The sequence below is a fragment of the Geminisphaera colitermitum TAV2 genome (assembly GCF_000171235.2).
In the GTDB taxonomy this organism is placed as follows: Bacteria; Verrucomicrobiota; Verrucomicrobiia; order Opitutales; family Opitutaceae; genus Geminisphaera; species Geminisphaera colitermitum.
In genome coordinates, this window is sequence record NZ_ABEA03000188.1 from 51,606 (window position 1) to 108,003 (window position 56,398).

Annotated in this window: 53 protein-coding genes and 1 tRNA gene (2 of these 54 only partly in view); 24 read left to right on the forward strand and 30 right to left on the reverse strand. The window is 60.4% G+C overall.

Annotation, left to right across the window (positions count from 1 at the left end; genetic code table 11):
* From OBACDRAFT_RS21700 to OBACDRAFT_RS21740, 10 genes are all read right to left on the reverse strand, one after another.
* On the reverse strand, positions 1-264 hold the 5' portion of the coding sequence (locus tag OBACDRAFT_RS21700) for a hypothetical protein (RefSeq protein WP_043588999.1). Its footprint begins 117 nt before the window's first position; the window shows 264 of its 381 coding nt (coding positions 1-264); the start codon lies at positions 262-264; its stop codon lies off the left edge, out of view.
* A gap of 1 nt (position 265) precedes the next feature.
* Positions 266-841 (reverse strand): hypothetical protein, encoded by a 576-nt coding sequence (locus tag OBACDRAFT_RS21705; RefSeq protein ID WP_043589000.1) that lies wholly within the window; start codon positions 839-841, stop codon positions 266-268.
* Positions 842-843: 2 nt separating this feature from the next.
* Positions 844-1,722, reverse strand: a complete 879-nt coding sequence (locus OBACDRAFT_RS21710) for a hypothetical protein (RefSeq protein WP_043589001.1) — start codon at positions 1,720-1,722, stop codon at positions 844-846.
* 1 nt (position 1,723) lies between these two features.
* Positions 1,724-2,116 carry a hypothetical protein gene (locus tag OBACDRAFT_RS21715; RefSeq protein WP_043589002.1) on the reverse strand — a complete coding sequence of 131 codons (393 nt, stop codon included), beginning with the start codon at positions 2,114-2,116 and terminating at the stop codon, positions 1,724-1,726.
* 6 nt (positions 2,117-2,122) lie between these two features.
* Entirely contained in the window at positions 2,123-2,395 is a 273-nt protein-coding gene (locus OBACDRAFT_RS21720) for a hypothetical protein (protein ID WP_043589003.1), read from the reverse strand.
* A 76-nt stretch (positions 2,396-2,471) separates the two neighbouring features.
* Positions 2,472-3,293: a major capsid protein P2 gene (locus tag OBACDRAFT_RS21725; RefSeq protein ID WP_157837245.1), complete on the reverse strand. Its 822-nt coding sequence runs from the start codon at positions 3,291-3,293 to the stop codon at positions 2,472-2,474.
* Positions 3,294-3,341: 48 nt separating this feature from the next.
* Positions 3,342-3,473 (reverse strand): hypothetical protein, encoded by a 132-nt coding sequence (locus OBACDRAFT_RS30940; protein ID WP_269799092.1) that lies wholly within the window; start codon positions 3,471-3,473, stop codon positions 3,342-3,344.
* A 272-nt stretch (positions 3,474-3,745) separates the two neighbouring features.
* Positions 3,746-4,282, reverse strand: coding sequence for a hypothetical protein (locus tag OBACDRAFT_RS21730; RefSeq protein ID WP_198529965.1), 537 nt, complete (start codon positions 4,280-4,282; stop codon positions 3,746-3,748).
* Entirely contained in the window at positions 4,279-4,521 is a 243-nt protein-coding gene (locus tag OBACDRAFT_RS21735) for a hypothetical protein (RefSeq protein WP_043589006.1), read from the reverse strand. Before OBACDRAFT_RS21735 ends, OBACDRAFT_RS21730 begins: the two co-directional genes overlap by 4 nt.
* Before the next feature lie 18 nt (positions 4,522-4,539).
* Entirely contained in the window at positions 4,540-5,094 is a 555-nt protein-coding gene (locus tag OBACDRAFT_RS21740; protein WP_157837246.1) for a hypothetical protein, read from the reverse strand.
* Between the two features lie 238 nt (positions 5,095-5,332).
* On the opposite strand from OBACDRAFT_RS21740, the gene OBACDRAFT_RS21745 reads away from it, so the two are divergent.
* Entirely contained in the window at positions 5,333-5,578 is a 246-nt protein-coding gene (locus tag OBACDRAFT_RS21745; protein ID WP_125068514.1) for a hypothetical protein, read from the forward strand.
* 26 nt (positions 5,579-5,604) lie between these two features.
* Here OBACDRAFT_RS21745 and OBACDRAFT_RS21750 read toward each other — a convergent pair whose 3' ends face one another.
* The 6 genes from OBACDRAFT_RS21750 to OBACDRAFT_RS30945 all read right to left on the reverse strand — a co-directional run bounded on the left by OBACDRAFT_RS21750 (position 5,605) and on the right by OBACDRAFT_RS30945 (position 9,611).
* Complete coding sequence (locus tag OBACDRAFT_RS21750) at positions 5,605-6,342, reverse strand: deazapurine DNA modification protein DpdA family protein (protein ID WP_157837168.1); 738 nt, start codon at positions 6,340-6,342, stop codon at positions 5,605-5,607.
* Positions 6,343-6,399: 57 nt separating this feature from the next.
* On the reverse strand, positions 6,400-6,663 hold the full coding sequence (locus OBACDRAFT_RS21755) for a hypothetical protein (protein WP_157837247.1): 264 nt from the start codon (positions 6,661-6,663) through the stop codon (positions 6,400-6,402).
* Positions 6,664-7,010: 347 nt separating this feature from the next.
* Entirely contained in the window at positions 7,011-7,292 is a 282-nt protein-coding gene (locus OBACDRAFT_RS21760) for a hypothetical protein (RefSeq protein WP_043589010.1), read from the reverse strand.
* Positions 7,289-7,690: a hypothetical protein gene (locus OBACDRAFT_RS21765; protein ID WP_043589011.1), complete on the reverse strand. Its 402-nt coding sequence runs from the start codon at positions 7,688-7,690 to the stop codon at positions 7,289-7,291. The genes OBACDRAFT_RS21760 and OBACDRAFT_RS21765 overlap by 4 nt, the downstream gene beginning before the upstream one ends.
* Complete coding sequence (locus OBACDRAFT_RS21770; protein WP_043589012.1) at positions 7,687-9,405, reverse strand: hypothetical protein; 1,719 nt, start codon at positions 9,403-9,405, stop codon at positions 7,687-7,689. The genes OBACDRAFT_RS21765 and OBACDRAFT_RS21770 overlap by 4 nt, the downstream gene beginning before the upstream one ends.
* Positions 9,402-9,611, reverse strand: a complete 210-nt coding sequence (locus OBACDRAFT_RS30945) for a helix-turn-helix domain-containing protein (protein ID WP_043589013.1) — start codon at positions 9,609-9,611, stop codon at positions 9,402-9,404. The genes OBACDRAFT_RS21770 and OBACDRAFT_RS30945 overlap by 4 nt, the downstream gene beginning before the upstream one ends.
* A gap of 469 nt (positions 9,612-10,080) precedes the next feature.
* On the opposite strand from OBACDRAFT_RS30945, the gene malQ reads away from it, so the two are divergent.
* Positions 10,081-11,688, forward strand: coding sequence for a 4-alpha-glucanotransferase (gene malQ / locus OBACDRAFT_RS21785; protein WP_081722259.1), 1,608 nt, complete (start codon positions 10,081-10,083; stop codon positions 11,686-11,688).
* A 254-nt stretch (positions 11,689-11,942) separates the two neighbouring features.
* On the opposite strand, the gene menB is transcribed toward malQ, so the two are convergent.
* Positions 11,943-12,785, reverse strand: a complete 843-nt coding sequence (gene menB, locus OBACDRAFT_RS21790; RefSeq protein ID WP_043589047.1) for a 1,4-dihydroxy-2-naphthoyl-CoA synthase — start codon at positions 12,783-12,785, stop codon at positions 11,943-11,945.
* A 110-nt stretch (positions 12,786-12,895) separates the two neighbouring features.
* Between menB and OBACDRAFT_RS21795 the strand changes: the two genes are divergently transcribed.
* Positions 12,896-14,836 (forward strand): potassium transporter Kup, encoded by a 1,941-nt coding sequence (locus tag OBACDRAFT_RS21795; RefSeq protein WP_043589015.1) that lies wholly within the window; start codon positions 12,896-12,898, stop codon positions 14,834-14,836.
* Positions 14,837-14,868: 32 nt separating this feature from the next.
* On the opposite strand, the gene OBACDRAFT_RS21800 is transcribed toward OBACDRAFT_RS21795, so the two are convergent.
* The 7 genes from OBACDRAFT_RS21800 to OBACDRAFT_RS21830 all read right to left on the reverse strand — a co-directional run bounded on the left by OBACDRAFT_RS21800 (position 14,869) and on the right by OBACDRAFT_RS21830 (position 22,689).
* The gene (locus OBACDRAFT_RS21800) at positions 14,869-15,987 is read right to left on the reverse strand and encodes an ABC transporter permease (protein ID WP_425601744.1); all 1,119 of its coding nucleotides are present in this window, start codon (positions 15,985-15,987) and stop codon (positions 14,869-14,871) included.
* Positions 15,984-17,135 carry an ABC transporter permease gene (locus OBACDRAFT_RS21805; RefSeq protein WP_043589016.1) on the reverse strand — a complete coding sequence of 384 codons (1,152 nt, stop codon included), beginning with the start codon at positions 17,133-17,135 and terminating at the stop codon, positions 15,984-15,986. Before OBACDRAFT_RS21805 ends, OBACDRAFT_RS21800 begins: the two co-directional genes overlap by 4 nt.
* A complete protein-coding gene (locus OBACDRAFT_RS21810; protein WP_052362358.1) occupies positions 17,132-18,697 on the reverse strand; it encodes an ATP-binding cassette domain-containing protein in 1,566 nt (521 codons plus the stop codon). The genes OBACDRAFT_RS21805 and OBACDRAFT_RS21810 overlap by 4 nt, the downstream gene beginning before the upstream one ends.
* 12 nt (positions 18,698-18,709) lie before the next feature.
* Positions 18,710-19,714, reverse strand: coding sequence for a secretion protein HlyD (gene hlyD / locus OBACDRAFT_RS21815; protein WP_043589017.1), 1,005 nt, complete (start codon positions 19,712-19,714; stop codon positions 18,710-18,712).
* 306 nt (positions 19,715-20,020) lie between these two features.
* Positions 20,021-21,355, reverse strand: coding sequence for an oxygen-independent coproporphyrinogen III oxidase (gene hemN / locus OBACDRAFT_RS21820; RefSeq protein WP_232767537.1), 1,335 nt, complete (start codon positions 21,353-21,355; stop codon positions 20,021-20,023).
* A 174-nt stretch (positions 21,356-21,529) separates the two neighbouring features.
* On the reverse strand, positions 21,530-21,850 hold the full coding sequence (locus OBACDRAFT_RS21825; RefSeq protein WP_043589019.1) for a hypothetical protein: 321 nt from the start codon (positions 21,848-21,850) through the stop codon (positions 21,530-21,532).
* A complete protein-coding gene (locus OBACDRAFT_RS21830) occupies positions 21,847-22,689 on the reverse strand; it encodes a hypothetical protein (RefSeq protein WP_043589020.1) in 843 nt (280 codons plus the stop codon). The genes OBACDRAFT_RS21825 and OBACDRAFT_RS21830 overlap by 4 nt, the downstream gene beginning before the upstream one ends.
* A gap of 10 nt (positions 22,690-22,699) precedes the next feature.
* Between OBACDRAFT_RS21830 and OBACDRAFT_RS21835 the strand changes: the two genes are divergently transcribed.
* The gene (locus tag OBACDRAFT_RS21835; protein ID WP_043589021.1) at positions 22,700-22,918 is read left to right on the forward strand and encodes a hypothetical protein; all 219 of its coding nucleotides are present in this window, start codon (positions 22,700-22,702) and stop codon (positions 22,916-22,918) included.
* Between the two features lie 570 nt (positions 22,919-23,488).
* Here OBACDRAFT_RS21835 and OBACDRAFT_RS21840 read toward each other — a convergent pair.
* A tRNA-Lys gene (locus tag OBACDRAFT_RS21840) sits at positions 23,489-23,563 on the reverse strand.
* A 209-nt stretch (positions 23,564-23,772) separates the two neighbouring features.
* On the opposite strand from OBACDRAFT_RS21840, the gene OBACDRAFT_RS21845 reads away from it, so the two are divergent.
* The 5 genes from OBACDRAFT_RS21845 to OBACDRAFT_RS21865 all read left to right on the forward strand — a co-directional run bounded on the left by OBACDRAFT_RS21845 (position 23,773) and on the right by OBACDRAFT_RS21865 (position 30,348).
* Positions 23,773-24,495 carry a response regulator transcription factor gene (locus OBACDRAFT_RS21845; protein WP_232767539.1) on the forward strand — a complete coding sequence of 241 codons (723 nt, stop codon included), beginning with the start codon at positions 23,773-23,775 and terminating at the stop codon, positions 24,493-24,495.
* Between the two features lie 79 nt (positions 24,496-24,574).
* Positions 24,575-26,203, forward strand: a complete 1,629-nt coding sequence (locus OBACDRAFT_RS21850; RefSeq protein WP_043589022.1) for a sensor histidine kinase — start codon at positions 24,575-24,577, stop codon at positions 26,201-26,203.
* Between the two features lie 714 nt (positions 26,204-26,917).
* Entirely contained in the window at positions 26,918-27,901 is a 984-nt protein-coding gene (locus OBACDRAFT_RS21855; protein WP_052362359.1) for a hypothetical protein, read from the forward strand.
* Positions 27,902-27,913: 12 nt separating this feature from the next.
* Complete coding sequence (locus OBACDRAFT_RS21860; RefSeq protein WP_081722260.1) at positions 27,914-28,732, forward strand: TetR/AcrR family transcriptional regulator; 819 nt, start codon at positions 27,914-27,916, stop codon at positions 28,730-28,732.
* Between the two features lie 11 nt (positions 28,733-28,743).
* Positions 28,744-30,348, forward strand: coding sequence for a sensor histidine kinase (locus OBACDRAFT_RS21865; RefSeq protein WP_052362360.1), 1,605 nt, complete (start codon positions 28,744-28,746; stop codon positions 30,346-30,348).
* 61 nt (positions 30,349-30,409) lie between these two features.
* Here the strand turns inward: OBACDRAFT_RS21865 and OBACDRAFT_RS21870 are convergent, their stop codons facing one another.
* The gene (locus OBACDRAFT_RS21870; RefSeq protein WP_043589023.1) at positions 30,410-31,564 is read right to left on the reverse strand and encodes an SGNH/GDSL hydrolase family protein; all 1,155 of its coding nucleotides are present in this window, start codon (positions 31,562-31,564) and stop codon (positions 30,410-30,412) included.
* Between the two features lie 169 nt (positions 31,565-31,733).
* Between OBACDRAFT_RS21870 and OBACDRAFT_RS21875 the strand changes: the two genes are divergently transcribed.
* From OBACDRAFT_RS21875 to OBACDRAFT_RS21885, 3 genes are all read left to right on the forward strand, one after another.
* On the forward strand, positions 31,734-32,561 hold the full coding sequence (locus tag OBACDRAFT_RS21875) for an IclR family transcriptional regulator (protein WP_043589024.1): 828 nt from the start codon (positions 31,734-31,736) through the stop codon (positions 32,559-32,561).
* A 109-nt stretch (positions 32,562-32,670) separates the two neighbouring features.
* Complete coding sequence (locus tag OBACDRAFT_RS21880; protein WP_043589025.1) at positions 32,671-35,277, forward strand: hypothetical protein; 2,607 nt, start codon at positions 32,671-32,673, stop codon at positions 35,275-35,277.
* A gap of 162 nt (positions 35,278-35,439) precedes the next feature.
* Entirely contained in the window at positions 35,440-36,981 is a 1,542-nt protein-coding gene (locus OBACDRAFT_RS21885) for an L-fucose/L-arabinose isomerase family protein (protein WP_043589026.1), read from the forward strand.
* Between the two features lie 29 nt (positions 36,982-37,010).
* Here the strand turns inward: OBACDRAFT_RS21885 and OBACDRAFT_RS21890 are convergent, their stop codons facing one another.
* On the reverse strand, positions 37,011-38,144 hold the full coding sequence (locus OBACDRAFT_RS21890) for a LacI family DNA-binding transcriptional regulator (protein WP_198529966.1): 1,134 nt from the start codon (positions 38,142-38,144) through the stop codon (positions 37,011-37,013).
* 68 nt (positions 38,145-38,212) lie between these two features.
* Positions 38,213-38,977: a DNRLRE domain-containing protein gene (locus OBACDRAFT_RS21895; protein WP_052362362.1), complete on the reverse strand. Its 765-nt coding sequence runs from the start codon at positions 38,975-38,977 to the stop codon at positions 38,213-38,215.
* Between the two features lie 281 nt (positions 38,978-39,258).
* On the opposite strand from OBACDRAFT_RS21895, the gene OBACDRAFT_RS25930 reads away from it, so the two are divergent.
* From OBACDRAFT_RS25930 to OBACDRAFT_RS21910, 3 genes are read left to right on the forward strand one after another with little or no spacing between them, the layout of a single operon-like run.
* Positions 39,259-39,981: a type II secretion system protein gene (locus OBACDRAFT_RS25930; protein ID WP_052362363.1), complete on the forward strand. Its 723-nt coding sequence runs from the start codon at positions 39,259-39,261 to the stop codon at positions 39,979-39,981.
* Positions 39,917-42,019: a heparinase II/III family protein gene (locus OBACDRAFT_RS21905; RefSeq protein WP_232767542.1), complete on the forward strand. Its 2,103-nt coding sequence runs from the start codon at positions 39,917-39,919 to the stop codon at positions 42,017-42,019. The genes OBACDRAFT_RS25930 and OBACDRAFT_RS21905 overlap by 65 nt, the downstream gene beginning before the upstream one ends.
* Positions 42,016-42,942, forward strand: a complete 927-nt coding sequence (locus OBACDRAFT_RS21910) for a polysaccharide lyase family 20 protein (RefSeq protein WP_043589028.1) — start codon at positions 42,016-42,018, stop codon at positions 42,940-42,942. The genes OBACDRAFT_RS21905 and OBACDRAFT_RS21910 overlap by 4 nt, the downstream gene beginning before the upstream one ends.
* A gap of 92 nt (positions 42,943-43,034) precedes the next feature.
* Here the strand turns inward: OBACDRAFT_RS21910 and OBACDRAFT_RS27095 are convergent, their stop codons facing one another.
* On the reverse strand, positions 43,035-43,235 hold the full coding sequence (locus OBACDRAFT_RS27095) for a hypothetical protein (protein ID WP_232767544.1): 201 nt from the start codon (positions 43,233-43,235) through the stop codon (positions 43,035-43,037).
* A 409-nt stretch (positions 43,236-43,644) separates the two neighbouring features.
* Between OBACDRAFT_RS27095 and OBACDRAFT_RS21915 the strand changes: the two genes are divergently transcribed.
* Together OBACDRAFT_RS21915 and OBACDRAFT_RS21920 are read left to right on the forward strand one after the other, a co-directional pair.
* Complete coding sequence (locus tag OBACDRAFT_RS21915) at positions 43,645-44,475, forward strand: NAD(+)/NADH kinase (protein ID WP_043589029.1); 831 nt, start codon at positions 43,645-43,647, stop codon at positions 44,473-44,475.
* A gap of 196 nt (positions 44,476-44,671) precedes the next feature.
* On the forward strand, positions 44,672-45,898 hold the full coding sequence (locus OBACDRAFT_RS21920; RefSeq protein WP_052362370.1) for an MnmA/TRMU family protein: 1,227 nt from the start codon (positions 44,672-44,674) through the stop codon (positions 45,896-45,898).
* A gap of 130 nt (positions 45,899-46,028) precedes the next feature.
* On the opposite strand, the gene metE is transcribed toward OBACDRAFT_RS21920, so the two are convergent.
* On the reverse strand, positions 46,029-48,497 hold the full coding sequence (gene metE, locus OBACDRAFT_RS21925) for a 5-methyltetrahydropteroyltriglutamate--homocysteine S-methyltransferase (protein ID WP_043589030.1): 2,469 nt from the start codon (positions 48,495-48,497) through the stop codon (positions 46,029-46,031).
* Positions 48,498-49,181: 684 nt separating this feature from the next.
* Between metE and OBACDRAFT_RS21930 the strand changes: the two genes are divergently transcribed.
* The 7 genes from OBACDRAFT_RS21930 to OBACDRAFT_RS25935 form a co-directional block, all read left to right on the forward strand.
* A complete protein-coding gene (locus tag OBACDRAFT_RS21930; RefSeq protein WP_043589058.1) occupies positions 49,182-50,300 on the forward strand; it encodes a GntR family transcriptional regulator in 1,119 nt (372 codons plus the stop codon).
* Between the two features lie 44 nt (positions 50,301-50,344).
* Entirely contained in the window at positions 50,345-51,046 is a 702-nt protein-coding gene (locus OBACDRAFT_RS21935) for a prepilin-type N-terminal cleavage/methylation domain-containing protein (protein WP_052362364.1), read from the forward strand.
* Positions 51,047-51,100: 54 nt separating this feature from the next.
* A complete protein-coding gene (locus OBACDRAFT_RS21940; RefSeq protein ID WP_081722267.1) occupies positions 51,101-51,898 on the forward strand; it encodes an SGNH/GDSL hydrolase family protein in 798 nt (265 codons plus the stop codon).
* A gap of 61 nt (positions 51,899-51,959) precedes the next feature.
* Complete coding sequence (locus OBACDRAFT_RS21945) at positions 51,960-52,928, forward strand: PEP-CTERM sorting domain-containing protein (protein WP_043589032.1); 969 nt, start codon at positions 51,960-51,962, stop codon at positions 52,926-52,928.
* A 164-nt stretch (positions 52,929-53,092) separates the two neighbouring features.
* Positions 53,093-54,820, forward strand: coding sequence for a hypothetical protein (locus OBACDRAFT_RS28720; RefSeq protein ID WP_043589033.1), 1,728 nt, complete (start codon positions 53,093-53,095; stop codon positions 54,818-54,820).
* A 17-nt stretch (positions 54,821-54,837) separates the two neighbouring features.
* Positions 54,838-56,178, forward strand: coding sequence for an FAD-dependent oxidoreductase (locus OBACDRAFT_RS21955; protein WP_052362365.1), 1,341 nt, complete (start codon positions 54,838-54,840; stop codon positions 56,176-56,178).
* 56 nt (positions 56,179-56,234) lie between these two features.
* A protein-coding gene (locus OBACDRAFT_RS25935) for a TIGR02597 family protein (RefSeq protein WP_081722263.1) crosses the window boundary here: on the forward strand, positions 56,235-56,398 show its 5' end (the start). 2,539 nt of this gene lie beyond the right edge of the window; only the first 164 of its 2,703 coding nucleotides appear in the window; the start codon lies at positions 56,235-56,237; the stop codon falls past the right edge of the window.

Below are 56,398 nucleotides of genomic sequence, written 5' to 3' on the forward strand. Positions count from 1 at the left end.
GCCGTTTTCGGGCTTGGTAATGGAACAAAAGATACGCGATGGAGGCGCGGCAAAAGGGGAGGGGAATTCGACAATCACGGCGGATGCACCAGCGGAAATGGGTGTGGATACCAGCACAGGGGCGAATCCGCCGCCGCCGATCTTCGACACGGCGAGACGGCGCGAGCCGGACGGCCCGGACACCATCAGAAAATCATCTGGGTCGATTACCTCGGCATCGGGTAGATCGGTCAACTTGGTCGGGATGTAGTCTTCAGGGCTCATTTTAGAGAATCCACCAAAGTTCGTGCATGGCGACGGCCACCGGCGCCGCGTTGGGATTGTGAATGCGCAGATAACGGCTGGTCTGGACGTTGATCGTTTCGCCGGGCCGGACTACGCCGCCCGGGTTGGGAGAGATGTTGTCGAATAGTTGCAGGGTGCCTTCTGGAGACAGGTTGGAAATAACCACACATTTGCGGCGTGTGCGGTTGGCTCTGGGGATGCCGTCCAACACGACGGGGGCGACTGTCGTGATCGTGTCGCCGGGGATGGTGACAAACTCGGTGTTTTCCTCAATCTGGCGGCGGCCCGCCTCAACAAATTCCGTGTACCCCACCCATACTGAGATTTTCGCGGTTTGCCTGTCCAACATCCGCAATTCGATTCGCTCAAAATCCTCGCCTTCGAGGAAGCGAAAGCCTTCCCCGGCGTGAAGCACGCTTTCGGGGCAATTATCCACTTTGACAATGACGGCGGAGGGCGCATCCACGATGCGGAAATAACGTCCGCTCGCCGAAAGCGGGTAGGTTTCGCCCTCCGGAATAATGGGGCGGACTAGACGGCTGTGATATTGGATCATGGTTATTTGTTGGCGAGGATGAGGAGACCGATGCCAAGGACGGCGGCGGCCCCGCCGACCACCCACTTGTTTTCGGTGAGTCCAGGTGACTTGTTTTCCGCGAATTTCTCCGTTGTGCTTTCAATCAGGCGCTCTGCGGTGCCGATGCTGTCTGCGCTTTGGGCTTTGGCGGCGTTGATCGTGGAGAGCGTGGTTGAGTGCTGGTAGGAAAGGGCAGTGCGCAGCGCGTCGATGGTTTCGGCGGTATTGTCGCCCGCGAAATCCAGCGCGGCGCGATGCGATTCGTTGACGGCGTCAATGGCGTTCTGAGTTGCCCCGGATACCACACCAAGCGCGGCACTTGTGGTGAGGTAATTGGCTTCGAGGGATGCCCGGTTGGCGTCTCCCACGGTGGCAAAAGCGGCGTTGGCGGTGAAATAATTGGATGCCAGCGCGTCGGAGGCAGTGGATTTTTGTGCTTCGATGGATGCGGCGGCAGTGGCCTGTTGCGCTTCGACAGCGGCGGCGGCGGCTTCCGCACTGGCAAGGCTGGCAGTGCCTGCCGTGGCGAGCGCGGCGTTTGTCGTCAGATAGTTGGCTGCAAGAGCATCAGACACGGTGGCAAACGCGCCTTCGACCGCTCCGTAATCGGTCGCCGTCGTCACTGTCGTGAGCGAGATGTTGCTGTTGTTTCCAACCTTCCCGTTTTGCAGCAAGGAGCCGGTGTTGTCGGATTGGTCGATGGTGTTTCGCGAACCCGTGGTGGAAATGGCGTTGTCTTTGGCCGTTGCCCCCTGCCCGCTCCGGCCAACCGAGAGGGCGAGTTCTTGCGCACTGGATGTGGCAGAATAGTCCGTGGCGTTGGTATCGTTACTGGATTTTGATCCTCCAAAGAGTCCCATTTTATTTCCTCCGTTTTCGATTTTTCCCGCCCGTCAAAAAAGCGATGAGCCCGCCAACAAAAACGACGGCGGCGGCGACCCCGCCAATGAGAATCCATGTAGTGCCTGACAAACTACTGACGGCGGTTGTCATGGTTTGGAAGGGGTTGGACGGCGACGACGGTGCGTAATTTAGGGGGACGGACGAACCATCCTTCGCCGTGGCGGCTATGGCTTCGGCAGTGGCGGTAACTCCGTTGTCTCTGGATGTCAGGTCCGTGTTTGTCGAAATGCCTCCCGTCCAATTCCCTCCGACAATCTTGGGAGAAAAAATCACAGTGCCAGCGTTGCTCGCGGCCCCGATGGCGTCGGTGCCTGCAAATGAGTTGCTGCCTGCGATGTCGAGCCAGCTCATGGTGGATTAGCGACGACGGGCCATGAGGACGATGCCTCCGAGTGCGAGCACAACGGCGACGGCAAGGCCGATAATGTGTCCGGTGGAGAGCTTGAAACCGCCGCCCGTGGCGGCAGACTTGGCTTGTGCGGCAGCGGCTTGAGCGGCGGCGGCCTGTGCCTGTGCCTTGGCTACTTCAGCTTCGTTTTTGGAAGTCTGATACGAGCCGAAATATTGAAGCCCGGTGTTGAGCAGGTTGCTCAGCGTGCCGGATGAGGAAAGATCAAAGAGTGAGTCCATGTGCGTTTTTTCCCATCCGCGCCTGTGCGGACGCGGACGGGGGACGTTGAGCGTTGCGGTTGATGGTGCGTAGGACTCAGCCCTCGAACTTGGACAGAATCTTCTCGTAAAGCATGTTCACCGCTTGGGCCTGCGGGCTGGTGACTCGCAAAAGCAGCTTCGAAGCGATGAGTGCATCTGTCGCCCCGAGAAGATCGAAGCACAGCGAGAAGTTGAAGGCGGTAGAATCCACCTGCGCATCGGCAAGGATGCGGGCAAGCTGTTCGCGCTTGAGATCGTAGAACAGCAGATCGTCCGCCGTGATGTCCACATGGCTGATGTCGTTGGCGGCTTCGAGATGCACGCGGGCAAGCCGTGTGTTCACCGGCAGCGATGGAATGTCGAACTGGCCTTCGTTGGCCTGTTCCGTGATGATGCCTTGGGCGATGATGGTTTTTAGGCGAACAGCATTGCCGTTGGCATCCTTCCCGACCGTGACACCCCTGTCGAACGTGCGCACGCCGTCGATACGGATGATGTCGGTTTCCTCCGCTTGTTCCTTGAGTGTGATTTCGTAGGTGAAGGATTTTTCCCCAACCATATCCCATGCGGTGCGGAGCACGGCGTCGGGAGTTTGCTGCCAGTATTCGGCAAAGTAGATGGCAAGTTCATTGTCCACTTGAGGCATCTTGTTGAACTTGGCGATGCGACGGATGCGGGGGGCGCTCAGTTCACGAACAGTTTTGCCGTTCACATAGAGCGTCACCTTGTCGATGATTTCTTCCACTGGTGCGGGTGCGTTGTTCCGATAGCAGAAAAAACGAAGGTCCATATAACGGACGTTGAGAGGCAGGGAACCGGTGGCAGTGCCCCCGGGAACCACGCCGGTCATTCCGATGATTCGATTGTGTAAAAACATGGTGTGTTTTCGGTGTTGTGGGTTGCGGTTGGCGGGTGGATGTGGCGGTTAGGCGGCGGGGGTGCCGTTAACGACTTTGGCGACGGTCTTGCTGCGGTTGACGAGGGCGAGCCCGGCAATCACGCCGATTGCCGAGACGACGATGGCGATGATGTAAGGAACGAATTTTTTCATTTTCATGATGTGGTGTAGTGCGGTTTGCGATACGTGCGATGAAGGCCCCTTTATCGTTCCTCCACTGCCCCCGCGAAAGCCTTCCGATGGACCAAAAACGGAAGGTTTGAGCCCTTTTGGGCCAAAAGCGGAAAAGATGGGAAGTTTTCGCCAAAAAGGGGAAGCCCGCACGGTCACAGGCAACCACTCCCCCCTTCCCCCCTCGCGAGCGAGGGGGAACCACCCACCACAAACGCCGAGTCGAGTAGCCCCCCATCACACGCCGTGGGTGGGCGTTTTCATGCGCTCAATTTCAGGAGCCGCGCCGGGGTGTAGCGATTCGTTTTGTAATAAAAACAGCGAGGTGGAAGGCTCGCGGCCTTGAGCAACACGGGATCGTTGAACTCTTTTGACCACAACTTCGCCGGGTCTGCCTGAACGGAAAACAGCGCGAGGGATGTGCAGTTTTCCCGGATGGCCGGATGCACCTGTGCCGCCCGCTGACTCACAAAAAAACAGCGATGCCCAAAGTGACGCCCCTTGGTAAAACAGCGGTGAAAACCGAGATCGTATTTAGCCACCTCCGCATCCGCCAACTCCATAAAACAGGCGCAGTTTCGCGCCGCCCAAAACATGCGCAAAAACTCGGCGGGGTCGTCCGTCTGCCAAGAATGGCAGGCAAGCGGCCACGGTTCGATGTCCATGTGCAACACGAGCACGCCGACACCCGACGCCTTAAGATGGCTGGCTTTGTGTTTGGCGAGATGGCTTTTGCCACTCCCGGTCTGGCCCAAAATCGCCTCATGTAGTTGTAATGGAACTACGGTCATACTCACACGCGGCGGGCGAAGTAGATGAGTCCCCATGCCACCAACAGGCAGGCAATGCCGGGCAACGCGGCGAGGACGGTGCAAACGGCCCATGCGACGCCTCCACAGACGCAGACGACGGCGATTCCCCAAAGCGCCCAGCGCACGAAAAACGCCACAAGTTCATCCGCCGCTTCGTAACGACGACGGCGAGGCGGAGCGGCGGGCGGGGTGGGTTTGGCGGGTTTGGTTGTGTTGGCTTTCATTGTTTGGCTTGGTCGAGATTATTGCAGCCCATCAGTAGCGAAGGGGTCTTTTGCGCCCGTTGAAGGCGGCGCAGATGGTGCCGGGGCAGGCGTGGTATGTTTGACAGGGGTAACGGGTTTTGCGGTCGCAAGCGGATCGTCTTTGCTCCCCCACGAATCGCGCCACCGTTTGATTTTTGCAGCGGTTTTGGGGCGCATAGCGGTTTTGATGAGGTAGGCGACCAGCGCCGCGCCAATGGCGAAAATTCCGACAAACCGCCAGCCTCGCGCTCGGAGATAGGAGCCAAGCACGCGAACAAACGAGCGATGTTCCGTTGCCGATGGCGTTGCTTCGTCCATTTCGCCGGTTGCGACACCCGTAACCAGATAAAGGGCGGCGGCGGCGGTCTCCGCCGTGTCCTCTGGAGAACCGACAGGATCGGTGTCCGCGGGCACGGCCTCCGATGCTGGCGGCGGCGTGCCAGACGCCCCGGTCCTGGGAGAATCGGCTTCATCAGAAGGGGGGGGAGGGGGCGTTTCCGGGATGTAACTGGCGGCGGGGGGGGGAGGGGGGGGATTGCCGTTCCCGCTCATTCCCGTTGCCGTTTCCCCCGCCGTTTCCGTTTTTGGGCGACGTCCTCCTTTGGGTATCCATCGCCCCGTTTTCGGATGCCGTTTTGTGAGATGGATGCGAGAGTCAAAAAGGACTCCGGCAGAGTCCCGTTCCCCAACGGGCAATCCCGTTGGTTTCGGTGTTTCCGCCGTTTGGGAATCGGGATTCGCCGGTTCAGTCGCCGGGCTCGCCGCCGTCGCTTTGGGCATTTCGGTACTCGTGATCTCCGCCACGTTTACAGTTTCGATTTTTGGTTCGTTTTCGGTGCTCATGGTAAAAGGCAAAAAGGGGGAGGAAACGGTTACGGCAGCGTTTCAAAATGGGGATGCGCAGCGGAATAAACGCGGATGGGCTGGCGGGCCAATTCCCATGCCCTTTGCGCGGGAAATCCTCTGCGCCGATACGACAGCCAACGGCCAACGCGACGACGGAATTGGTGCTCGGTTCGGGTTTTTCCTTTCATGATGATATACGAACTTCCGTTGGCTGAATCAGGTGTTATGCCACCACTCGAAGAGCAGGGGCTGGATGAATTGTTTCTCGTTCAAAACTGTCTCGACTTGAGCGCAGTAGCGGAGGGCGTGGCGCGGATCGTGGGCGCTTGCGTTTTCCTCCTCGCTATGCCGACCATCGAAACTCCAAGCCATGCTGTCGGAGGAGTGCAGTAATTCACGCACGCTCGGATTGCGTAATGCTTCGATCTTGAGCCCGAAGCCGTGCAGACGGAGGTCGGGCCGCTCGCGCTTGATCGCAAGCAAAATATCCTCCACGACGCCCGGCTCGACGTTACGTTTGCACACTGATCCGACTCCGACCCATGCACCATGCGCGAGTAGCTTTCCGTATTGCTTGACGTGCGACACGTAATCCGGGACGGCGAAACCTTGCAGGACCGGGAGCAAATAGACGCTCCCGACTAACTCACGCAGGCACACGTAACGCTCAATGGTTAACGCTTGGTGCTCTGCCACGGATTTCCCCGTAATTGCCAAAACAAACGGCTCGCACATGTAATCCTGTGTAGCAGCTGCAAGCAGCGTGCCGTTGCTCGACCAACGCCGGACTTGATCGGCGTAATCCTCTGGCTCGTGTCGGTAGCGGCCATGCGTGGTAAGCTCCGTGAATGCCCCGGAATCCATCATCCACGAGTTAACCCGGAAGGGGGATTTGCGCGTGCGCAGACGGTTGACCGACACCATCACGCGGGCGAAGGGCCAACAGTCCGACACATTGCAAATTCCGGGAAAAAATTCCATGTATTCAAAAAGTAATGGCATAACATGTCGCTAGACCGGACGCTCCGCGCCGGTCAGCTTTGGGTTATGCCTTCTAAAATTCGGGTGAGTTTTCCCGCACTGTATGCAGCGCATCCGCACGGGCTGGCGGACCTCTTCGAGGCCGTCCGTCGTGGACTCTATGCCGACCGCTTCACCGCTGGCAGTGTCGATTGTCATGATCCAGAATCCGCGCATCGGGATTTTCCGCTCGAACTTTGTAGAGCCGCAACCGCAGGCATAACCAGCCGGCCGCGCCAATGTCTTGTCAGCCATGTCGCACCTCCTGGTTAGACCTGTTTTTTTGGCCGACTGAAAAGCCGGTCATCCATGCTTCACGAAGCAGGCCAGAATCGAACTCCACTGGGGGCACCGTGTCTCCGCGCTCGCCGTCATAAACACCAAGGTCGAAAGCGATGTGTTCTTGCTCAGTGTGTCCGCAATCAGGGGGACAACCTCCGAGGTCGGGAATGTGCGCCGGTCTAACCAGAGCGCGGGAGGCAACGGGCGTTGCCGTAGTTGTGGTTTCGATACTCATGATTTCCGTGCCTCCTCTGAGGTGTTACGCCGAGGTCGAAAAATGCACGATTTCACCACACTGTTTTTTCGCGTCGATTTCATCGCTAGTATTTTTTCAACTCCTCTGTTTGCAGGTGAGGGAATACCCGTTTCAAAAGGCTCAGTTTTGCCCCTTCTCTAAAACGGTCTGGCACGTCTTTATCTGCGTCGATAAAACCGAGTTCTGCGCAGCGTTGTAGCACGCAATGGGGCACGTCGTTTAACAGCGTCTTGGCTCTCGCGAGCTGGAACAAATTGCAGAGATCACCAACCGGCAGTTTTTCCAACTCATCCAAAAGCTGGTCCTCTGTATAAGGGGGACGCGTATTGTTTTTTTCGCTACTCATGCCAATACCTCCGCGTTGACGTGTTCGCCTCCGCTGATGGACGGCGTGAGGAAAGAGGGTGTTTCCGCCTGACTCACCGTCGTCCCTAGCACTGCGGTTAGCGCTGGTCGGGCGAGCATGGCGGAAATTCTGTGTTTAATTCGTGGATACGCCTTGCCCATCGAACTCGCCAGTTCGTCAACGGGCACGGTGTGTGCGGAGATTTGCCCGTGTTCGATCACGTAGATGCGGGCCATGCCGTTTTCTACCGCGACCACGTCCACGGGCAGAATGGTCAACCTCGCCACGGGGGGCGGTGTCGGGAGGTTCCAGTTGTGCGAAAAAGCCGGGCGAATCCAGATGACAGGACGCGGCAGGGCAGGGGAGGGGACGGCGGGTGTTTCGGTGGTGTTTTTCATACTTCGCAAAGGGTGTTGTAGGGGGCGGATCGTTCCCAAATCGGCGGTCCGGGAGGCTCAAAACGCACAGGCACGTCATCCATGAACGTCATTTCTCGCGCTTCGCTCCCTGCTATTGTGTCTGTGTGAACTCTAATGGGGCCGCCCGCTGGCGCGGCGCCTTCCGAGTGCCACATCTCGACTGTTTCAGCCCACAGGTTGTAAACCAGCGGATGCGACATCACACGCTGGCGGTCAAACGCGCCGGTCCAGCCCACCACAACGCGCGGCTCTTTCTTCGGCGTCGGGCCGGTCGAAGACGGACGCGCGCGCGCCAGAACATGCAACACTGGGCCATCCTTTTTGCGCACGGGCTTGCCGTCTGCGATGCCCCAACCGGTTTTCGCGTCGATCCGGTCCATCGTCTCCACACGGCGAAGCTGAAACGCCAGCGCCTCAGCCTCGCGCGCCTCGGCATCCTTCCTCGTGTGCGCGTTATGATCGTCAACAACGGTCCAAATGACGCCATCGTGAGTCTTCTTCCTCCGCAGCGTTTTTTGAGCGTCTTTCCGCGCGCGGATTTCGTCTCGAAGCGTTCCCAACGGGACAACCAACCGCTGATGTTCCAACTGGCCGCAAATCCGCACCAATTGCTCGCCGGTGAGTTGCTCCATGTCATTCGGCTTGGTGACGTATTTGCAGACTTCGCGGGCGTCCCGAATGATCCCGCCTTCGTCCCAAATGTTTCCCCATTCCTTCCAAACCCACTTGAGCACTTCCTCCCATTTTTTCGGCGGGATGTAACCGACCAGCGAATGCACAACGCAATGGGTATGGACGTGAAAAAGGGGCTCGCCGTTTTCATCGAATTCGATGCGCCCGGCCTCCGAATCGGCCTTTTTCGCCAGCTTATCGTCAAATTCGAGGGTGCCAAACTCGTCAGACCGAAACACGATTTCGATCCCCCATTTCTCCCTTAATTTCTTGTTAAATTCGGAAATCCGCTTGTGCAAATCGCTCAACCGTTTGCTCAAACCGTCGATTCCAACACGATTGCCGCTCGTAAACGTCCAAAAACGGCAAAATGGGTGGCATTGGATAAAATATTCGAGCGCGGCCAGTTTTTGCGCCCGGATTTGCGCCGCCATGCAGGGGATGAAACACAGGCGGCGAAACGCGGGGATTTTCTCCATCGTCTGCGAATGGATATACCAAAAACACAATTGGTAATTGTCGTCCCGATACGCTTTGAAACCGGCGCATTCCATTTTATTGGCGATGGAGTGCGATTGCCGGTGCATTTCCTCCTTTGCCGCTTTCCGTTTCAGCCAAACGTCGAATTCGTCCCGTTTGCCCGTTTCGGCCATGCAATCGGCCAGATATTGGGCCTCCGCCCGTTTCACCCGCGCCAATTCCAAGGCTTTTTTGGGGTCATAAAGGGAGGCGACGGGGGTTGAATCGTCTGCATCGGAAATATAACGAATTTTGCCGTTTTCCGCGTCGAAAACGAGATGCCAATCAGGGTCGGGTAATCGGCCTTCTATCTCTTTTCGCGTTGCCTCGTTTTTGACTGCTTTCGGGAAACGTCGCGTAGTCGATTTGAAAAACGACACTTCCAGTCGGGCCATTTCCGCCGCCTTTTTGGGGTCGAAACCGCTGTCTCGATATTGGCCGTAATGCTCCCAAAAAACGGCCTCGCATGAAGCAACAAAGGCTTGGTTGGCGGGTTCGCTCATGCGTGGACCTCCAACGGTTCGAGACCGGCCAAACGGCGCACGTCATTGATGCGGTAATACCAAGGGGCAAAAGGGCGGACGGGGGAGAGTTTGCCCTTTTGCCGCCAGTGGCGCACCGTTTTGGCTGACACGTTCAGGACAAACGCCGTTTCCTTTTGCGTAAAATGGGCGGAAGTGAATGCCCGGATTTCCTCCTGCGTCGTCATGCGACGGCCTCCAATCCGCCCGCCAAGGCGTTAATTTCGGACTCCAGCCTGTGAGCTTTCTGCAAAAGCGTCAGAAGCTCGGTCTGCGGGCGTGTATGGGCTCCTGTGCCGATTTCCCGGCGCAAGGTAGCATGCTGTTTGCGCAGTTCCCAAAGCTGCAAACCGCGCCGGGTTTCGCTCGCGGTCAGTTTCCGTGCCAACCCACTGGCAGGCGTGGACTTTTGCGCAAACGACGCGGGGGGATTCGCAATATTCACGTCAAAAACCTCCTTTCACGAGGGAGAATGGCGCGGGTTTTGCTAAAACGATAACCCGTTGATTTACAACACCTAGTAGAAGCAACGCACAATAGGCATTATGTCTAATCAAGGAATCTGCCGAAATTTGCCTCTTAACGCCTCTTAGCAAGACCGGGGTTGCGCTTTGATCGCAGCGGAGCACGGTTTCCGCCCATTCCTTTCTTTCCTTTATGCGATCCTCTGCCGTGCCCTCCCCTGCCATTCAAACTGAAGCCGATGCTCACAAGAGTGGCGCGGAACCGTTGTTTTCGTGGCTCACACAACGCATGGCGGGCGTTCTCATGCATCCAACCTCGCTGCCGGGTGAACAAGGCATCGGCGTGCTGGACCATTCGGTGGACGCCTGGCTGCGCTTTCTGCGCGACTCAGGGATTCGCTGCTGGCAGGTCTGTCCGCTCGGTCCCACCGGCTACGGCGATTCGCCCTATCAGTGTTTCTCGGCATTCGCCGGCAATCCCTACCTGATCGACTTGCAGGCGCTCGTCGAAGCCGGACTGCTCGCCGATGCCGATCTCGCGGAACTCCGGCGCCTGCCACGCGAACAAGTCGATTTCGGATGGCTCTACGTCACCAAATGGCCGGTGCTCTTCAAAGCCTTCGACGCCTTCAAGTCCGCGCCCGAACGCGCTCCTTACGGCGACTTCGCCGTCTTCCGCAAGCAACACGCCGCCTGGCTGGAACCGTTCGCGCTGTTCCTCGCAATCAAAGACCACTTTGAAGGCAAACCTTGGTGGACGTGGCTCGATGACGTGCGTTTTTTCTCCAAAGCACGCCATTCCAACCTCGCCAAAAAACTCGCGCGCCGCGCCGAGGCTCATGCGTTTTTCCAGTATTTGTTTTTCGGCCAGTGGGCCGCCGTGCGTCGCAAGGCACGCGAATACGGCGTGGAAATCATCGGCGACGCCCCGATTTTTGTCGCGCGTGACAGCGCGGACGTCTGGACGCATCCCGAGTTGTTCCAACTCGATCTCAACTCAGGCGAACTGATCGCGGTCGCGGGCGTGCCGCCGGACTATTTTTCGGCGGACGGCCAGTTGTGGGGCAATCCGCTCTATCACTGGGAGGCGCATCAGGCGGACGACTACGCTTGGTGGCGCGAACGCCTGCGCGCCAATTTTGCGCTTTGTGACATCGTCCGCATCGACCACTTCCGCGGCTTCGACACCTATTGGTCGATCCCGGCGACAGCCAAAACGGCGAAGACCGGCGAATGGAAACAAGGGCCCGGCCTGCATTTCTTCGAAGTGCTCCAACGCGAGATGCCCGACGCCCGTCTGATCGCCGAGGACTTGGGCGAACTGTTCCCGAGCGTTCTGGAACTGCGCAACGCGACCGGACTGCCCGGCATGACGATCCTGCAATTTGCCTTCGGCGGCGACGCCACCAACCTCTACCTGCCGCACAACCTGCGGGCCAACAGCGTGGTGTACCCGGGAACCCATGACAACGATACGACTGTCGGCTGGTATGCCACGGCATCGGCCCACGAACAGGATTACATGCGGCGCTATTTCCGCGTCAGCGGTCAGGAGCCGGGATGGGATTTCGTGCGCGCTTCCTACGGGGCCGTGAGCAACCTGGCCGTCGTCCCCGTGCAGGATCTGCTCAATCTCGGTGCCACCGCGCGCTTCAACACCCCCGGCAAAGCCGCTGGCAACTGGCAGTGGCGCTACAGTCACGAGCAACTCATAGCGTTACACCGCCAGTCCGCCGCCTACTTGCGCGAACTGGCGACGCTTTATGGACGTCTGCCAGCGGAGCCCAAACCGGCGCGATAAAATATATCCCCCCCCCCTCCCCTGCCCTGCCCTGCGGCGTCAGGATTGTATTTGTTTTACAGATACTAGAGCATTTACAATTGAGATGTAGCCGTCGTCTTTAACGGTAGGGAGGCCTCTCCGAGGCCTCCGAAACCACGCTCCATCTACCTATGAATTTCGCATTCTCATACCACGCACGGCGGAGGCCTCGGAGAGGCCTCCCTACCAGGTATCAAATGGCTACAGCCTAAATGAAACTGCTGCTCTAGATACTACGGGAGCCAGGGGAATTTGCGTGCGTCGGGTTTGCGTTTTTCCTGCTGCGCACTGTGAAACTCTTTCGCCTCCTCGCTCATGTAGTAGAGCAAGGTCGCGTTGCCCGCCAGTTCCTGGAGGCCGGCCTGACCGTCCACGTCGGCATTAAAGGCGCTCTTGAGACAGCGGATTGCCAGCGGACTGTGACCAAGAATCTCGCGCGCCCACTTGACACCCTCGGCTTCCAGACCGGCAACCGGCACCACGGCGTTGACCATGCCCATCTCCAGCGCCTGTTGCGCGGTGTATTGACGGCACAAATACCAGATTTCCCGCGCCTTTTTCTGCCCGACAATGCGCGCCAGATAGCTTGAGCCGAAACCACCGTCGAAGCTGCCCATGCGCGGGCCGACCTGACCACAAATGGCGTTGTCCGCAGCGATGGTGAGGTCGCACACAAGGTGCAGCACATGGCCGCCGCCGATGGCGTAGCCGGCGACCAGCGCAATGACGACTTTGGGCATGGAGCGGATGAGCTTTTGCACGTCGAGGATGTTGAGACGCGGCACGCCGTCGCCGCCCACGTAACCCGCGTGACCGCGCACGCTCTGGTCGCCGCCCGCGCAGAAGGCGTATTTGCCATCCTTGTGTGGACCGGCGCCGGTCAGGAGCACCACGCCAATGGAGGTGTCCTCACGCGCGTCGATCAGGGCGTCGTGAAGCTCAAACGCCGTTTCGGGACGGAACGCATTGCGCTTCTCCGGGCGGTTGATGGTGATCTTCGCGATGCCATCGATCTTGTGATACAGGATGTCTTTGTAGGACTTGGCGGATTTCCAGACAGGAAGGTTGTCGCTCATGATAATAAGAAACCGACAAGCGTGCGTGTCGTCGGGCATGCGTCAACGTCATCGGCTTTTTTAAAGATTCGACTCGGCGCAGACAGGCCAAAGGATGCCACCCCCACAACATGAACAGCGACAGCGATTCGTCCGCCGATAGTAATCACGCAAACTCAGGCGCGGGTAGAAATGCTCTCAAACTCGGACTTTGTCTTGGCGCGCTGGGCGTCGTCTTTGGCGACATCGGCACCAGTCCGCTTTACACGATGAAAGAGTGCATGGCCACGCTGCCGCAGGCGGACCGCGCGCAGGGCGTCTATGGCGTGCTCTCACTCATCTTCTGGGCGCTGATGCTTGTCGTGTGCGTCAAATACCTGTGGTTTGTAATGCGCGCGGACAATCGCGGCGAAGGTGGCATTTTCGCCCTGCTCGCACTCAGTCAGGTGCGCCACATCGATGCGGCCAAAGGACGCGCCATCGGTCCCTCGCTTCTCGTCATCCTCTTCGGCGCGGCGCTGCTCTACGGCGACAGCGTCATCACGCCGGCCATCACGGTGCTCAGCGCCGTGGAGGGATTGAAGGGGGTAAGCAGCGTCTTCGCCGGACCGGACGCGGAGCATTATATCGTGTTCATCACGGCGGCGATCCTGGCTGTGTTGTTTTGGTTTCAAAAAAAAGGCTCCCAACTCATCGGATCGATTTTTGGACCGGTGATGCTGGTCTGGTTTGCGGTCATCGGACTGCTCGGCCTCTGGCATCTCAGGGATGCACCGCAAATCCTCGCGGCGCTCAATCCAGCGCACGGCGTGGCGCTTCTGATTTCGCATCCCGGCGGGGCCACGATGCTGCTCGGCTCGGTTGTTCTCGCCGTCACGGGAGCCGAGGCGTTGTATGCCGACATGGGGCATTTTGGCCGTCCGGCGATCTCGCGGGCGTGGTTTTACGTCGCGCTGCCGGGACTCGTTTTGAACTACTTCGGGCAGGGAGCCTATATCCTCAAACACCACGGCACGGCGGTGAACCCGTTCTTTGAACTCGTGCCCGAAGGACTGCCGCGCGCCATCATGACAATCCTCTCGGCCTGCGCCGCCATCATCGCCAGCCAGGCCGTGATTTCAGGCGCGTATTCGTTAACGCGATCAGCCATCCAACTCGGCTACTTTCCCCGCCTCAAAGTCACCCACACCAACGCCGAGCAGGCGGGCCAGATCTACATCCCGCTCATCAACACGACGCTTGCCATCCTCTCCATTGGAGTGGTCTTCCTCTTCGGTTCCAGCGACCGGCTGGCGGCGGCCTACGGTATTGCCGTCACGGGTACGATGGTCGTCACCACCTACGCCTTTCTCCGCGTTGCGCACCGCCGTTGGCGCTGGCCCCTGTGGAAAACGCTCGGATTGTGCTCCGTGTTTTTCGCCATCGATATCGCGCTCTTTTATTCGACGCTTCACAAGTTCCTCGACGGTGGCTGGCTGCCACTGGGGATCGCCTTTGCCGTGATCGCCATCATGCACACTTGGAAAATCGGGCGCAACGCCATCCACGACATTGTTTATGGCAGCGCGACGATGGACCTCGAACTCTCGGATGTCGCCAAAAGCAAAAGCATCATTCGCGTTCCCGGCAGCGCTGTCTTCATGGTCGGCACGCCCAAGGGCACGCCGCTCGCCCTGCTCCACCACCTGAAAGCCAACAAGTGCCTGCAACAAACCGCGGTCCTCTTAACAATCCTCACCGAAGACGTTCCGCAGGTGAACGACGAGGAGCGCATGACGCTCGAACTGTTGGGCGAAGGCGTGTGGCGTGCGACTGGTCGCTACGGCTACATGGAGTCGCCCGACGTCGCCAAACTCTGCGAACGCATCGCCTTCCAAGGCGTGCCGCTCAACCTCCAGGCGACGACGTTTTATTTCAATCGTGAGATGATCATCAGCGGCGGAAACACCCGGATGTTCGAATGGCAAAAGAGCCTCTACGCCTTCCTTAGCCGCAATGCCCGTCCGGTGAAGGACTATTATCGCATCCTGCCCACGCAGATCATCGAAATCGGCCTGCCGGTGCAGTTGTAGCGCTGCCGCCACTACATCACATATAATTGCGGCTACACCGCGCGCCTGCGGAACACCACGCCCGCCACCGTCAACGTCATCGCGCCGATCACCAGCAACGGCCACGCCAGCTCCGCCACGTGCGACGGTGTGGCGTTTTTCAGATACACCGCTTTTACGACCTCCATGAAGTGGCGGATCGGATTGATCCACGAGAGATGCTGTAGAAACACCGGCATGTTTTCCACCGGCGCCGCGAATCCCGACAACATGATTGCCGGCATCATAAAACTGAACATCCCCAAAAACGCCTGCTGCTGCGTTGCGCACACCGACGAGATGAACAACCCCACCCCCGCCAGAGCCAGCGCGTAGAGCAGGATGCCCCCGTAGAGCATCAGCAAACTCCCCTGAAACGGCACATCGTAAAAAAACACCGCAGCCAGCAAAATCAGCGTCGCCTGAAAATTCGCCACGATCAGAGCCGGCGCAATCTTGCCCGCCATGATCATCTCCGGCGTGAACGGCGCCACCAGCAATTGGTCAAACGTTCCCTGCTCCCGTTCGCGCGCCACCGAGAGCGCCGTGACCACCAGCACACCCACCGTCGTGATGATCGCGATCAAGCACGGCAGGATGAAATCCAGATAGTCGAGATTTGGGTTAAACCAATTGCGCACCACCACGCCGCCGCCGCTCGCTGCCCTCCCCTGCCCTGCTCCCTCGCCCGCCAGCCCCGCCACCACTTGCTGGATGTAGCTCACCGCGATTTGCCCGCTGTTGGAACGCCGCCCATCCACGATCACCTGCAACTGCGCCGCGTCCCCACGCGCCACCTGACGGGAAAAATCCTGCGGAATGCGCACCGCCGCCAGCGCCTGCTGCTCCTCGATTGCACGGGTCAACTCAGCCTCGCTTCGCACCGCCACGATTTGGGAAAATGTCCGCCGCGCCGCGCCCAGTCGCTGCACCAATTCGACCGCCGCCGGCCCGCCATCCTGGTCGTGGATGGCCAGCGTCGCGTTCCGCACCTCCAGTGTCGCAGCCAGCGGAAACAACGCCAGTTGCACGATCACCGGCATCACCAGCAACATCCGGCCCTGCGGGTCTCCCAGCAGCGTTTGCATTTCCTTGCGAACCAGAACCAGGATGCGGCGTAAAATCATGATCATTTCAAAAGCCTCCTTCGCGTCAGACACACTGTGAGCCCGAGGAAAAACACCGCCGTGCATGCCAGAAACAGCAGGCACGGGCGAAGCACCGGCCACAAATCTCCCGCCTGAAAAATCGTCTGCATCACCGTCACAAAATACCTTGCCGGGATAAAACTGCTCGCCACCCGAATCGGCGCCGGCATGGAGCCGATCTCAAAAATGAACCCCGACAACATCATCGCCGGCAAAAACGCCGCCATCAACGCCGCCTGCGCCGCGTTGAACTGGTTGCGCAACGCCGTCGAAAGCATCAACCCCATGCCCAGCACGCTAAGCAGAAAAAGCGACCCGCCCGCCCACAACGCCGGCAACGATCCGCGAAACGGCACCCCCATCACCCCCCGCGCCACCGCCACGCAAAGCAGCAACACCACCATGCCGAGCACGTAGTAAGGCACGATTTTGCCCAGTAAAAACTCCGCCCGGCTGATCGGTGACGCCAGCAACGCCTCCATCGTCCCCCGCTCCCATTCGCGCGCCACCACGAGCGCCGTCAGCAACGCACCGATCACCGTCATGATGATCGTGATCGACCCAGGAATCAGATAAAACCGGCTCTCCGCCGTCGGGTTAAACCAATACGTCTGTTCGATCGTGATCCCGCCGTTCGCATTGGCCTTTGGATACGCGCCAAAGGTTCCGCGCCCGGCATCCGCCGCCCGTTGCGCCAGCCAGCCCTGCCAGGCGCCCAGCACATAGGCCTGCACGAAGTTTGCAGTATTGGGCTCTGATCCGTCCGCGACCACCTGCACCGGCCCCATCACCTCGCCATCGCGGGCGAGCCGCGCCGAGAAATCCGACGGGATCACGACAAATCCCCGTATATGCGACCGCGTCAACGCCTCGCCCATCGCCGCGCGGTCATCAAACGCGCGCACATCGAGATAGGGTGACCCCGTGAAACTCGCCACAAGCCGCCGCGCTTCAGGCGACGTGTCCTCGCAAAGCAACCCGATGCGCACGCGCCCTGTGTCGAGATTCAGCCCGTATCCATAAATGAACAACATCACCACCGGCAGGATAAACGCGATGAGGATGGTCGTCGGGTCGCGCACGATCTGCAGCGACTCCTTCCGGCAAAGAGCAATGAGGCGACGTGGATTCATGACACCGCCCCCCCCTCCCCCCCCGCGTCCGGCGTCGCCCCATCGTTTTCCTCCACCAGCGCGATAAACGCATCCTCCATCGTATTCGCACCGGCCTTGCGCTTCAACTCGGCGGGTGTGCCGCTTGCGATGAGACGCCCGCGGTACACCAGTCCGATGCGGTCGCAGTATTCAGCCTCGTCCATAAAATGCGTTGTCACCATCACCGTCACACCGCGCGCCACCGCCGCCCGGATGTGCGACCAGAATTCGCGTCGCGTCACCGGATCAACGCCCGACGTCGGCTCATCGAGAAACAACAGGTCCGGACCGTGCATCACCGCGCATGCCAGCGCCAGACGCTGCTTGAAACCCAGTGGCAGCAAATCCGTTTTGCGCCCCAGGTGCGGGCCCAGATGAAAGCACGCGGTCACCGCATCCATCGCCTCACGTTGCGCGCGCCCGTGCAGCCCGTAGGCACCGGAGAAAAACGCCAGATTCTGCGACACCGTGAGGTTGCCGTAGAGCGAGAATTTTTGTGCCATGTAGCCGATGCGCTGCCGTGCCCGCGCAGCGCTGCGCCGCAGGTCGATGCCCGCCGCCATCGCCTCGCCCGAAGTCGGAGCGAGCAACCCGCAAAGCATCCGAAACGTAGTGGATTTCCCGGCACCGTTGGGCCCGAGCAGTCCGTAAATCTCGCCCCGCTCCACCTCAAAAGTGATCCGGTCCGCCGCCGTGAAATCACCAAATTTCCGCGTCAGGTGATGAGCCGCGATCGCCGTCGTTCCATCGCGCGGGATGTCGCGCAAGATTCCCGTCAACGGCGACTCCCCGGCTGGCGCGCCTCCCAGCCTTTCCACAAACACGTCCTCAAAACTGGGGGCCCGTCCGTCCGGATGCCTTCCGCCGCCCGCCACAAACTCAGCCGGCGTCCCGGCAAACAACGTTTGCCCCTCATGGAGCACCAGCACCGCATCACAGCGTTCCGCCTCGTCGAGGTACGCCGTGCTCCACACGATCGTCATGCCATCGTCCGAGAGTTCCCGCACCATCCGCCAGAGTTCGCGGCGCGACACCGGGTCCACGCCCACGCCGGGCTCGTCGAGCAGCAGCAGCCGCGGTTTGCCGAGCAACGCGCAGGCAAGGCCGAGTTTTTGTTTCATTCCTCCGGAGAGTTTTCCTGCCAGCCGGTCCGTGAACCGTGCCAGATCGGTAAATGCCAGCAACCGTTCAAAGGTGGTTCGTCGCTCCGCGCCGACAAGTCCGCGCAGATCGGCGTGCAACGTGAGGTTTTCCATCACGGTCAGGTCTTCGTAGAGGCCGAATTTTTGCGGCATGTAGCCGATCAATCCGCGCAGCGCGGCGGAGTCGCGCACCGGATCGCGCCCCAGCACATCGAGCCGGCCCGAGTCCGCCCGAAGCAGCCCGGCCATGAGCCGCATCAAGGTGGTTTTGCCCGCGCCATCCGGTCCCACGAGTCCCGTGATGCATCCGCTCTCGACCGTCACCGACACACGATTCAGCGCCGGACGCACCGCGCCGGGAAACGAGCGGGTAACTTCGTGGAGTGCGACGGCGGGCATTTTGATTTGTCCCTACAAGGGCTTTTTCACCCGCACGGTGACCGGCATTCCCTGGCGCAGCAGTGAATCCGGCTCCGCCACCACGATCCGCAGGCGGTAAACAAGCGATGTGCGCAGATTTTCCGTCTCGACGGTCTTGGGTGTGAACTCAGCACGCGGTGAAACAAAGCCGATTTTGCCACGGTAAGGTTTGCCTTGTCGTGCGTCGGTGAATACATCGACTTCCGTTCCCGGCGCAACGAGTCCCAGGTCGCGCTCATCCACGTAGGCGCGCACCCACACGGGGCGGTCGAGAGAAAGCGTCAGCACCGTGACGCCCGGCTGCACGATGGAGCCCGGCTCCAGCGCCCGCGTGACGAGCGTGCCCGATGAGGGGGCGGTCAGCGTCGTGTCGTCGAGATTTAACTGAGCCGTGGCCAGGACGGCGCGCGCCTGCGCCACCTGCGCCCGGGCCTTGGCAATGTCCTCGGCACGATAACCAGCGGCGAGCAACGCCAGATTGGCGCGGGCTGCTTGCAATTGTTTGTCCGTCTCCGCCTCGCGGGCCAGACGGTCATCGTGCTCCTCCTGTGGAATCACGTTTTTGGTAATCAAATCACGTGCACGGTTCGCGTTGAGTTTCGCGTTGGCGTTGACCACTTCGGCCTGCTCCACGCTGGCGCGCGCCTGATCGATTTCCTCCGGACGGTAGCCGGCGGCGAGCCGCTGCGCATCGGACTCGGCGGCGGCGAGCGAGGCACGCGCTTGGTCAACTTCGTGGCGATAGGGCCCGTCATCGAGGCGGGCCAGCACTTCATCCGCGGTAATCGCGTCGCCCTCGTCGTGCAAAACCTCGGCAACGCGGCCCGACACACGAAAGCCTAGATTCACTTCCCGGATGTCCACATTGCCGTGAAGCGTGAGCGGGGTGTTCTTTTGTTCCAATGACAGGGCTGGGCTCAGCCACCCGTGCCAGACCGCCGCGCCGACGGAGACAATTACAAGCAGGAGCAGGACAAGGGCGGGTTTCTTTTTCATGTGACAGGTGAAAGACACCTGTTCTCTGCGATGCAGTCAAAGGCCGACTCTATCCTGTTTTCAGGGTTTTTCGATCGGAGCGCAGGGGCGGCAGAGGAGGAGCGGGGGGAAGGGCGGCGGACTGGGCGTTGATCCGCGCTTGCGCCGAGACGGCAAAGGTAGAGTTGCGCGCAAGCACGCAGCCCGTCCGACCAGGGACACAGTGGTCGCGCACTCGATCACAGTGTTCGTTGTCTGGATTAAAATGCGGACAAAAGAAGCTCATGCCTTTGTTTTCCGGATACACCAACGCGTGGCGCACGTTCGTCACACGGGTTGCGCGTGCGTGCCGGTGCGGCGGTAACCGTCAAAACGTTGTGCGATCACTCGCAGAAGCGGCAGACCTGCCTCGGTGACACGAAGCCCGTCGCCATTCACCTCCACCACGCCATCGCCTTCCAGGTCGGTTAACGAAGCGAGTTCGCTGGCGTAAGTTCTGGCAAAATCGACGCCGATCTCGCGCGAGATGGCTGCGTAGTCGAGGCGGCGGTCGCACATGATGGCCATGACAATGGCGCGGCGGCGGTGATCTTCGGGCGTGAGTCGCCAGCCGCGCTCGACGGGCAGGCGGCGGGCGGCAAGGGCTTCGCGGTAGGCGAAGAGATCCTTGTGGTTTTGCCAGTAGCCGTCGGGGGTGGAGGAAATGGCGGAGATGCCAAAGGCGTAAAGCGAGGCACCCGCGCGGGTGCTGTAGCCTTGAAAATTGCGATGCAGACCGCCTTCGCTGGCAGCGCGCGCCAGTTCGTCGCAGGGACGGGCGTAGTGGTCGAGTCCCACGTTGACGTAGCCAGCGGCGAGGAGGCGGTCGTTTGCGAGTTGTTGCAGGGCGAGGCGTTCTTCAAAGCCGGGAAGAGTTTCCTGTTGTTCGAAGATGCGCTGGGCGGGCTTGAGGCCGGGGATGTGGGCGTAACCGAAAACGGAGAGGCGGTCGGGAGAGAGCGCGAGCACGTCGTCGAGCGTGCGCTCGAAGGTGGCGGGGGTTTGCCGGGGCAGGCCGTAAATGAGGTCGATGTTGATTGAGGTGAAGCCTGCTTCGCGGAGGAGGTGGACCGCGCGTTGGTTGACGGACTGGGGTTGCACGCGGTGGATGGCGGTCTGCACGGCGGGGTCGGTGTCCTGCACGCCAAGCGAGGCGCGGCGGGCGCCGAGCACGCGGAAGGCCAGGACTTGCTGGGCGTCGAGGTGGCGCGGATCAATCTCGACACTGATCTCGGCACCGGGGGCGAAGGTGAAGAGCCGGTGCACGGCGTCGGCAAATCGCGTGAGCTGGTCGGCGGGGAAAAAGGTGGGGGTGCCGCCTCCGAGGTGGAGTTGGGTGACGGGGCGTTCGCGGTCGATGCGGCGGGCCATGAAACACATCTCGGCAACGAGGTCATCGAGATATTCGGCGGCGGCATCGACGCGTGTAGTGATGATGTTGTTACAACCGCAGAACCAGCAGCGCGCCTGGCAAAAGGGAAGATGGAAGTAGAGGGAGAGCGGATTGCGGGCGGCGCCGGGGGGGGGGGGGGGGGGGGGCGAGGCAAATGGCGGCGGTGTCGCAATGTGGGTCTCGCAGGTAATCGTCATGGTCGCGGAATATACGCCCGGTTTGTCCCGCATCCTCAGCGGAGGTTGGCGGGAATTGCGCATTTTTTGCGGCAGGGGAGGCTTGTGAACGGAGCGGCGACGTCCCCGTCGCCGGACGCGCGTCAGCGCGCCCCCCCCTCCCCTCTTTCCCGATCCTGCGGGACTAACGTCCCGTCCGGCGACGGGGACGTCGCCGCTCCGTTGCTGCTACGGTTTTTTACGATTTTTGCCGGCGGGAGAGCGTCTGGCTGTGGCTGTCGTTTTGGCGGCAGCAGGGGGATTCTCATTGGCGGTTGCGGTGGCGCGCACTCGCAGGGGGCGGGGGGGGGCGGCACGGCGTACTTTTTCGCACTCGTCCTGAAGGCGTTGGAGGGTGGTTTGCATCTCGGCGCAGGCGCTGGTGATGGTGGCAAGCAGGTCGGCATAGAGTTGCTGCTGGCCGCGCATCCAGCGGGCGAGATAGTTAACCATGTCCTCGGGCGCGAGTGGCGCAGGGACGGGATTGCTGGAATCGGGTGATGGGTTCATCGCACTTGAATGTAGGTTTTCCCCTCGTAGTCGAAGGGCTGCGCTTCCGGTTGGATCTCCACAAACACTCCGCCCGTCGCCCCCTTCACCAGTTGGAAGCGAAACTCTTCCTGGAGTCGCTGGAGGCTGGCCGTCTGTTGCTGCACCGTTGTCTGCAGTTCGATGTTCTGGCGCAGTTCCGTCTGCAAGGTTTCGCGGGTGGTCGTCAGTTCCTTGATCTCGGTCAGCAAGGCGGCTCGTTGCGATTCCAGAAGGGTGAGGTTGGTCTGAACATCCATCGCCAGCCGGTTCTGGGCGGCGATGTCCGTCTCGTTCACCAGCGTGAAGTTCCCGAGGTATTTCAACCCCGCTATCGCTCCCAGGCAGATCAGCCCCACGATCAAGATCGTCGTTTTGGCGGACTTGTGTGTGTGCGTCAGGATGTCCCGAAAGGTGTTCTCCTGCTGGGCCAGAATCCGGTTCGTTTGTTGTTCCTGACGCTCCACCATTTCCTTCGTCTCCCGTTCCAGCGCCGAGGTGTCCACCGTGGTCATTGGGAGTTTTTCGATCCGTTCCGCCAGTTCCGTCATTTTGCGGGAGGTCTGATCCAGCGTCGCGAGCATCGTCTGGCGCGATTGTTGGGACTGTAGCAATTCCTCCTGCCGGAGTTCCAGTTCCTGCGGGCTGGGCAGGGTGTCGAGCAGGGTCTTCATGACGTCCATCATCTCCTCGCGGCAGATGTGGCGGAAGCGTTCGAAGAGCGTCCGGCGCCATTCGGCTTCCTTCTCCCGGAGTCGCAATTGGGCCCGCTGCTGAAACTGCGTGAGCTGGGTGGGTTCGTGGGTCGGTTCGTTCGACATAATAAAATCCTTGGCGTTCTTCGATGAGACAGGTGTCGCCGCTTTCGCGGTCGATGACCTGCCAGGTGGTGGGGGTCAGGGGAATGATGTCGGCACCGAGGGCGTTGAGTTCGGCGAAAAATTGGTCGCGCAGTGCTTTGGGGGGAAGAGAGTCGTCGGGGTGGGCGTCCATGCAACAATGCATGAGGTTTTTTATCGTTTCGATCATTGGAATTGGGAACATCTGTAAATGAATGTCAGTAGGCTGGCGTCAAGTGTTTGCATGGTGTTTGCAGGTTACGCCCGCCCACTTGACATGCGGAACCGATAACCTGCCTGACGCCACGTATCAACGCCTGCGCGCCACGTTGGGACGCGGGCAAAATCCGTCCGCGTTTGGTCGCGCGGCCATTGAGGAAAAACTGGCCGGGGCCACGGCCCCCGCCGCCAGTGCCGACATGCGCCGACTCACGCCAGATTGCAGACCATGGTTGAGGATGAGTAGCGCATCAAGGGAGAGGGCGGATTATGTCAAAAGGCAAAGTTTAGAGCATTTTCAGTTGAGTTGTGCCCGTTGTCTTGGCGGTAGGGAGGCCTCTCCGAGTCCTCCGTTGTGCGTGGTGAGAGGATGCGAAACTCATAGGTGGTTGAAGCGTGGTTTCGGAGGCCTCGGAGAGGCCTCCCTACCAAGTGTTAAATGGCTACAGCCGCCCGGAAAATGAGTGAACTATGGTTTTTGTGTGAACCGCCAAACTTGCACGAGCCCCATCAATCCCCGGCATCCAGCGTCGGGGGGGGAGGGGGGAAGCAATTCTGAACTTGGTGGGTTGACTGGGATTCGAACCCAGAACCAACGACTTAAAAGGACGCTGCTCTACCATTGAGCTATCAACCCGTTCAGTTCTTTCGACCTGTTTGGCGCGAAGAAGGGGCGGTATTACGTGGCGTAAAGCGACACGGGCAAGACGAAATTTGCCCCTTTGAGAATGAATTTAATAATTTGCGCATTACGCGCACCAATGCATTGTCCTTACCAACTACCACAGCCCGCCCTGCAAATCGCAGAAGCAGGTCGAGCACAAGCACACCACTACGACGCACGTCATGACGACTTCCCGTGCATCCACTTCCCCTGACGCTGACCAGCAAGAACGCAACCGGCCTGTCACCGTGGCCATCGCGGATGACCATCACGTGGTCAGACAGGGCATCGAGGCTCTGCTCCGGATGTGCCCCGACATGGAGTATGTCGGCGGAGCCAGCACTGTAGATGAGGCCAGGCAACTTGTGCATCGCACCCGTCCCGATGTGCTGGTCTCGGACTTGAGCATGCCCGGCGGATCGGGAGTTGGTTTTTTGCGAAATCTCCGTAGGGAATGTCCGGATACACGCATTGTCGTGCTCACCATGCATGCAACAGCCCTGGCGATGCAGGATGCGTTTGACTCGGGCGCGCACGCCTTCGTGGCCAAAGACGATGCGTTCGACACGCTCGTGTCCATCATCCGGCGCGTTCACTCCGGCGAGGAATTCCTCTTCAGCCGGACGATGAAGGAGGTGACTGGCGGTTCGCAGGAAACGCCCCGGCTCGCGCCCCGTGAACGCGAAGTCCTGCAAGGCATCACCAAGGGGCTTTCGACCAAGGAAATCGGCGCACAACTGTTCCTTAGCCCCAAGACGGTGGAGGTTTACCGCGGCCGCCTCATGAAAAAATTCAACGTGACTAAGGGCACCGAACTGATCCACCACGCGGTGGCTTCAGGCATCGTGCCCATGACGCCCTCATCTTCATCCATCCCGACCTCTCCCGAAAAAAACGGCGCCTGATGGTTCACTCCCTCCATTCACCCCGCTGCCGCGGCGCTGCTCCCGACAATCCGCAATCCGCCTTCCCCTTCCTTCGCTCGTGACACCGACACCCACCGCAGTCCCCATTCCTTCGGTCTCCGGACGTCCGCACTTGATCGAATGGCGGTGGCAGCCGGTCATCGCGCTTGTTTGTTTTGCGGCCATCAGCCTATCCATGCTGGCCCAGAGAACGGCGGGGTTTGAGCATAGCCTTTTTTTTTGGCCGCCCGGCGGCATCATCCTGGCAATTTTCCTCCTTCGGGGGCGCCGCGTGTTCCCGGGGGTGTTGATCGGAAGCTTTGCCGGGTATTTGTGCGGCCTCGATCCGCTTCACTCGCTACTGTCCGCGAGCCTTGGCACAGCCCATGCCGCGCTGGGTTGCACATTGATCCGGCGGGCATGGCCGCGTGGTCCCCGCTACATCCCAAGCGCGCGTTTCTTTGCCATCATGATCGTGGCCGGCGCACTGATCCCTTCAACACTGACGGCCTGGCCCGCCTGGTATTTCGTTGAGCAATACATTCATCCCGGCATCGGATTCAGGCAAGGCTTCCTGGAGTGGTGGCTGGGGGACTGCATCAGCGTCATCGTGTTCACCCCGGCCGTTCTGCTGCTCCGTCCCTCGTTTCGGGAAAATGGACGGCGTTCGACAAAATCAATGCTGTGGGCGCTCGGTCAGATCGCGTTGTGCCTTTATGTTGCATGGCTGGTATTGACCAAAGGCGGGCCCCGCCCGGTCATGGCCATCACTGTGCTTATTGTGCTCGGCTGCGCGATCGCTCTGCGATGCGGGGTGATCGGAATCATCGTGGCCAATGTTGCCCTGCTCGTGGTGGCGGCCTGCGTCCAGGCCGGATTTGGAGGAACGGCAGGAACAAACCTCTCCCTGGGACAGCAAACCGAATTCGACGCGATCATCTTCGAAGTGACCGGCATTTGCCTGCTCGTGGCAGGCGGCTTTTACGACTATTGGCGTGCCGACCGGGAACTCCATGGCGTGTCATCGCGTGTGCTCAAAGCCCAGGAAATCGAACGCCGCCGGCTTTCCTCTGATCTGCATGACGGAGTCAGCCAGACGATTTTTGCCGCGATCATGCGACTGCGTCTGGCCTCCGCCGGCAGGCAGGTGGGCACGGAGCCCGCTCCGACACCGGAATCCGAGATGAACGCCGTCGCCGACGACCTTTCCGGCGCGCTCAAGGATCTGCGTCGCACGGTCGCGGGTCTGCGCCCCGAAATGCTCGATCAAAGCCCCTTTACCCACGTGCTCGCCGACTACTGTGCCGAAGTCGAAGGACGCTCCCCCGCGGACGTGCTGTTTTCCGACGAGACGACCGGCGAAGCCGAAAACCTCCCGCTTGAGGTGCGCGAGCACCTGTTCCGTCTGGTGCAGGAGGCGGTGTCCAACGCCCTCCAACACGGCAAGGCGTCGTTTGTCCAAGTGACGCTGTCGCCATCAAGCCGCCGTCCCGGCTGGCTGCGAATGCGCATCACGGACAACGGATGCGGTTTCGACCTCGCGGTGGGCGAGACCGACGACCGCCTGCATCTGGGCCTGCGCACGATGGAGGAGCGGGCGCGGATGGTTGGCGGAGCCCTGCGGATCGACTCCAGCCCGGGACGAGGCACTCTCGTTACGGTCAGCGTGCCGCTTGCAACGACAACCATGACTGCTGGGAAAAACTGATTTTTCAGCCATCAGGGAAAACCCTACAGGCGACTCCCCTCGGTGAAGCAGTCCACAAGGCGGCAACCTGATTTGCTATTACGCTCTTCACCAGCTGCTTAATAAGCGACACGGTCCATTCATCGGAGATTTCCTCCCAACATAAACGGATCAACTTCCCATGAGGATCGGGTTTTTTACCGACTGGCGACATCCGTGCCGTGGAACTAGAATTTTCGCATCTCAATTCTTTAATCCAAGCCACCTGTTTTCACCACATCCTGCGATGATCAAACTACACAAAATCCACTCATTTCGATCAAACGAATTACACTATGAATCCCTGTTAATCTCGAATCCTAAAATCCCACAACATTCTAAAGAAAACCATTCAACACCATTATGCATACGATCGTATATATAATGAACAAACGTATAATAGATACGCAAAAGGACCGCTGCCTACGATAATGTAGGTCAAGTATACACAAACGATTCCGCCGTCAGTAATAAATCATTTTAAAACCACAACATCATAACAAACAATAGCTTAATGTCGCATCAGGTATTTACCTGACTAGAATGAAAGTCAATATACTGATAGGATTGAAATATCCCGCAGAGCATTGATGCCGACATCGCTGATTTCGACCTGCTGGCATTCACCGCACTGCTCCGCCGCCAACGAATCCACGCCATTCGGCAAACACAAACCACTCCCTCTATCACACAAAGATGAACACCCTTCTTTCCGCATCAAAATTCACCTCCGTGGATCGATTCATCGATTCCGTCCAGAAACGCGAAATCAGGCCCCGGCGTGATCCCAAGCCGACCTCGCCCTCCATTGTTTCGTTCATCATCGAAACCACTCTAAAAAATCCCCACATCCCGATTGAGGGACTCCGCCGCGCGGTCAGCAAACACCACGGCGTCACCCTGTCGGGCAAAACCGTGGGCAGAATTATCGAATGCTACGGACTCCATGGCGGCCCCCAGCGAGACTACCTCGCCTGGCTCGAACGCGAATGGCTCGACGGCAATCGCAACCTCTCCCCCGAGGAGTGGGCCAAGGTGGAGCACTTCAACCCGGCCCTGTGCGAACGGCATGACGAAAGCAAACGCCCCGGCGACCTCTTGTGCCAGATGCACTTCCCCGTTATCGTTGGCGATGGCGTGTCTCCGGTCCACGCCCACGTGGCAATCGACACCTACAGCGGACATGCCATCGGGCACCTCGCCTCCTCCACGTCCACCCGTGAGGCCATCGACCTGCTTCACAGTCACGTCCTCCCTCGCTATGCCCGATGGCGGATGCCGGTCGGCGCCATCCTCACCACACGCGATTGCATTTATGGCCGGGCAGAGAACCAGCCCTTCCCCGCTTACCTGACCGCACATGGCATCCGCCACAGGCAGCAACGATCCTCCCGTCCCAACGGCTTTATTGAGCAATTCAGCCGGGTCTTTGCCAGGGAGTTCCGCCTGCCTCTCCAGATGCAAATCGAAACCTCCGCAACAGGAGACAGCGAGAGCCGCGCCCCCTTCATGCTGGTGCCGCTGCAGGAGCAGTTCGAAAAATGGATACACCATTACAACGTCACGCGCCCCTCATCCGGTTATCGCAACAAGGGCGCCACCCCTTGGGCGCGTCTGCAACCGTGGATACCCACCGACCAACGTCTCGCCTTACCTGCCGCTCTTTCGGTCGCCACCTAAAACACCATTCTCATGAAAAAAGCACCCGCCGACACCAAAGCTCGGAGTCGTCCCGGCCAGCGCACGCGGACGACGATACTCAAGGCTGCAAGCACAACGTTTGCCCGGAAAGGATACTCCGAAGCCACCGCCCGTGACATCGCCAAAGCCGCCGGAGTCCCGCTCGGCTCGCTGCTCTATTATTTTGGCAACAAGGAACGGTTGTTCCTCGAAGCCATTCGCCATTACATCTTGGAAGTCCCGCAACTGAAGCAGGTTTTCGATCCGCTTTTCACCCTTGCCACCCTTTGCAGTTCGCCCGCGCCGCAACAGGTCTCCAACGCCCTTCACGCCTCCGTGAAGAACCTCATGCTGCTCACCCATGGTCCAAACAAGCTGCCCGCAATCAACGGCCTCCTCCTGCGAGTCTTTGCCGATGGCTTTGCCGAGGCGCAGATCCTGGTGCTAAAAAATTTCGCCCCCATGCAATACCGCGTGGCGGAGTTGCTGACAAAACTTTGCCCTGACGACCGGCCCGAGCACGACATGGAAGCCTGGTTCTCGCTCTTCTGGGCGCAGGTTTTCTATCCCATCACCACGCGAGGCCTGCGACTGCTCGACCGCGGCTGGCAAGCCTATCCGTTGAAATGGATTCTCCATGCCTCGCATCGCATCGCCTGGTACCAATGCCTGCCGCTCGGTCTCCCCGAACCCGATGGTCGGGTGGAAATGCCTGTCATTGAGTCAATCAAGATCAAGGCAGCCCGGGAGGCCGAGTCGGAAGCAACCCAAGAAGCCGCGCAGCAGGAAGCCGCGCTTGAAACCGGACGCCGGAAAACTGGCGTGACCTGAAAATTACTCCGATGCCAAACCGCGGTCTTCGCCCCTCCCTGCCACCGTCCACTCCGGGAGGCATCCTATGTGGATTTCTCGTCTCGCTGGCGGTCACTTTTGCCTGCGTGTGGCTGAGCATCTACGTCTCCCGAAACGCATTCACCGGAGGCGGGCCAAGCTGGGCCATCGTCTTCTGGCCCGAAACCGGCTGCTCCATCGCTCTGCTCCTCATTTACGGACTCCGGCAATGTCCCGCCATCTACCTCGGCCACGTGCTGGCGCTCATCTGTTTTTATCCGCTCTCCCTCCACCCGGCCATCGGCATCGAATCCACCCTCCATGCCATGCTCTCCGCCTGGATCATCCGCCGGATATTCCCCGGCTGGACGATCCTGCCCAATGTGCGCTTTGACATCGTTCTGGTCGGCCTGGCTGGCGCGCTCGTTTCGCTGCCCTTCGCCCTTTTCAACTGCTGGAAATGGGGAGCCGTTTTGCCCGCCACCGATCATTTCTGGCAAAAAGTTCTCATCTGGTGGCTCGGTGAGACAACCAGCGTGGTCGCGTTTACTCCATTGATCCTCATGCTCTTCATGCCCGAGGTTCGGTCCGAACGCCGCCGCCCCCTCGAGTATCTGTTCTACATCGCCATTTTGCTGACCGGCGCCTGCCTGGCCTGCATATCCACGCGGCAGGGTGAAACGCCCGCGCCCGGCGCGCTCCTCATGGTCACCGCCTGCGTCCTGATCGGACTGCGCAACGGCACCGCGGCTGGCGTGATCTCCAACTGTCTCTTCTATGTCATCATCGGACTCGCCTACATCCTTTGCGCCCCCATCGAAGACGCCGTGCTGACCACCAACCAGGTGATTTTCGGCCACTGCCTGCTGCTCAACCTGATGGTGACGACGCTCCTCGTCGCCTCGGGCAACTTCAGCCACCGGCGCGCCGAGCGCGAATTGCGCGGAGTCTCCACCCGCGTGCTCAACGCGCAGGAAGCCGAGCGCCGCCGCCTCTCGCGCGACCTCCACGACAGCGTCTGCCAGACGATGCAGGCCATCGTCCTCCAGATGAAACTCCTCGGCCATACCAGCGCCCCGCTCGACTTCGAAAAGCACATCCAACCCCGCATCACCGATCTCGACAAAGCAGTCGCCGAACTACGCCAGAACATCGACGGCCTGCGTCCCGAACTGCTCGACCGCAGCAATTTCGCCGACGTCGTGCGGGAGTATGCCACCGCATTCGCCCGCCGGCATCATGTCGAGGTGACAGTGTACGCCTGCGATGAATTGCCGACATTGCCTGTCCCCAACCGCGAACACCTCTTCCGGGTCCTGCAAGAATCCCTCGCCAACGCCGTGAACCACGGCGGGGCCAGACACGTCCAGGTAAGCCTGCACCGTGATGCCGCCAGCGCCTTCGTGCTTTCGGTGCGCGACAACGGATGCGGCTTCGACGAGACCTCCCGCCAGCGCACCAGCCGCCCCCGCTACGGACTGCGCACCATGCAAGAACGCGCGTTCCTGATGGGCGGCGAACTGGCCATCGAATCAACTCCCGGCGCAGGCACGCATATCACCCTGAAGATTCCTGCCCTCCCGCCGCCTCCTATGCCAGAGTTGCGACACGCATAACCTCAAGCTCCCCTCCCCCCCCCCCCCCATGCGGCGCACAGGGGCCGGGGCCGGTCTGGCATCACTTCATCGCCCGCGCCAGCCGCTCCGCCATCTGGGCAAAACCGGCATCGTTGGGATGCACCGCCACCTTGTCGAACAACGCGGCGTCGTGGTCGATCAACGACGGCCCGTCCACCAGCGTCATGCGCGCATCCCCTGCCGCCACGCACGCGGCCACCACCTCGCCGATCGCACGACGGTATTCGTCTAACGGATACTTCGCCGTCTTTGGCCTCCATGTCGGCGGCACCCACAACGGCGTGATCACATACACCGGCGCATCGGGATGCCCGCCACGCAGGCGTCGCAAAAGCTCGCTCATGTTTTTGCGAAACACCTCGATTTCCGTGCCGCCCTGCCAGTTGTTCACCCCGATCGCCACGGAAAACAGATTGCCCTCCACCCCCGCCAGGAAATCCCCGTCCTTCGCCGCCGCCGAACGGCCTCCGATCCCCTGATTGATGACCTGCCAGCCCTTCGCCTCCGCCACCTGAAACGGATACGAACCCGCCACCGAACTCGCGGTAAATCCGTGCGTCACCGAGTCGCCAAACGCCACCCAGCGCACCGCCGGGCGCGGCGACGGTTTTTCCCAGTGCACCCCCGCCGCCACCTCCACTCCGAGCACATCCACCGCGTCGCCGTAAGGCAGAATCAATTCGTAATCATGAAACGCTCCCGCCGTCGCCGCCGTCCCCTCCCCTGCCCTGCCCATCGCTGCCTCGCCTGCATCCGGCACCGGCAACCTCAACGCCAGCTCCGCCTCGTATGACAGCTTTTTCGCCTTCCCTTCCGTATCCAATAATCGAGGACGCTCGAACCTCCACGCCACCGTGTCGCCACGCCCGTCGATCCTCCAGAAACCCACGCTGTTGTTCGCCGGTCCGATATGCCTCGCCGAGTAACGCAACCGCACCGTCACGACCGCGCTGTCCGTGCGGAACCGCACCCGCGCTCCTGGCGCATCCCACCGATAACCGCGCGCGTTTTCCAACACACGATCCACCCACGCCGCGCCCGACTGGACATCGCGCACCACCTTTCCGACCAGACAATCGCTAAACTCGATCCGCGGATCACTCCCCGGAACGACTTCGGCACCAGCCGTCAACGAAGACGCCGCCGCGCTGGCGGAAAACAAAGCAAACGCATACATAAGGATTCGGTTTTTCATGGGATAATTAAAAAACGTTCTGCATTACAGAACAGTTAAACAAACACCTGAAACAAGCTGATACTGCAAATCTGTCCCCATTTTCAGTCAACAAAGTTCTTGCCATGCCCCGTGGTTCTTATTTTCAAATAAATACCGTTCTATATTTCGAAACATTTATTTTCTCATCATGGCCGCTGTCCTTACCCTCGAAAAAAGCCTCCTCGTCCTGGAAGCCATCGTGCGTCACCCGGAAGGCATCGGCACGCGCCCGCTCGCGCAACTCCTCGGCATGAGCGTGGCCAGCGTCCACAACATCGCCACCACGTATTCCCGCACTGGATACGTCCGGCAGGACGAAACCACGCGCCTCTTTCACGCCGGCATTCGCCTCATGTTGCTCAGCCGTCACCCCTCTTATCTGCGTTCACTGACCAGCACCGCGCGCTCCGTCGTCCACGAAATCGCCGCCGAACTCAACGAGTCCGTCATGCTCGTCACCACCGACCACGGCCGCCTCATCAACCTCGAATACGTTCCCAGCACGCAGGCCCTCCGCGTTCAGGAACCCGAGGACATGGGCGGCGTCGCGCATGGCACCGCCTTCGGCAAACTCCTCCTCGCTCATTTTTCCAAGGCCGATCTCGACACCTACCTCCGCCAGTACGGACTGCCGCGGCACACGCCCAAGACCATCACGCACGAAGCCGCCTTGCGCCGCGAACTCGCCACCATCCGCGAGCAAGGATTCAGCGAGACGCACGACGAACTCTGCGAAGGCATCAGCGCCCTCGCCGTCCCCATCCGCGACCCGTGGGGAACCGTGTTTGCCTCCCTCGGAGCCAGCGCCCCCACCGTCCGCCTCAATGAACCCGCGCAAATACAACTCACCCTCGACGGCCTCCGCCGCGCCGCTGCCGAAATCGAAAAACGCTGGGCCGCCAGCGCCCCGCCCTCCACTGGTGACACTCCGCCCGGCAACCGCCGCGGCCGTCCCCGCAAGAAAATTAAGAATTAAGAAATCGAACCCATGCACACGGTACACTCACAACTTTCGCAACCCGGAGTGACGGCGCCCCGCGCCGCCCAATTTTTAATTCTTAATTTTTAATTCTTAATTTTCTTCCATGCCCACCCTCACACCCGTCACCTCCGTCACACCCGGCGCCGATCGCCGTCTCCGCCGACTCGTTTTCGAGCTCTCGCCCAAGCCCTTCCGCGACCCGACACCTGCCGGCACCGAGGCCGTCGCCCGCGAAATCATTTCCCAATACCACGCCCTCATCCAATCGGCCGACGCCCTCTCCTTCATGTTCTGGACCGCTGACGGCTCCGAAATCCTCGACTACCGGGGCTGCCCCGACAACGAAATCCGCTGGGCCCGATACATCGGCATCGCCAACGACGCCCCCCCCGGCACCATCCCCGGCACCCTGCACGGCACACCCCGCGTCCCCTACTGCGACAACCCTCCCCCCCCTCCCCTCACCTACGGACGCCTCCGCGACATCATTGAAACCCTCCGCCGTATCGCCACTGAAACTACAGGTAAACCCGTTACCTTTGGCACCACCTTCGACCCCGGCCCCGAATTCGCCGATTCCGATTTCAAATACAAGCGCCACCCCGAAATCAACAAAGGCGCCATCATGGGTCACAAACAATGGCTCCACTGTGCCTCCTCGCTCCATGCCGACGCCGTCGCCTACGCCGGTTTCCCCAACGGCATTCCCGAAGGCACGCCGCTCGGCACATTCCTCGGACGCCAGGCGCGCCACTTCATGCGCGATGTCGGTTTCGACTACATCTGGTTCTCCAACGGATTCGGATTCTCCCTCGATTCCTGGAACTGCACTGGCGAGGTATTTGACGGCACCCGTTTCGACACATCCGGCGCTCCCGCCGTCAACCGCTCCATCCTCAAATTCTGGCAGGATTTCCGCGCCGAGTGTCCCGACCACCCCATCCACACCCGCGGCAGCAACCTTTCCACCGCCATGGACCTCGCCGCGCACGCCTCCCCCATCCGCGACATCTACACCGGCGGCTTCAACCTCATCGCTCCCGTCAACTCCCCTTGGGCCGCCCTCAACCACGACTACGGCCTCGAACTCGTCGGCTGGATGTCCCACATCGCCGAACTGCCAGAGACAGTGAACAATGAAGCAGTGAACAGTGAAACAGTGGACGGTAAAAAAAATGCCAGCACTGATCACTGTTCACTGATCACTGATCACTGTTCTTCCGTCGGGTATCCATTCCGTTACTACATCCACGACCCCTGGTGGCTCAACTCCCCCTGGCTCGACCGCTACGGACGCGAACCGCACGACATCTACCTGCCACTCGCCTGCGCCCGCATCGCGCCCGACGGACGCATCGTTCCGCCCGATTCGCTCTCGCTCCTCACCATCGACGACTCCTACGGACGCCTTCCGCGTGAAGTTCCCAACGAGATCACGCCGCATATCCAGCGCGCCCTTGCCGACTTCTCCGACGCCCCCGGCCTCCTGACCTGGGTGTACCCCTTCGACGAATACCACGACCAGACCTTCGCCACGCCCAGCCGTGCCAGCGAAGTGTTTTTTGGCGACTGGTTCATGCGCACCGCAGTCAACGCCGGACTCCCGCTCAACACCGTCGTATCCACCAAAAACTACCTTGCCACCCGCTCCGCCAACCCGGCCCTCTACGCGCAGACCAACCTCGTCACACCCGCGCCCGACGCCGGCACGCCGCTCTCCGACGCACTCCTCGCGCACATCCGCTCCGGTAGTTCCGCCCTTCTCTACGGCCCGCTCACCCATGCCGATCCGGCGCTCCTCACGCTCCTCAACCTGCGCACCGGTGCCGCCCCACTCGACGGCGAATTTTTGATTGAAACCACCCTCACGCCCGACACTCACCGCGACGGTTCCTCCTTCCCGCAAAAACTCAACTACCGCCCCCTCCTCAACGGCGGCCCCATCGACACAGATTGGCTAAACCGTGACGCGGGCGTCCCGCCCGCATCTGTCGTCGAAACCCTAGCCACCGTCACCTGTCCGCGCACACAAGCCACGCGTCCCTTCGCCGTCACCGCCACACTTCCCGACTCCGGCGGACGGCTTATTTGGATACGCGGCGCGCTCTCCGAAACCGTCAAGAAAAGCCAAGCCCACCTCCCCACGCCCGACGATCCCGCCGAGTGGGCGCACACCGCCCGCCTCATGCGCTGGGCACTCGAAAAAACCGGCTACATTATCCGCTTCGACAAAACCACGCCCGCCACCAAAGACCCGCTCATCCTCTGCGCCCGCTCCCGCGGCGGCTGGATTTTTTCCGGTTTCACCACCAACACCACCACGGCCCTCCGCTGGCGCTTTCCGCAAGGCGTTCCCGTTCCCATCGGCGCCGACGTTGCCATCACTGCGAATGGTATTGGAGAAACGCATACGCCCGCCGCCTGGCACCGCGAATGCCGCGTCCTTGTCGAACAAGCAACACCCGGCGACGTGTCATGCCGCGAGCACCACTCCGGCGAAATTGGCATCACCCGTCGCCTCCGCATCACCGGCCTTAAAAACGCCACCATCACCTTCCTGCCCGACACGGACTTCCCGCCCGAAGCCGTCCGCATCCAGAAGGACCAAGGCTACCTTGGCACCGGTCCCGCGATTCCCTTCCGCCGCACCGCCGAAGGTCACTGTGTCACCACCGAACCCGTCACCGGCGAAATCTTCTGTTCCTGGTAACCACGTAGGGGCGTCGCTTGCGACGCCCGCGCCAGCCGGACAACGCCACAAACAACACGCAACCTCCATCAGCACTATCCATTTCCATTCCCATCAGCACGAGCGGGCTTCGCAAGCGAAGCCCCTACCTCCCGCCTACCTCCCACTTCTATCCAAAACCAAATGAGCACCACCACCACACCAACTCCTGCCTCGCAGCTCCCCTCCCCCCCCCCCCCCCTCTCCACTGCGCCCGCACCGCGCATTGCCCGGCTTCGCCCGCTCACTGCGCGCGCCGGACTCGTTGGCATCGGCCATCACGTTTACTGGCCGCAATTCCCCGGACTCCTCGACGAGATGGTCCGCAAACAAAATCACGTCCGCCAGCGCATCGAATCGCACGGCGTCGTTGTATCCGATTTTGGGATGCTCGACACCGCCCAAGCCGCGTATGACGTCGTCCCGCGCATCAAAGCCGCCGACATCGACATCCTCTTTGTTGACATGGTCACCTACGGCACCTCCTCGACCTTCGGCATCCTCTGCCGTGAGATCAACGTGCCCATCGTGCTCGTTGCGATACAACCCCTCGCCGCGATGGACTACCCCAACGGCACGACCCACATGCAACTCTGCAACGACGACTTTTGCTCCGTGCCCGAGTTTACCGGCGTCGCCATCCGCTTCGGACGCAAACCGCCGCCCGTCATCCTCGGCCACGAAAAAGACGACCCCATCGCCGAAGCCGAACTCAAAAGCTGGTGCGGCATTGCCAAAGTCCTGCACTCCCTCCGCCGCGCCCGCCTCGGCCTCATGGGCCACGTCCTCGAGTCGATGCTCGACATGCACACCGACCCCACCGCCATCACCGCCGCATTTGGCCCGCACGTCGTCCTCGTCGAACCCGGCGACATCCACAAACACTACCGCACGCCCGACACCGCCGCCGTCGCTGCGTGGAAAGAAAAAATCCTCTCCTTCTTCGACACCCCCGATCCGAAGTCCGACCCGCTCACCGAAAAACTCACCGCCGCCGACCTCGACACCGCCGCCCGCGCCGCCGTCGCGCTCGAAGGCTTGATCGCCGACAAAAAACTCGACGGCCTCGCCTACTACTACGAAGCCGAACCCGGCAGTGAACTACGCACGCTCGTCACCAACCTCATCGTGGGCAACTCGCTCCTCACCGGCGCCGGATTCCCGATGTGCGGCGAATTCGACATCAAGACCTGCGTGGCGATGATGATTATGGACCGTCTCGACATCGGAGGCAGTTTCGCGGAATTCCACCCCGTGGATTTTGCGATGGACAGCGTCCTTGTCGGACACGACGGCCCGCACCACATCAACATCGCCGCCGCCAAACCCGTCATCCGGAGCCTCAAAAAATATCACGGCAAACCCGGCAGCGGAGCCGGCGTTGAATTTCAGATCAAAGAAGGCCCGATCACCATGCTCAGCATCGGTCAGAAAGCCGACGGCAAGTTCAAGTTTGTGATTGCCGAGGGCGAATCCGCCCGACGTCCCATCCCGCCGACTGGCAACACCAACACGCACGGCATTTTTAAGCCCGACGTCCGCACCTTCCTCAAGCGCTGGGTGGCTGAAGGCCCCACGCACCACTTCGCGCTCGGCGTCGGTCACCACGCCGCCGAATTGGTGGAAATCGCCAAAATCCTCAACCTCGACCACGCCGTAGTCACCCCGCAAACGCGGGAGTTGTAGCTGATGATTGGGGGGGACGCGGACTCCCCCTATCCTGCTGCCGCTCTTGCGCGCAGACAGCGGCACGACTCGCGTTTCACGAGATCGGGCAACAGCAGGATTTCACGCGGCAGACGCACCACGCCGGACGTGTGACGGTGTTTGCCGAGTCGCAACGCGAGATGCGTCAGCGTTTGCACGACGCGCGAAATGTGAATGTCAAAGGTCGTAAGCGGCGGGTCGAGTTCGGCAGTAAGGGCAAGATTATCGTAACCGATGAGGCTGATGTCGTCGGGCACCTTGAGGCCGAACTCGCGGGCGGCGCGACGTGCGCCAAGCGCCAGCCAGTCGGAGGCGCAAATGATGGCGGTGGGGCGGTTGTTGTTTGAGTTTTCGGATGCTTGTTGCAGAAGGGACAGCAACGCGGCACAGGCGCCGTCCTTGTTGCAGAGATCGGCGGGGAGTTCGATGGCCCATCCCGGATGCGATTGCAGTCCAAACTCCCTCAACGCCGCCGGGAACGCCTCGATGTATCCAAGGAAATAATACTCATCGCCGGGCCCTGTCACCATCGCGATGCGTTCGTGCCCGAGCGCGGCGAGATACTGGACTGCGGTGTTGCAGGCGTGCCGGGTGTTCGCCACGACGCAAATCTGGTCCGGGTGCGGCGATTGTTTGTCGTAGAGGAGCGCGGGGATGCCGAGCCGGTGGAGCACGTCAAACGAGTGCTGTTCAAAGTGTCCGTAAAACAGACCCACGTCCACGTCCTGCGCCTGGCGTTCGAGTTCGGCATCGTCCTTGTAATGGAGCAGAGACATGTCCGCGCCTTCGACTTGGAGGTTGTTGCGAAGCGCGTCGATGAGTCCGATCGCAGCGGGGTTGATGTCGCGCGCCGGGCTGTAATACGGCGCAAAGAACAGTCCGACGTGCAGCGCGGGCCGCGCCATGAGAAGGCGGGCCGCGCTGTTGGGCGCGTAGTTGTGTTCGCGCGCGGCTTCGAGCACCTTGCGCCGCGTGCTTTCGCTGACGCCGCGGCGGTTGTTAAACGCCCGCGACACGGTGCCGACGCTGAGGCCGAGCCGCCGCGACAATTCCTGCAAGTCGATGGTCTCGACCTTGCCAGTAACGGAGGTTCCATCACCGACGCCATGCACGGCTGCGGTGTCGATCTCAGGGCTGCTCATGAAGGAGAACATAGCGGGCGCTCGCTCAACGCATCAAGTGTGCGATGCGGGGCGTGACGAGATTCCGGTTACCGTTTACGCTGACGGCGGGCCGCACCTGCGACGGCCAGTCCAGCGAACGCACAAATCACTGCATACGTCGAGGGCTCGGGGACGCTGTTCACAGTGTAGTCGATCACGAGTTGCGCCGCGTGCCGTCCTTCTTTGACACCCTCTCGGGAAACGAATCGGATCAATTCCCGCGCGGTTCCTGTTTCGTCCGCATTCTTGAGCAAAAGATTGACGATGGAGCCCGATGACAGCGCCGAGCCCACCCATTCAGTCAATGAGGCGGAACTCCACGAGTAGTCCACAAATGTGCCACCCTTGGTGCCAACGTTCTGGCTGGCCAAAACCGCTGCGTCGAATGTACCGCCCGGCGCCGCCCACGCCACGCTTTGGTTCTCGCGGGTGGCCCAGTTGGCTTTCGCCTCATCAAACGACTCCATCAACCGGTGCAGATTGAGCGTGAGGATTGCGTCGCCGGAATTCACATCATTGTCATCCTTCTGAATGACCAGGCTGACGGAGTTGATCGTCGCTCCGGTGGGGAGCGATACCCCCGACAGATCAAACGAGAGCAAGGCGCGAAAATCATTGGTCCCCGTTGACGCCGTCTGCCCGACAAACATGAAAGTGCCGCCGCCATTTGCGCCGGAAGTATTATTGGACTGGTCGCTGCGCAGATAGGTGTCAGCGACGACAGAAACCTCTTTCTGGGCGGCATATGCCATGCCAGCGAGGACGGAAAACGCATAGAACGCGCCGAGTATTTTTATAAGTTTATTATTCATAGTGTGTTGTGTTCAGGGTTCATCATTTGTCGGGATTGACGAAAGAAAAACGCAATCGCTTGCGCTTATTTACGCAATAAAAATCGGATTAATTTTAAAATCATCCCATTGAGTAATATGTTTAAGGCATGGTTATGGCTGCTTCATTTCAGAGGAAAAATCAAAAAATAGAGAGAAATTTCTAGTTTTTTGAAAAATTATTGACGAACGTAACCGCTTGCGCATTGCATCGAAATCGGAAACGAAATTCCGATATCACTCCGCAACCTCCATCTCTCATTATGATCCCCCCCCCCGTCGCCGCCCGAACCGGTAAGCATCGCGCCGCCTTTACGCTTATCGAATTGCTGACCGTCATCGCAATCATCGGCATCCTTGCCGCCATCATAATCCCCACGGTTGGCAAAGTCCGGCAGACCGCCACCCGCGCCCAATGCATCTCCAATCTTCGGCAAACCGGCTTGGCGATCATCAGCTTTGCCAACGACAACAAAGATTATTTGCCTGGGGGCCGCGGCGTTGGTTTGCGTGGAACCATTTCGCCCATCGTTACGATTGGCAGCAGCGCAGACCCATACTCTCTCGTCACCCACATCGCTCCCTACATTATGAGCAACCTGCCAGCCACCGCCGGCGCCACCGCCCGGCTGGACGTGCTCATCTGCCCGGGTCGCCAGCGCATCATGCCCATCACCGGCCCCCAACCCTCCTACCTTTCAAACAACGGTGGAGCCGCGCTCGCTGGCGGAGGCAAGGCGCGTCCTTTGGGCTACAGCGACCAGCTCCAGCTTCCCCGCCGCATGGCCGAGTTTGCCTCCACCTCACGCACGGCGCTGATCTTCGACTTGGACAACGCCATCTGGAAACGACTCGGCGCCACCTCAACCGACGTCCCTGGCAATCCCGTGCACGGCAACGTCCGCAATTTCCTCTTTGCCGATGCCCACGTCCAAACCATCACCGGCAACGACTACGATCCGCTCCTCGTCATCAAAAACCCCTGATCCTGCCCTCCCCCCTCCCCCCCCCCCCCGCCCCTCCTCCCCACGGCTCTCCATCCTATTTCCCTCCATGCACCTGCCTCTTGCACTCATGACCCTTGTGGCCATCACAACCAGCCTGCAAAGCGCGTCAGCACCAGTGGTGCCAGCCACCCGTCCGCTCCCGCCCCTCTCCGCTGCCAGAATTGAGCAGATAAGCGCCTGGCTTCCCGACGCCCCGACGCACTTCGCCCCCCCCTTCACAGACCGCGCCTTCTGGTCTCCTTGGACACAGACCCCGGCCGGACGTGCCATCATCACCCAAGCCGCGACGCTCTCCACCACCCCCCAACCCCTGCTCACCGAAACCCTCTTCGACGACTTCAAACGCACAGGCAACCGCAACACCTACGAAAAACCCTTCAACGAACGCATGGTGCGCCTCGGCATCCTCACCTTTGCCGAAGGACTCGAAAACGAGGGGCGTCATCTTCCGCAAATTCACAAGGAATTTGCCGCCATCCTCGACGAACCCTCCTGGGCCGCCTCCGCCCACGCCGGACGCCAGCGCACGTCATGGAAATCCAACTACGACAACGTTGACCTCGCCGCCGCCGCCCGCGCCTGGAGCCTCGCCACCATCGACTGGCTCCTCTCCGACCGGCTCCCCCCCGGCCTTCGCACCCGCCTTCGCAAGGAAGTCCGCGCCCGCGTCCTCGAACCCTATCTCCTTCGCGCCCGTGCCCACGAAGCGGATACAAATTTTGGCTGGATGAACGTCGGCCACAACTGGAACCCTGTCTGCAATGCCGGCGTCATGGGCGCGGCCCTGCTCCTCCTCGACCCGCGATGCGAACGCCACGAGCAAGCCGAGTTTGTCGCCGCCTTCGAAGCCTACGCGCCCGCCTATCTCGCCGGATTTGGCGACGATGGTTACTGCGTGGAAAGCCTCGGTTACTGGAATTACGGTTTTGGTCATTTCATCCTCGGTTCCGAAACCATCCGCCGTGTGACAGGCGGACGGCTCGATTTGCTCAACCATCTCAAGACACGCGCCATCGCCGGGTTCGGGCTTCGCTGGGAAATCGCCGGCGGATTATATCCGGCATTCGGAGACGTCACACCGGGCCACAAACCCGCTCCCTGGATACTCGATTTTTCCGCCAGCCGGTTCCGGCTCGGCGCCACCACCGGCTCGCCCGCCTCCTTTGACGCCCCGCATCCGCTCGGTCCGCACCTCTATCGCGTGCTGTTCGACCTCACGATTCCGCGCCCACGGGAGCAGCAAAAAAACGAAAATCGCCTCGCCCTGCGCGACTGGTTTCCCGATGGCGGCGCGCTCATTTCACGCCCCGTCCGGCCTGCCACCGGCCTGGCTGTCGCCATGAAAGGCGGCCACAATCTGCAACCCCACAATCACAACGACCTTGGCTCGTTTGTCATCGTCAACAACGGCCAACTCATTCTTAGCGACCTCGGCGCGGACAGCTACACGCGAGCGCTCTTTCACCCCGAACAACGCTACACCAGCGCCCTCAACAACTCATTCGGACACCCCGTTCCCCGTGTCGCTGGAAAACTCCAGCGCACCAGCAAGGACGCCCGAGCCGAAACCGTAAGCCTCGATTTCACCGATACCCGCGATCTTTGGGAAATCGACATCACCTCTGCCTATACGCCTGACGTTCCCTCGCTCAAACGCCTCACTCGCACCTTCATTCTCACCCGTGACGACAACTCCGCGACCGCCACCGGAGGATGTTTCGAAATCATTGACCGCGTGAAATTCGAAACACCACAAGCATTCGGCAATGCCCTCATCCTCGACCCGCGCCAACACCATGCCTTCGAAGACCGAAACATGCTCCGCGTGCAACGCGGCAAACAATCGCTGCGCGTCACCTGGACTGCCATCGCTGATGGAAAATCCGTTCAACTCCACACCAACAGTGAACCTCTTTACGGCATCATTCCGGACCAAGCCCCCAAGGGCAAACGTCTCGGTTTCGATCTCCAAGAACCTGCCGGAGACGCCGAGATTCACCTCCTCCTCACACCATGACTCGTCTCCATCTCACAACACTTCTCGCCACCGGAATAACCACTGCGGGTGTCATTTCTCACGCGCCCGTTTCCGCGCTTGCATCCCCACCGGCAGCCGAAACCAAAACCGTTTCCGCTCCTCGCACCTTCATTTACCAACTCGAAGAAACCTTTGAAAACCCGGCGCTCCGAATGCCGCCCTGGCAGATCGAACGCGGCGATTACGAACTCGGAAATGTTACCATTCAGGAAAAAACCGTCCGTGCAGGAAGCCGCGCAGTGAGTCTCGTCAATCGCTACACTGATCCTCGACCCGCACGGGAGCGCACCGAGATGGTGGCCACCAAGAAAGGGAACATCGAATGGGATCAGGAATATTGGATCGGCTTCAGCTTTTATCTCAAAGACTGGACCCCCAGTGCCTTTCCCGAAATGGTTCACCAATTCCATGCCATTCCCCACCAATACAATTGGAAAAACAAGTCAGGCCGCAATCTGACCAGCATTCGGATCGAAAACGGAGTAATGGAATTTCACGCCATCACCCAACCCCGCGAAGGCCCGGCTACTGGCGGTGCATCCGCGGACCCCGTCTGGAGTGAGGCCGTTCGGAGCAACGTTTGGTATGACTGGGTGATTCATGTCCGCCCCTCAACCACACCAAACGGCCTGCTTGAGGTCTGGAAAAACAACGAACTTATTTATCAACAAAAAGGCCCCAACGTAGATCCATTCGACAGTTCCGGAGCTTCCGCCATGCCCCGTCATTATCTGAAGGCAGGAATTTACAACTGGCACTGGGTGCGCGCCGCGCCCCCCGATGTGACCGTGCGTGAAATCATCTATGATGAAATCCGCATGGGGCACGTTGAAGGCGGCTACACTGGAGGCCGCGAAGGAGTGACACCGGGCGCGGCGATGGAACAAACTCTGGTTCAATAGGGCACACACTGAAAACTCCCCCCCCCCCCCCTCGCAAAATAGAACCGCCCGGCGAACCAGTGTCCCCCGGGCGGCGTTGTTTTCTTATCGTGTTAGACAGTCGCGTAAAACCTTGCGGCCTTGCGCAACTGATTTGCTGGCACCCACCGACCTAGCGCCTGAGAGAGACGCGCGGCCTGGGCGGCCGTTGCTGTATCGCCTGGCAGAATATCCGAAACCGAAGGCCGCGCATTCCTGCGCGCCGCCAATCCCGGCAACCCTGTTGCAGCGAGTGTGCTGTTGGTGGTGTTCATGATCAGATGGAACCCTCGGGCAACATGCCCCAAGGCTCCCGGCTGACCACGAGCGTCATCAAAGAACGCCCGAACTCTTCTCAAAACCTTCCGGAAAATCAATCCGGTGTTTGGGCTGTTTCAAAAACGTAACAATTCGCAGGTTGCGTTGACGCTACGCCAGTGAAACCGCCGCCCTGCTCCACGCCTGCCACACGCTTCTGGCGCATCGGCTTTGCGGATACCGCGATTGCGGTTCTTGCGGTTGTTGAGATTTCCGTCCGGCTTTCATGACACCCTGTAATATGCATGCCCCGTGCCAACTCCGGGGTCGATGATTGCGTTGCCTCCATCCCTCCCTCCCCCCCCCCCCCCGCGCACACATTCAGCTTTCAGCCTTCAGTTTTTAGCTTTTCAGTCTGCCCACGATATGACGCCCATCCGCCAACTCGCCTTCGTAATCAATGAACAAAAACCCGGTGCCCGTGAACTGGCGGAAGACCTCATGGCCCTCGCCCGCCAAGCCGGCATCACCACCAAGGAGACCGACGCCTATCCCATCCCTCCCGGTTACCTCGCCGGCCAGGATGCCTGCTGCGTGATCGGCGGCGACGGCACCCTCCTTGGCGTCGTCAACGAAGCCGCCACGCACGATGTGCCCGTCATCGGCGTCAACCGCGGCACGCTCGGCTTCCTGACCACCTTCACCGGCGACGAAGCCCGCGCCTGTTTCCCCGCGCTCCTCGCCGGCGGCTACACGCTCGCCACGCGCTCGCTGCTCTCCTGCTCCGTCGGCCAAAACTGCCACGCGACCGCCCTCAACGACGTGCTCATCAAGGAAGCCAGCAGCGCCCGCATCGTCACCCTCGGCGTCGAAGCCGACGGGGAGATCGTCACCAACTACCTCTGCGACGGTCTCATCATTTCCACCCCCACCGGCTCCACCGCCTACAACCTCTCCGCCGGCGGCCCCCTCATTCATCCCGACGCCGAAGTCCTCGCCATGACGCCCATCTGTCCGCACACGCTCAGCAACCGCTCCATCATTTTCCACCACGGCGTGTGTCTGCGCGTCATCAACCGCGACCCCGCCTCCCGCCTCACCGTCACCGTGGATGGCCAGCCTCTCAACTCCGCGCCCTCCGGCGAACCCGTTGACATTTCCCTCTCCACCCGCCGCCTCCGTCTCGTGCAAAGCACCAGCTATTCCCACTTTGCCGTCGTCCGCACCAAGCTCAACTGGAGCGGCGGCGCCAAATAACCTGCGCACCTCTCGCCACGCCCGCCGCCCGATGACAGCATCCAGCATCCAAAAAACCAATACACATCCCCGCCCCCCCTCCACTGAGGCCGCCTCTTCCCACTTGGATGTTGGACGTTCGACGTTGGATGTTGAACGTTCGGGGCGAAGCCCCGCCTCCCTTCCGCCCCCCCCGCGCGAAAAAATCCTCGTTGCCATGTCCGGCGGCGTGGACAGCTCCGTGGCTGCGCTCCTCCTCAAACGCGCCGGCGCCGACATCGAAGGCGCTTACATGAAAAACTGGATCAACGAGGACAACATCATCGGCGACTGCCCCTGGCAGCAGGACATCGAGGACGCCCGACGCGTCGCCGACCAACTCGGCATCCCCTTCCGCGTCGTCAACCTCATGGACGAATACCGCGATCGCGTCGTTGCGTATCTGCTCGACGGATACCGACGCGGCCTCACGCCCAACCCCGACATCATGTGCAACCGCGAGATCAAATTTGGCGTGTTCCGCGCCTGGGCTCGCGACCACGGCTTCACCGCCGTCGCCACCGGTCACTACGCCCGCCGCGTGCCACTTAGCGCCGCCGACACCGCACCCGCCGCCTGTGCTTCCACCGTAGGGGCTTCGCTTGCGAAGCCCGCGTCCGCCAACAACGCTCAATCCGCCATTGTTGCTCCCTCCGGCTGCGCGGGCTTCGCAAGCGAAGCCCCTGCGCCCTCCGCCTGGGCACTGCACGAAGGAGCCGACCCCAACAAAGACCAATCCTATTTTCTGGCCCTCCTCACGCAGGCGCAGCTTGCCGATGCCCGCTTCCCCATTGGCGACATTGAAAAACCCGAACTCCGCCGCCTCGCCCGCGAAGCCGGACTCGCCACCGCCGACAAAAAAGACAGCCAGGGCATCTGCTTCATCGGCCAGGTCAAAATGCAAGACTTCCTTCGCCAATACGTCCCCGACAATCCTGGTCCCATTGTCCGCGCCACGGACCAGCGCATCATTGGCGAGCACCGCGGTCTGCATTATTTCACGCTCGGCCAGCGCAAAGGCATCGGAGTGCCCTCCAACACCGACAACAAAGCCTACGTCGTCACAGGAAAACGCTCCGACGACAACACCCTCTTTGTTGCCTTTGACGGTGCCGACGCCCCCGGCCTTTTCCAAACCGAGGTGCGCGTCCATTCCCTGCAATGGAACACTCCTGACGGCGCGCCTCCCGCCTTCCTCACCTCCGGCGGCCCCGGCCCGCACGCGCTCGAAGGCCGCGTCCGCTACCGCGATCCGCGTATCCCCTTGACCATTACCCTCACGCCCGACCTCGCTCCCGCCACCGCGCACATCCGTTTCGAAACGCCCCAACGCGGCCTCGCCAGCGGCCAGATCCTCGCCCTTTACGCCGGCCCCCGCCTCCTCGGCGGCGCGGTGTACACGTGAACCTCACGCAAGCTCACGCCTCTGATTCGCCCCCGCGCTGCGTATCAGTCCGGCAATGACACCCAACAGCGCATTCGGCAGATTTAGGCACCGCCGGGTCGTGCCACGTCCGCCACCTCCCGCCACTTCGTCAACGCCGTCCGGGGTGCGCGCCGGCGCGCAGCGCCCGGGCGCAGGCCACCATGTTCTCCAGCGAAGGGCGCACCTCGGTCCAGCCGCGCGTTTTGAGGCCGCAGTCGGGATTCACCCATAGGTTGCCCGGCGGGATCACCTCGCACGCCTTGCGCAGCAACGCCTCCATCCCGGCGACCGCAGGCACGCGCGGCGAATGGATGTCATACACGCCCGGTCCGATCTCCGCCGGGTAACGAAAATCCACAAATGCGCCGAGCAACTCCATGTTCGAACGCGAGGTCTCAATCGTGATCACATCGGCATCCAGCGCCGCGATGCCGTCGATGATGTCGTTGAACTCCGAGTAGCACATGTGCGTGTGGATCTGCGTGTCGTCGCGCACCCCCGCCGCGCACAAACGAAACGCGCCCACAGCCCATTCGAGATAATTTTTCCAATCGTCGCGCCGCAGCGGCAGTCCCTCGCGCAATGCCGGCTCGTCTATTTGGATCACCGCGATGCCCGCGCGCTCCAAGTCGAGCACCTCGTCGCGCAACGCCAGCGCGATTTGCCATGCCGTGTCGCGCCGCGACTGGTCGTCGCGCACGAAGCTCCATTGCAACATCGTCACCGGCCCCGTCAGCATACCCTTCATCGGGAGCTTCGTCAGCGACTGCGCATACGATGCCCACCCCACCGTCATCGGCGCGGGCCTTGTCACGTCGCCATAAATCACCGGCGGCTTCACGCAGCGCGTGCCGTAACTCTGCACCCAGCCGTTGGCCGTAAACGCGTAGCCGCGAAGCTGTTCTCCAAAATACTCCACCATGTCATTGCGCTCGAATTCGCCATGCACCAGCACATCGATCCCGATCTCCTCCTGCCAGCGCACGCACGCGGCGATTTCGCATTCGATAAACTCGCGGTAATTCGTGCCGCTCCATTCGCCCCTGCGCCACCTCGCGCGCGCCGCCCGCACCTCCGCCGTCTGCGGAAACGAGCCGATGGTCGTCGTCGGAAACAACGGTAACCGCAACCGCTCACGTTGCGCCGTCTGCCGCACCGCGAACGGCGACACACGCGCCAAGTCCGCCGCCTTCACCGACGCCAGCCGCGCCTTCACCTCGGGTTGGTGGATGCGTGTGCTTGCGCGCCGCATCTTCGCCACCCGCTGATTTTGTTCGAACAACGCCCGCGTGCGATCGCTCACGCTGCCCTGGCCGGCAGCCAGTTCACCCAGCGCCGCCAGCTCAACGAGTTTTTCCTCGGCAAACGCGAGCCATCCGAGCAGTTCCGCGTCGAGCTTCGTCTCCGGCCTCAGCGATACCGGCACATGCAGCAACGAGCACGACGGCGCGAGCCACACTCGCTCCGCGCCGATCAGATCCACCGCCTTTCCGATCAACGGCAGTACCGCATCAAAATCGGTTCGCCAAATGTTGCGACCATCCACCACGCCAAGCGACAAACACCGTCCCGCCGGCAATTCGCGCAACACCGTGTCGAGTTCGCGCGGCGCCCGCACCAGGTCGATGTGCAGCACCGCCACCGGCAACCGCAGGAAATCGCGCAGATTGTCGCGCAGTCCGCCAAAATAGGTCGCCACGATCAACTTTACGCCTGCCTCGCCCGCGACCTCCGCCAGCCGTGCATACGCCCGTTCCAGCGCCGCGCGCTGTGTGGCGGCGAGATCGAGCGCGAACACCGGTTCATCCAGTTGCACCCACTCCGCGCCCAGTGCCGCCAGCTTGCGCAACACCTCCGCATATACCTCGACCAACCCGTCGAGCAGCGAGAACCGGTCAAACTCCCCCGCTCCTGGACCGGCACCCGCGCCGCCCTGCGCGTTCACCTTGCCTAGCGCCAGATACGTGACCGGCCCTACGAACACCGGCTTTGTCTTGATACCCAGTGCCAGCGCCTCTGCGAATTCGACAAACGGCTTTGACGACGCCAGCCGGAACCGCGTCGCCGCGCCAAATTCCGGCACGATGTAGTGATAGTTCGTATCAAACCACTTCGTCATCTCGCTCGCGAACGTTCCCCCGTCCGCGTCCCCTCCGGCACATGCATCGCAGCCGCACCTTCCAACATGCCCGCTCTCGCCGCCGCCGCGCACGCCGCGCGCAATGGCGAAAAATGTATCCAGATCAACATTACCATCCACCTCGCCAAAGCGCGGCGGCACGTTGCCGACAAGGCAGCTCAAATCGAGCACCTGGTCGTAAAAACTAAAATCGTTGGACGGGATCAGCGAAATCCCCGCGTCGCGCTGGGCGAGCCAGTGCGTCTTGCGCAAGTCGCGGGCCATGGATTCCAGACCGGCGCGGGGAAGTTTTCCCTGCCAGTAAGCCTCCACGGCTTTCTTGAGTTCGCGCTTCGCGCCGATGCGCGGGTAGCCGGACGTATGCGTAACGAGACTACGCCCTCCAGCGTCGGGCAACGACACGGATGCGGGCGTGGATACAGATGCGGATGCGGACATGAGTTTGGTTTTCCTTATTCGAGCGATGAGGACTCCGAGCGGCGGATTGGACTGGATTCGATGAGTGATCGGATCGACATCAAAACGCCCTCGGCTGTTGCCGGGATCGTACGTGCAGCCGGGTATTCGGACTCCGGGTTTCCCGCGAATCGCGCGGTGGCACGTCGTATTGTGTCATCCACTACATTCGCATCCTCACCTCTCGCCTTGGCTGCGCGGTGAGACGCACCACGCAGCTGTGCTTTGTTCGCCACGCGCCAGACACATCCGGCCGATAAACGACCGGCGTGCAGGCGCACTCGATGAAGGCTTGTAACCCGATACCGCAGCGCGACTGTCGCCGGTTCTCACGGCATTCCCCGTCCGCTGCACGCATTGAAAAAAGTTTCAAACAACGGCCACACATGACGCATATCCTTTTTCAGAAGTCAATAGACGCATCAACGAATCTAGATATGTGACTATTCTAACTAATTCCACATCTTCATCCAGCAAATCCGGCAAATCATTTTGTCCTAAAATTATTCAAAACAAATCCGAAAAATGATAAGGCTTATTTTATGATTATGATAAACAAGTAATTAAAAAACAATAAACCATTTTCAAAATTTGCTTGATTTTGCACAATTAATACTCAAAACATCTGTCTCGTTCAACCCTCTGATACCTGCTCCGATGTTTCCCATGTTAACAGAATCCCAAAAAAAGGCCGATTTCGTGTTTTCCGAACTGGAGCGCCGCATCGCCGAGGGCGTGTGGAAAGTCGGCGAGCAAATCCCGACCGAGGCCGAGCTTTCGGAGGAATTTTCGTGCAGCCGCGGCACGGTCAGTCGCGCCATTGCGCGCCTCTCGCACGAAAAACTCGTCGAGCGCCGCACCCGCGCCGGCACCCGCGTGGTGCAACGCCCGCAGCCCGGCGGACGAGGACGCAACGGCGGCGCGCACGCACTCGACCTCGACGCCTGCGCCTGCATTTACCCGAGCGTGGAGCACGAGGGCATCGCGATGATCGTGCAGGGATTCCAATCCGCCGCCAACGAAGCCCGCCAGCGCGTCATGATGCTGACCACCGGCATGGATTTCCGCAAGGAGGCCGAGATCGTTGGACGCCTTAGCGAATTTAACGTGCGTGGTGCTGTCATTTATCCAGTGATACGCAGCCCGCAGGATCAGGTTTACTACATGCAGATGATCCTCGCCTGTCCCTACCCCGTGGTGATCGTCGGCGTGAACATCCCCGGCGTTAACCGCCTCGGCGTGGCGATGGACGGTCAACACGCCGCCTACACGATGGCCCGCCACCTCATCGAACGCGGCGCAAAACGCATCGGTTTTCTCGCCAACTACGCCTGGGTCCCCACCGTGCGCGACCGTTACATGGGTTACCGCCAGGCGCTCAGCGAAGCGGGCATGGATTTCGTCTCGTTCGCCTACCAAGAGACGAAAATGAACCCACGCTTCGATGATCCTCTCGAAGAGCCCACTCAACTCGGTCGTGACTACCTCGCCCGCTTTGGAGATTCCGTGGATGCCGTCGTGTGCCACGAAGATTTCATCGCCCACGGCCTCATCCGGGCTGCCGCCGAAGTCGGCATCGATATACCAGGGCGCCTGAGAGTGACCGGCATCGGCGGCCTGAAGAAACTTCCCGCGCTTCCGCATCCATTGACCACCTATCGCCTGCCTTTCGACCAAATGGGAGCCACGGCCTTCCGTATCCTCCTCGACCAAATCGCCGACCGTTACTCCGGCCCGCCCGAGACGCTGCTCAGGGGCGAATTCGTCACCGGCGGCACCGCATAACTCCGCTCTTCAATCTGTCCCTGTCTCCTCCCCTTCCCCCCGTCATGAGCATACAAAACCCAACCAACCCCGAGCCAGACCGTGGCGGCGCCTTCACGCTCATCGAACTCCTCACCGTCATCGCCATCATTGGCATTCTGGCGGCGATCATCATTCCCACTGTTGGCCGCGTTCGCATGAGCGCACGCCAGGCGGCCGCGCTTTCGAATCTTCGACAAATCGGCGTCGCCGCCAGCACTTGGAGTCATGACAATAAAGGGCGCATCGTTGCCGCCTTTGACGAAAACGGCGAAAGCACCGCCGATTCTTTTCGCAACTGGACCGGACTGCTCGCGCCCTACGTCGGCTTCGACAAGCCTCAAGTCGGCAGCCAATACAATTATTTTTCCGGAGCGAACAATGTGCCTGTCTATGCGTCCGTGTTACAGCCCACCCGTTGGGGTTATGGACACAATGTCAAATACTGCGGCAACCCGAAACCTCCTGGGAAATGGGTTGCCCTGTCAGAAATCGCTACTCCGGCCCGCACGGTTTTGATGACATCCAGCTACAGGCCTGACGACACGAGTGGAGATTTCAAAAAGAGTTGGAAAGCCTATGTGCGCGCCCCCAGTGAGGCTGATACCACTTCCGTAGTGGAGTTTCCATTCAACGGCAAAGCCGTCGTCCTTTGGGTGGATGGGCACACCTCCACCGAAACCGAAAAAACATTGATGGCGGATGATTCCCTCTGGGACAGAGAATAATTTGCATACCCCCAATCCCCCCCTGCCCCCCACCTCTACGCACCACAAATGACCATGAAACCCGTAACCTTGCTCACGCTCGCAACGCTGCTCGCGACATTCAGCGCGACACCACAAGCAACCGCCGCCGTTCCATCCGGCGAGGACGCGCTCAAATCGCAATTCGACGTCCCAAAAACAAACATCAAAACGAACATCCCCAACGCCCTTCGCATCCTCTTTATTGGCGACAGCATCACGCTGCACGGCACCAACGCGACCATCGCCCAAAAGCTCGGTTGGGACCACGAAGCAGGCATGGCCGCCAGCGTCCCCGGCAACGACTACGTGCACCTCTTCGCCGGCCAGCTTCAGGCGCTCCACCCCGATCGCAAAGTAGAGGTCTATTTTCACACACTCGGCGGCAGCGGCAGTGTGCAACAACGTCTCGCCGCCATTGACCAAGTGAAAGGCGTCGAACCCCATCTCATCGTCGTGCAACTCGGTGAACATGAAAAACAGGCTGACGGACTCGAAAAGCTCCAAGTCAACTACGCCCAACTCCTCACCGCCTTCAACGACCAGCAACCCGCCGCCCCGCAAGTCATCGCCATTGGTCCTTGGGCTCCCATTCTTACCAATAAAAACAGCCGTTACAACGGCTGGTCCGGCGAAGTCGAAAACTCCATGCGGACCATCTGTGAAACACAAAAAATCCCCTACATCTCCGTTCGCGATCTTGCCGACGACACCACCTGTTTCGGCTGGGGCACAAGCGGCGGCGTGCAATGGCATCCCAATGACAAAGGCCACGCTGGTTATGCCACCAAACTCCTTGCCGCCTATAAACAACTCTCCCTCGCAAACCGCTAACTTCCGCTCGCCCCTTCCCCCTCCTTCCCCCCCCTCCGACAAACCCGCACTTCAGACCATCATGAAAACTCCAACTCAAATCAGCCGTATCCATCGCAACCTTGGCGCGCTTGCCGCGTTGTGCCTGCCTGTTCTCCCTGCCGCTGCCGTCATTCTTGTCCAAACCGATTTCGATACCGGTTACACCACCGGAAGCATCCATGGGCAGTCCGGTACCACCGACACCGGACTCTCCGGCACATGGACAGTCGCCCAAGGAACCGACTCTGGAACCCCTGCAACGTATCAGAAAGACTTAGGCAACTTCACCATCGTGAACGGTGGCCTCTCCTACTCCGTCTCCGGCGGCGGCATCATCAACGGAGGTTCCAACGCGCTTCAATACACCTACGGCACGGCATCCAGCGCGAACAACGGTGCATATGTTTCCTTGGGCTCAAATATCAACAGTGATATTTACGTTCGTTTTCTCCTTAACGTACCCACTCCCGCCGCATTGAGCAGCGCCTCCCTTTTCCTGTGGCTAAGCAACGCCAGTGGCTCAAACCACTTGGCTGCCCATCCTGGCGCTGGCATCTACACAACAGGATTGGCCGCAGGATTGGCCGCACAAGCGTATCAAAACAGCGACTCAGCAATAAATTCCCGCACGGAAAGTTACCCGGTTACTGCCACAACCACCTATCTGGTCGTTGCCAAGATTAGCAAGGTCGGTGACTCCGTTACCAAATACAACTCCGCCTCCATCTGGGTGAATCCCGCGTATGGAGACGCAAGCACCCCGGATTCCAGCGTGACCGGAACCGGTACCAACATAACCTCCATCAACACCATCGGATTCCAGTTCCAGAACATGACCAGCACCGGATCACCCGAATACCTCATTGACGGCCTTGTCATCGGCACCACATGGGCCGACGTCATGCCGGCGCCGGTGCCCGAACCCTCCACCTGCGCCGCACTGGCCGGACTCGCCGCGCTCGCCCTGACCCTGATCCGCCGCCGCAAACGCCGTAGTTCAGAGCTTTAACCCGAACTACGTCAACCCAAGTGGCGCGGGCGTCTCGCCCGCAGACGGCAAAGCCGCCCATTCAATGTTCAATGTTCGATGTTCGATGTTGGACGTTGGATGTTCGGCGGCAACGCCGCCGCCCTCCCTCCCCCTTCCCCCCTCCATTCTCTTCCCATTTTTCGATGTCACCACACCACGCCCACCGTCCCCGCCACACTCGCCACTCCCTGTTCTCGCCGCAGAACCTGTTTTCTACTGTTAACGCCATCACCATTGCCGTCATATTTATTCAACTACAGACTCTGCAAGCCGCCCCTCCTGCCCCTCCCGTTGCCCCCGACTCCCTTGCTGCGCTGACTTTCACCCCCGGCCCGTTGATCCGCGAAGTGCCGCCCGGATTTTTCGGCGTGCACGACAGCCGTCTCTACGGCGTGGGCCGGACAAAAAACCACGCCGACGCCGCCAGCATCGACTTCATCCGCGATATCGGTTTTGAAAGCCTGCGCGGCCCCGACGGCACCGGCTCCAATTACTACCTCTGGCGAGAAGGCCGCGCCATCAACTCTCGCGACGCCGACTACAAAAAATACTACGGCGACCACATCGTCGGCATGATCGAACGCATCAACATTCGTCCCGGCTACCCGCCGCTCACGATGCAGGACATCTACCAACCCGCCGCCACACTCGACCTCCCCTACATCCTCTGCCTCAACGTCAGTTCCGAACCCGTCGCCTCGCTCGTCGAACAAGTCAAACTCGCCCGCACCCTCACCCGCCAGCCCGTGCGCGTTGAACTCGGCAACGAACTCTACGCTCTCATCAACAACACCGCCTACCCCAAAGTCAGCGACTACGTCCAACGCTGCGCGGAAATTCACGCCGCCCTCAAAGCCATTGATCCCGCCATTCAGGTTGCCGTCATTGGAGTCGGAGCCGACCTCGAAGGCCGCGTCAACGCCGACCCGGAACACGCCATGAACAACTACACCGTTGACATGGAAACGACGCAAAAAGGACGCCTTGATTTGTGGAACCAAAGCTTTCGACAACGCCCCGAAATCTATGACGCCGTTACCGTTCACATCTCCCCTCCCGTGAACGAAATGACCTCCTTCACCATCGACAGTCTCATGGATTACCTCTTCGCCTTCAACACCAGCAGCCTCGCGAAACTCAAAACCCAAGCCGCCAGCTTCCCCGGCAAACAACTCTGGGTCACTGAATGGGGATTCCTTCCCACCGGCATGCTGAAAACGGAAGGAACCGAGCGCGACCGTCTCCAATTCCTCAAAACCCCAGGCATGGCCATTGCCCGCGCCGACCGTCTCCTCTCGATGACCACCGCGCCCGGCGTATCCATAACCAACTACCACGATCTGGTCGGTGGAAACGGTTTTGGCGTCGGCCAGCGCAAACCCGGCACCGGCGACCCCGGCAAAATCGTCAAACTCCCTACCGCACATACTTTCAAGGCAATTGGCTCGCTCCTGCGCTCGCACCGTCACGCCTACGCACTCACGACCGACGCTGCCACCGACACTTGCGTCAACCGCGACATCGCCGTCCGTTACACCCGCGACATTATCAGTCTGTCCCCCATTTCCGCCTACGCCTTCGGCGACGCGATCGCGCCGCGCCAAACCGTGTTCATCAACCGCACGGCAACGCCGCGCGTTGTCGCGCTTGCCGGTTCCAAACTCCGCACGACATGGGCCTACGGCGGCCCCGATCCACTGCCGCACTTCAAACAAAATCCCAACAAATGGACCGACCTCCCTGTCGTGAATCCCGCCCCCGAAATCCTCCCGCCGGATTCACCCGCAACGGACACCATCGAACTGCGTCCCTACTCAATGACGATCTGCGAACTCGTCCCCTCCCCTCCCCCCCCCGCCACTGCCCATTGACCCAGTCACCCCCTGTCATGTCCGCCATCGCCACCACTCCCGCCATGCTTGCCGAAACACTGCACACGCCGATTGAAGACGGCGGCGACATTGTCGTCGTTGGTGCAGGCAGTGCAGGCGTGGCTGCCGCCATTTCCGCCGCCCGCTCACACTGCCAGGTCACACTCATTGATCCCGCCGGGTTTCCCGGAAGCACCTTGGCAAGCGGCATTCCACTGCTCGGCTGCCATGATGGCAACCGGCAGGTCGTGCGCGGTTTTTTCCAGGAGTTGGTCGAACGCCTGCACGCTCGCGGTGGCTGCGATGGTGACCCTGCCCGCGTCAATGAAATCAAAATTGACCACGAAAAGCTCAAAATTCTGCTGATAGAATTACTCGCCGAATCCGGTGTAAACGTGCGCCTGCACACGTTGCTTGCAGGCGTCGCCCGCGAAGGCGCGCGCATCACGACTGCGATCACCGAAGGCAAAGGGGGCCGTCGTGCGATTGCCGCCCGTTTCTTCATCGACACTACGGGCGATGCCGACCTTGCCTTCCATGCCGGCGTGCCTTGCGAAAGCGGACGCGAACAAGACAGACGTCTTCAACCGGCCAGTCTTGTTTTTTCCGTCGCGCATGTGGACATGGCTTGTTTCGAGGCATGGGGCGGACTGTCGCGTCTGGACGCGCGGTGGACCGAAATCACCGCGCAAGAAACCACCTTCCGCAATCCGCGCCGCTCGCCAATCGCCTGCTCCTGCACCACGCTCGCATCGCGGCCCGGCGAGATGACGCTCAACGTCACGCGGGTTCTCGATTGTGACGGCACCGACACCGTCTCGCTTTCGCGTGCCGAGTGCGAAGGACGTTTGCAGGCATGGGAATTTCTTGAGCGTTTTCTCCGTCCTCACGTTCCCGGTTTCGAGTGGGCATTTATTGCATCCACCGCAGGCAAGATTGGCATCCGGGAGACACGCCGCATCACTGGACATTATGTGCTGACTCGTCAGGACATCTGGGACTTCGTGAAATTTCCTGACACCATCAACTGTGGCGCGTATCCAATTGACATCCATAGTCCGACTGGCGGTGACATTGAGGTTCCGCGCGAACATTTTTACAGTGGCAATTACTGGACGATTCCCTACCGCAGCCTTGTGCCGGTCGGAGTGGCCAACTTGCTCGTTGCCGGCCGTTGTCTGAGCGCCACGCACGAAGCCCTCGCCGCCGTGCGCTGCATGGCCAACACCATCGGCATGGGCGAAGCCGCCGGATGCGCCGCCTCCCTCGCGTTGGAAACCGGTTCGACCGCACGTGAAATCAACATTTCACATCTGCAAAAAAACCTGCTGACCCGCGGCGTCTGGCTCGGTGAATAGCCCCCCCCCCCGCCACCAGTCCCTCGCTTGGCCAAACCTCAAGTATTTATTTCTAAATGACACCTATTATTCGATCCGTTCCCGCTCTGTTTATGGCGCTGCTGGCAATATTGCCGGTCTTCATCCAGTCCTCCCTGCACGCCGAAGGCGGGATGCTGGTATTGCCAGCGGCGTCAGGAAAAGATGGATACGCGATTGATCAAACCGGCGACGAACACGG

What these genes read in the sequence shown, in the direction of transcription:
- OBACDRAFT_RS21705 (WP_043589000.1), bottom strand. Translation starts at nt 841, where the DNA reads ATGATCCAATATCACAGCCGTCTAGTCCGCCCCATTATTCCGGAGGGC.
- OBACDRAFT_RS21710 (WP_043589001.1), bottom strand. Translation starts at nt 1,722, where the DNA reads ATGGGACTCTTTGGAGGATCAAAATCCAGTAACGATACCAACGCCACG.
- OBACDRAFT_RS21715 (WP_043589002.1), bottom strand. Translation starts at nt 2,116, where the DNA reads ATGAGCTGGCTCGACATCGCAGGCAGCAACTCATTTGCAGGCACCGAC.
- OBACDRAFT_RS21720 (WP_043589003.1), bottom strand. Translation starts at nt 2,395, where the DNA reads ATGGACTCACTCTTTGATCTTTCCTCATCCGGCACGCTGAGCAACCTG.
- OBACDRAFT_RS21725 (WP_157837245.1), bottom strand. Translation starts at nt 3,293, where the DNA reads ATGTTTTTACACAATCGAATCATCGGAATGACCGGCGTGGTTCCCGGG.
- OBACDRAFT_RS30940 (WP_269799092.1), bottom strand. Translation starts at nt 3,473, where the DNA reads ATGAAAATGAAAAAATTCGTTCCTTACATCATCGCCATCGTCGTCTCG.
- OBACDRAFT_RS21735 (WP_043589006.1), bottom strand. Translation starts at nt 4,521, where the DNA reads ATGAAAGCCAACACAACCAAACCCGCCAAACCCACCCCGCCCGCCGCT.
- OBACDRAFT_RS21740 (WP_157837246.1), bottom strand. Translation starts at nt 5,094, where the DNA reads ATGAGCGGGAACGGCAATCCCCCCCCTCCCCCCCCCGCCGCCAGTTAC.
- OBACDRAFT_RS21755 (WP_157837247.1), bottom strand. Translation starts at nt 6,663, where the DNA reads ATGGCTGACAAGACATTGGCGCGGCCGGCTGGTTATGCCTGCGGTTGC.
- OBACDRAFT_RS21760 (WP_043589010.1), bottom strand. Translation starts at nt 7,292, where the DNA reads ATGAGTAGCGAAAAAAACAATACGCGTCCCCCTTATACAGAGGACCAG.
- OBACDRAFT_RS21765 (WP_043589011.1), bottom strand. Translation starts at nt 7,690, where the DNA reads ATGAAAAACACCACCGAAACACCCGCCGTCCCCTCCCCTGCCCTGCCG.
- OBACDRAFT_RS21770 (WP_043589012.1), bottom strand. Translation starts at nt 9,405, where the DNA reads ATGAGCGAACCCGCCAACCAAGCCTTTGTTGCTTCATGCGAGGCCGTT.
- OBACDRAFT_RS30945 (WP_043589013.1), bottom strand. Translation starts at nt 9,611, where the DNA reads ATGACGACGCAGGAGGAAATCCGGGCATTCACTTCCGCCCATTTTACG.
- malQ (WP_081722259.1), top strand. Translation starts at nt 10,081, where the DNA reads ATGCGATCCTCTGCCGTGCCCTCCCCTGCCATTCAAACTGAAGCCGAT.
- menB (WP_043589047.1), bottom strand. Translation starts at nt 12,785, where the DNA reads ATGAGCGACAACCTTCCTGTCTGGAAATCCGCCAAGTCCTACAAAGAC.
- OBACDRAFT_RS21795 (WP_043589015.1), top strand. Translation starts at nt 12,896, where the DNA reads ATGAACAGCGACAGCGATTCGTCCGCCGATAGTAATCACGCAAACTCA.
- OBACDRAFT_RS21800 (WP_425601744.1), bottom strand. Translation starts at nt 15,987, where the DNA reads ATGATCATGATTTTACGCCGCATCCTGGTTCTGGTTCGCAAGGAAATG.
- OBACDRAFT_RS21805 (WP_043589016.1), bottom strand. Translation starts at nt 17,135, where the DNA reads ATGAATCCACGTCGCCTCATTGCTCTTTGCCGGAAGGAGTCGCTGCAG.
- OBACDRAFT_RS21810 (WP_052362358.1), bottom strand. Translation starts at nt 18,697, where the DNA reads ATGCCCGCCGTCGCACTCCACGAAGTTACCCGCTCGTTTCCCGGCGCG.
- hlyD (WP_043589017.1), bottom strand. Translation starts at nt 19,714, where the DNA reads ATGAAAAAGAAACCCGCCCTTGTCCTGCTCCTGCTTGTAATTGTCTCC.
- hemN (WP_232767537.1), bottom strand. Translation starts at nt 21,355, where the DNA reads ATGCGGGACAAACCGGGCGTATATTCCGCGACCATGACGATTACCTGC.
- OBACDRAFT_RS21825 (WP_043589019.1), bottom strand. Translation starts at nt 21,850, where the DNA reads ATGAACCCATCACCCGATTCCAGCAATCCCGTCCCTGCGCCACTCGCG.
- OBACDRAFT_RS21830 (WP_043589020.1), bottom strand. Translation starts at nt 22,689, where the DNA reads ATGTCGAACGAACCGACCCACGAACCCACCCAGCTCACGCAGTTTCAG.
- OBACDRAFT_RS21845 (WP_232767539.1), top strand. Translation starts at nt 23,773, where the DNA reads ATGACGACTTCCCGTGCATCCACTTCCCCTGACGCTGACCAGCAAGAA.
- OBACDRAFT_RS21855 (WP_052362359.1), top strand. Translation starts at nt 26,918, where the DNA reads ATGAACACCCTTCTTTCCGCATCAAAATTCACCTCCGTGGATCGATTC.
- OBACDRAFT_RS21860 (WP_081722260.1), top strand. Translation starts at nt 27,914, where the DNA reads ATGAAAAAAGCACCCGCCGACACCAAAGCTCGGAGTCGTCCCGGCCAG.
- OBACDRAFT_RS21865 (WP_052362360.1), top strand. Translation starts at nt 28,744, where the DNA reads ATGCCAAACCGCGGTCTTCGCCCCTCCCTGCCACCGTCCACTCCGGGA.
- OBACDRAFT_RS21870 (WP_043589023.1), bottom strand. Translation starts at nt 31,564, where the DNA reads ATGAAAAACCGAATCCTTATGTATGCGTTTGCTTTGTTTTCCGCCAGC.
- OBACDRAFT_RS21875 (WP_043589024.1), top strand. Translation starts at nt 31,734, where the DNA reads ATGGCCGCTGTCCTTACCCTCGAAAAAAGCCTCCTCGTCCTGGAAGCC.
- OBACDRAFT_RS21880 (WP_043589025.1), top strand. Translation starts at nt 32,671, where the DNA reads ATGCCCACCCTCACACCCGTCACCTCCGTCACACCCGGCGCCGATCGC.
- OBACDRAFT_RS21885 (WP_043589026.1), top strand. Translation starts at nt 35,440, where the DNA reads ATGAGCACCACCACCACACCAACTCCTGCCTCGCAGCTCCCCTCCCCC.
- OBACDRAFT_RS21890 (WP_198529966.1), bottom strand. Translation starts at nt 38,144, where the DNA reads ATGAGCAGCCCTGAGATCGACACCGCAGCCGTGCATGGCGTCGGTGAT.
- OBACDRAFT_RS21895 (WP_052362362.1), bottom strand. Translation starts at nt 38,977, where the DNA reads ATGAATAATAAACTTATAAAAATACTCGGCGCGTTCTATGCGTTTTCC.
- OBACDRAFT_RS25930 (WP_052362363.1), top strand. Translation starts at nt 39,259, where the DNA reads ATGATCCCCCCCCCCGTCGCCGCCCGAACCGGTAAGCATCGCGCCGCC.
- OBACDRAFT_RS21905 (WP_232767542.1), top strand. Translation starts at nt 39,917, where the DNA reads ATGCCCACGTCCAAACCATCACCGGCAACGACTACGATCCGCTCCTCG.
- OBACDRAFT_RS21910 (WP_043589028.1), top strand. Translation starts at nt 42,016, where the DNA reads ATGACTCGTCTCCATCTCACAACACTTCTCGCCACCGGAATAACCACT.
- OBACDRAFT_RS27095 (WP_232767544.1), bottom strand. Translation starts at nt 43,235, where the DNA reads ATGAACACCACCAACAGCACACTCGCTGCAACAGGGTTGCCGGGATTG.
- OBACDRAFT_RS21915 (WP_043589029.1), top strand. Translation starts at nt 43,645, where the DNA reads ATGACGCCCATCCGCCAACTCGCCTTCGTAATCAATGAACAAAAACCC.
- OBACDRAFT_RS21920 (WP_052362370.1), top strand. Translation starts at nt 44,672, where the DNA reads ATGTCCGGCGGCGTGGACAGCTCCGTGGCTGCGCTCCTCCTCAAACGC.
- metE (WP_043589030.1), bottom strand. Translation starts at nt 48,497, where the DNA reads ATGTCCGCATCCGCATCTGTATCCACGCCCGCATCCGTGTCGTTGCCC.
- OBACDRAFT_RS21930 (WP_043589058.1), top strand. Translation starts at nt 49,182, where the DNA reads ATGTTAACAGAATCCCAAAAAAAGGCCGATTTCGTGTTTTCCGAACTG.
- OBACDRAFT_RS21935 (WP_052362364.1), top strand. Translation starts at nt 50,345, where the DNA reads ATGAGCATACAAAACCCAACCAACCCCGAGCCAGACCGTGGCGGCGCC.
- OBACDRAFT_RS21940 (WP_081722267.1), top strand. Translation starts at nt 51,101, where the DNA reads ATGAAACCCGTAACCTTGCTCACGCTCGCAACGCTGCTCGCGACATTC.
- OBACDRAFT_RS21945 (WP_043589032.1), top strand. Translation starts at nt 51,960, where the DNA reads ATGAAAACTCCAACTCAAATCAGCCGTATCCATCGCAACCTTGGCGCG.
- OBACDRAFT_RS28720 (WP_043589033.1), top strand. Translation starts at nt 53,093, where the DNA reads ATGTCACCACACCACGCCCACCGTCCCCGCCACACTCGCCACTCCCTG.
- OBACDRAFT_RS21955 (WP_052362365.1), top strand. Translation starts at nt 54,838, where the DNA reads ATGTCCGCCATCGCCACCACTCCCGCCATGCTTGCCGAAACACTGCAC.